Here is a 46654-nt window from a genome sequence, read left to right as displayed (position 1 = left end):
GGGATTTGCCAGAGTTACTTCTAGTAATAGCTAGAATTTAGTTTGGCAAATAAATTTTACCTGTAAGTTGATAGTTAAAATGGAACTTTTCAGAGCTATCAATCGTCTAATTAATATCAAATATGTTGTATGTGAGCAGCAGAATGGAGAATTTTATGAAAAAAGTGTCAATATTATTTATAATAATATTACTTCCAATTATGGTAGCAGGATGTCAGTCATCTGGGGAAAAAGCACCAACAGAATCACCTGATAAACAAGCATTAACAAAAAAAACGACCAAAGGGAGTTCGGGAAATAGTGAAAAAGAGCAAGAGCTAACGATGTATCTTGAAAAATCTAACTACAGTTTGTCAGTTGATGAAATTACCTTACAAATCAAAAATTCTGGAAAGAAGGATTATGAATTTAAACAATTTTATACTGTGAAAAAATATCAAGATGATGAGTGGCGTGAAATTCCATTCAAAAAAGATACAGGTTTTGATGATATTCTATATACTATAAAATCTGGGGAAACACATAGTCAGATAATATATTTGCAAGAATTGGATGGAAAAATAACAAAAGGTAAATACAAGATTATTAAGGATTTCTCATCAAATAGCAGTGAGATAACTCTTGAAGCTGAATTTGATATTGAATAGGATTAGGCTTTAATAAAAATCAAGAAAATAAAGCTCTAGCATATAATTGCCCATGGAAGAATTCATCCCGATATTGTAAATCTATGTAATGAGTAGGAAAACAGAAATCTAAAGGTGCCGCCTGACACAAGATAGTGTCAGGCGGCACCTTTGTCTATAAAAAGATTTTTACATAGTTATATTTTCATTCTTACTAAATTCCACCAAGTGCTCCTAAGAAGTTCACTTTTTATTCATGAACCTCTTAGGAGCACCATATTATGACGCAAATTTTCACCGCTGCTTTTTGTACATATCTCCTAAACGAGAAGCAACTCTTTTATAACAAAACTCTAAAATATTTCCGACAAGGTGGTGATTTTATGTCTGAACGCTGCAGGAGTCTGAACGTGTCCTTCCGAGTATCGGAACAGGAACGTACTATGATTGAAAAAAATGGAACTGCCTGGTATACGTAATCTGCGGGCGTATATGCTTAAAATGGCTGTAGATGGCTATGTAATACAGTTTGACCTATCCGAGGTACGGGAAATGGTTTCAGAAGGCTGCAATCCGTGGTTTTCCTTATAGTTGAAAATTTATTAATTGCGAAACAAATAGAAATAATTTATAAAATTACCTATTGACTCTCACATTATGGTATACTCTAAAATAAATATGAGCTCAAAAAACACATATATGTGAGGATATAAAAATGCTGAAAATAGGTGATTTTTCAAAACTATCAAGGATTAGTATACGGATGCTGCGTCATTATGATGAAATAGGTCTGTTGGTGCCAAAGAGCATTGATAGCTTTACAGGCTATCGCTTTTACAGCGAGGACCAACTTCCGGTTATTGGACGGATCAATGCCTTGAAGGATATGGGTTTTAGTCTTTCGACCATTATAGAGATACTAAAAAGTTATGATAATCCTCAAGCACTGGCAGAATTTTTGGCGGTTAAACAATCTGAAGTACAGGCAGAGGCCGAAGAAGCGGAGCACCGTCTGCGGCTCCTTGATACAGCCATAAAGCGGCTGAGAAAGGATGGAACGGTTATGAATTACAATGTTACTTTAAAAGAAATACCCGAAAGATATGTTGCAAGCGTACGAAAGGTTATCCCTAATTACCAGCAGGAAGGAATGCTGTGGGGCATTTTGATGCAGGAAACAGCTCCCCTTCAGATGCAGGATGGGGATCCATGTTACACATTAGCTATCTTCCATGATGGTGAATTTAAGGAATCCAATGTGGATGTAGAGGTACAGAAATCCGTTCGCGGCAATTATAAGAATACCGAAAATATAGTATTTAAAACGGAACCTCCCGTTCTGATTGCATCTGCTACCTACAAGGGCAGTTATGAAAAGGTAGATGAGGTTAATGAGGCAGTGGCCAATTGGGTACATGATAACGGTTATGACTTTAATGGTTTGTCCTTCAATATCTATCACGTCAGCCCCCATGAAACACAAAATCCTGATGAATACGTCACAGAGGTTTGTTATCCGGTTAGAAAGAAATAGTTGTGATTAGGCAACCGTCTGCAAAATTGCAGACGGTTTTTGCTGCTTTAAATGCAGAATCCTTAAATTTTAATTAGCATTAAAAATGTATTTATCTTATTATAAACCCAACAAGCTACAATTAAAAGTGTATAAACACACTTTTAGATTATTACACATTTAATTTATTATTGGTACATTAATGTAGGGTGATAAAGATGGAAATAGATTATAAAGCTTTAGGTGAAAGAATAGCAAAAAGAAGAAGAGTATTAAATTTAACACAGGATGAAGTTGCAGAAGCTACCGGACTTAGCAACAATTATATTTCGAATATAGAAAACAATCATTCAATTCCCAGTATTGAAACGTTGATGAAAGTATGTGAAGCTCTTGATACAACACCGGACTATTTACTTTTGGGTACGGTTAAATATGTGGATGATAGCCTAAAGGATCAAATTACTGAGAGAATCAAGCTATGTGATGAACGAAAACTTAAATTAGTTGATCATTTCATATCATGGGTAATTGATGAAACGTTATAATTTATCCTTTAGAAAGAGACGTGGCTTTTAAAAGATTAAAAGTATTTCCATGGATATGTTCTTGTATTGTTGTACGTTATGCAAAACATCAATTACATAATGAAAGGAGTAATTTATTATGAATCATAAAGACAGAATGCTTACCGGACTGCCTTACAAGGCCTGGTTGGATGGACTAAGCGAAGAAAGAATGGAGAACAAGAAAAAAATTTATGAGTATAATTTATTGCGTCCCGAGGAAGAAGAAAAGATGGACCAATTAATTCGTGGTATCTTTGGAAAAACGGGTGAGAATGTACACATTGAACAGCCTTTCCACTGTGATTATGGGAAGAATATAGAGGTTGGAAAGTTTTTTTATGCCAATTACAACTGTGTAATTCTTGATGTGGGTAAGGTAACTATTGGCGACTATGTTATGTTTGCCCCTAATGTATCCATTTACACTGCGGGTCATCCTATCCATCCGGATTCCAGAAATTCAGGGTATGAATATGGAATACCAATTACCATAGGGGATAATGTATGGATAGGCGGTAACGTTGTAATCAATCCGGGTGTCACCATAGGAAACAATGTGGTTATCGGTGCAGGCAGTATTGTTACCAAGAATATACCGGATAATGTGATCGCTGTAGGAAACCCATGCAAAGTTGTCAGAGAAATTACGGAAGATGATCGAAAATATTATTTTAAAGACAAAGAATTTGATGTACAGGACTACCTATAATAGTGAAAAACCATAAGGCTTAATGATCTTATGGTTTTTTTATACTTTATGATTTCATGCAGTTATATTTGCCAATAATATAGAGGAGATTGAAATTAAAAATTGATAATTGACAAATAAGCATGGATGACGTATGATGTAGTAATGAATACTATATCATGTAGAGATTAAAAATGGTGGTGAATAAAATGATTAGTGTAAGGATATATGGAGATTCGATTTTAAAAGGAATTCAGATTAATCCTGTAAACAAAAAGTATTATGTTAATAATAATATTGATGTAGAAAAACTAAGCGAAAAATACTCTATTGAGATTAAAAATTATTCGAGATTTGGATGTACGGTAACAAAAGGAAGGAATATCCTTAAAAAGAGCTTAGAGAATGCTGGATGTGATGCAATTGTGATGGATTATGGTGGAAATGACTGCGATTATAATTGGAAAGAAATTTCGGAGATTCCGGAAGGCAATTATTCTCCTAATACGCCAATAGAACTTTTTATGGAAACCTATTATGATATCATTGATACATTAAAGAAAAAAGGTATTTTGCCTATATTGACTACATTACCACCATTAGAACCACAAAGTTTTTTTAATTGGTTTTGCAGAGATCTCAATAAAAAAAACATTATGCTGTGGCTTGGTGAAATCAAAAACATTTACTATCATCAGGAGAATTATTCTAAAATAATTGAAAAAATTGCATCGGATACACAAGTTCCGCTAGTTGATTTAAGAGGAGACTTCCTAAAGTCTGGGGATGTCGGTGCGTTGCTTTGCGAGGATGGAACTCATCCGAATACGTCAGGTCAAAAAGTCATAGCAACGTCCTTTAATAATTTTGCAAATGGATTATTATAATTTTACAAAGATGATTTATCTGAAATAAATCTTGCCGCCAAGGGCCATCCGGTTCAAGCGGCATCTTTTTTTGACAGTTTAAGGCATACAGAAGTCGTAACACTGTTGAAGAAGAAATGCTGGATAAAAACAGGCAATAAACAGTTTTTCAGTACCAATGTGACCAAGAGTGTAAATAAGAATGTTTGCAATAAACGAAAAAATAAATGGAATTTATATTGTTAAATATTTGACAAATAACTTAAAGAATGTTAAAATATTAACGAACTTAATTATTGTACTAAAAAGTCGAAGCATAAAGGAAAAAGGAGATAATAATATGAATTTATTTGATCTGACAGGTAAAGTTGCAGTTATTACAGGAGCCTCCAGTGGTTTAGGAGCCGATGCTGCAAGAGCATATGCGGAACAAGGTGCGGACGTTGCACTTTTAGCCAGAAGAAAAGAAAAGCTTGATGAAGTTGTGAAAGAGATTGAAGCTATGGGCAAGAAAGCGATTGCCGTACAGTGTGATGTTTCTAAAGAGGAAGATGTTGAAAAAGCAATTAAAGAGGTCTTGGAACATTACAATAAAATTGATATATTACTAAACAATGCAGGAATTGCCTTCGCAGGTTCTGTAGAAAATTTGACGGTTGAGCAGTGGGATACTGCAATGGATATAAACGTAAAAGGTATCTTTTTGACATGTAAATATGTGGTACCACATATGAAGAAGCAAAAATACGGAAAGATTGTCAACGTTGCATCTGTTAATGCGATTGTAGCAGATAAGTCAGAAACACTTGTGCGTCACGCTTATAATGCATCAAAGAGTGCAGTTCTTGGGTTGACTACTGGTATGGCGGTTTCTTTGGCACAATATGGGATCACTGTTAACGCCGTAGGCCCTGGTCTTTTTGAATCAGAGATGACAGCAGATACCTTATTTAAGGAAGAAAGATTCCTGCAGATGTATAACGCAATTTGTCCAGCTTCCAGGCCGGGAAGAAAAGGCGAGCTTAACGGACCAATCTTATTCCTATCCTCTGATGCATCCAGTTATACAACAGCACAGTTTATTGTTGTGGACGGCGGATTAACAGCAGTTTAGACAGCTGGTTTATCATATTTTTAAGGACAGTAACAAAAAGATCATTAAGTGCAATTGAAGAGCACTTAGTGGTCTTTTTGTTTTATTCTTTTAGTGCATTTTATCCCGTCTGCTTTAATAACTGCACCTGTAATTCCAGAAATACGATAACCCACTAATACTGCAATATTAACTGCAATAGCACCAGGGGTTGATTGTGCTATTGCAGCCATGTCTAATAACTCCCGTTCACTAATTAACTTCAGGTCATTAACGAAGTATTTACGCATCATAGGAATAACTATATATCCGCCTCCAAAGGTAAAAGCACTGATATTAAATGTAATTCGAAAAAGTGAAAAGTATAATTTGAAACTTTTTATTTTCATAAAAATAATACCTCCAAGAGAGTAATCGTCAACATTGTTTATTATACACCTTGATTTGACATAAGTATAATAGTATAATTTTATGAAACGCATAACTAAATAGTAATGAATAGGAGTTAGATATGAATATAAGATATCTGCGTATTTTTAAAATGGTATGCGAAGAAGAAAGTATTACAAAGGCAGCAGAAAAATTATTTATAACCCAGCCAGCAGTTTCAAAAGCAATTAGTGAATTAGAAAGTGATTTAGGTGTGTGTTTATTTGATAGAATCTCAAGAAAGGTTTATCTAAATGAAACTGGTAAGTTATTCTTGGCGAAGGTAATAAAGCTATTAGATTTGTATGATAATTTAGAGAAAAATGTTAAAGAGTTAGAAGATAATGCAGCTATTAAAATCGGATCAAGTATAACTATAGCGAACTTTATTTTACCTAAAGCCATAGTAAATTTTGAAGCAATTTATAAAAATACTCCCACAAAAGTTACTATTGGAAATGCTGGGAAAATTGAAGAGATGCTATATAATAATGAAATTGATTTGGGCCTAATTGAAGGAGTAATCAATAATGAAGAATTAATAAAGATTCCATTCTCCTCCTATAAATTAGCTATAATATGTTCTCCCAAACATAAGTTAGCTTTAGAAGAACCTATTCATATTAATAATTTAATGCAAGAAAGATTATTGCTTAGAGAAAAAGGAAGTGCTATTCGTGATGTTTTTGACAGTGCATTACTGCTTCAAAATTTAAAAGCAAATCCGGAGTGGACAAGTATAAATTCTCAAGCTCTTATTCATGCAGTAAAACACAATTTAGGAATAAGTGTGCTGCCCAAAATACTGGTAGAAGAAGAAATTGACAGTGGTGAACTCCTTGAAATAAGGGTAAATGATTTTGAGCTAGTTAATATAAATCATATTGTATTTCATAAAGATAAATTTCAAACAAATAGTTTTAAAGCACTTATTGAGATAATTAAGAATAGTATAAGAGATTAAGGAATAGAGTCTGGATCTAATTATTATTAGGCATTAAATGTTTGAATTTATAATGAATAAAGCTTTATTTATTCATGTTTAGCAAGATAGGAACAGCCCTTTTTTAAATTGCTGATATAATAGATTTTACCCATGAGAAGAAAGTTAAAAATGTATTGATATTATTTTAGGATATTGATATGAACACCCCGTGGGGAATATATTTAAGAAGAAAGGTGATTAAACATGTTGAGTTATTATGGCAGACTATCTTCAGAAGTATATGATATGGATAAACCCATAGGTCATTCTTTTGGGGATGTAGAATTTTATATGAATAGATTAAAGTCATGCAAAGGGCCTATTCTGGAACCCGCAACGGGCACTGGCCGTATCTTAATTCCTCTTTTAGAAAATGGATTAACAGTGGAGGGGTTTGACAGTTCAAAAGATATGTTAAATATATGCGAGAATAATTGTAGAAAAAGGGGCCTAAACCCCAGACTTTTTGAAGGGAAGATGGAATCTTTATCAAAGGATACCGAATATGATGCCATTATAGTGCCAACGGGAACATTCCTTTTATTACATAAAAGAGAAGATTCATTAAAAGCATTAGAAAATTTTTATAAGCATTTATCCAATGGGGGCAGATTGATTCTTGATATATCTTTGCAAACGAATATTACAACAGGCACAGTTTCCACGAGAACTTGGGAATGTTCTAACGGAGATGTAATTACATTAGAAAATAAAGTAGTAGAAGTTGATTATATAAATCAATACACTATTTCCCATGGACGATATGAAAAATGGCGGGAAGGGGTGCTTCTGCAAACGGAATTAGAGTATTTTCCATTACGATGGTACGGAGTAGAAGAGTTCAGATTAATACTTGAAAGTTTAGGATTTAAAAATATTGTGATTTCTTCCGGCTATAAATTAGGGCAGTATCCATCAAATTCGGAAGACATTATTACGTTTGAGGCCGTTGCAGTTAAATAGAAATAGGGTGGCTAAGCAGTAAGGGGGGAATTTGTAGTGCTGAAAAAATATCGTACAAGGGACTTATTTAATTATATTGGTGTGCCAAGAGATACATTGCGTTTTTATGAGGAGAAAGGATTACTTAATCCGAAAAAGAACAGTGAAAATAATTATAGAAATTATGATATCTATGACATATATAACCTAATGATAATAGATTTTTATAAAAAACGCGGGATGACAATTCATCAGATTCAAAATTTATCTAATATAAGTGATATGCAGGACATGGAAAGTCTATTAACAAATAAGAAAAACGAACTTGAAAAATTGATGCATGACACACAGTGTATGTTAAAAAGAATTGAAGAGACGCAAGAATTCAGCAGAGATTTAGAAAGAAATCTAAACACTTTTACTTTTAAATCCTTGCCCCTATATAGAATTAACGGAGAGATATCAGATTTTATTGCGGTAGAAGAATATGAAAATGTAAAAGATATCATGAGTTCCAATAATGAAGATATGTTCTCACAAATTATGCGCTACATTTCCTTTGACGAAAATGGTGTTACTGGTACAAAGATGTTAATCGTTGATAGTGCTGAAATTAAAAATAATAATGATCATTATATACCTTATACTAAGTGCCTATATACTGTGGTGGAGCAAATACATCCACAAGATGAGCAGGAAGATTTAATTGAAAAAATGTATATGGTGTCTTCAGAATATGCAAATAAACATGGAATTAGGCTATTAGGAGAAGCCTTTGCTATGATACGCCTTATTTCACATAAAGGAAATAAAATTAAAACTTACATTGAAATATTTATTCCTTTTGAATGATTGATTATATATTGACATGGGTGTAACCCCCTGCTTTATACTTGAAACAAATTAAAGTTTCAGGAGGAAAGCAGGTATGAAAGTCATATTAATTAAGGAAATTTCGGATATACAAATCGAAGGTGCTTATACCTTGGATCTGTCAAAAATTGAGGTAAATCACTGCGTGGGTTGTTGGAGTTGCTGGTGGAAAAACCCGGGAAGATGTATATACAAAGATTTAAATCAGTATTATCATGAATATATAACCGCGGACAAAGTTCTTTACTTTGCAAAAGTGACAAAAGGGTTTGTCACAAGTAATTTGAAAAATCTTTTTGATCGAATGATTCCTCTCTACCTTCCATATACCACCTACAAAACAGGGGAGTCCATGCATGTAAAGAGATATAAAAAATACCCGGATATAGAATTTTATTATGATGGACATTTTAAAACGGATGATGGTTGTGAAATATTTGAGAATTATATCAATCGTGTATTTTATCAATTTTATTCAGAAAATATTATGGTTAAACCTATAGAAGAATTTTTTAGAAATAGGGGGAATCAGAAATGAATACAATCATTATAAATGGCTCTCCAAAAGGAAATGGAAAAAACAGTAATACAAGTATTATATGTAAAGAATTTGTGCGGGGCATGAAAATACCCTGTGAAATAAAATGTATAGCGAATTCTGACATAGAGGAACTAGCACATTATGTGGAGAATTATGACACAGTAATCATTATCCTGCCTCTTTACGTTCATGCTATGCCGGGAATCTTGATGAAATTTATTGAGCATTTAAGACCATCATCTATAAAAGGGAAATCTCTTGGATTTATTATACAGGCAGGCTTTATAGAAACCGCACAGGAAAAGTATGTAGAACGATATTTTGAGTCTTTGGCAAAGCAACTTAATTATAATTATTTAGGCACCGTTTCCAAGGGGGAAGCAGCTGCAATATATATGTTTCCTAAGATGTTTAAAAAAGTGCTAATAAAAATAAACGAATTAGGAAGAATTTATGATGAAACCCATGCCTTTGATCCAAAGCTAACAAAAGAATTAGGAAAGCCATATCAGTTATCAAAATTCCAGATCCGTTTGTATCAGTTTCTCTGTGATATTGGTCTTAACAATATCGGCTGGCACAAGGTGTTAAAACAGAATAAGGTATTTGATAAACGGCTGGATATGCCATTTTTATAATAATCAAAAGGACAACATTATACTGCCATCAAGGTACAATTAGGTTCAAAGGACATAATTTTTGCACCCTAAAGGTACTTACTCTCACAGCCCCTGCATTCCTTCTTTATCAGACAATTTAACCACAATGCCTAAAAACTAGGCAAATTGACTGCGGTGTTCAAAATTCGAACACCGCAGTTCTTTTATCTAATGAAAAAGTTTAAAAAACACTATATTATAAGTGCATAACAAAAAAACATGCTAGACACTTTCATTACTGTTTGTGCTTAGTTTGATACGAAAGGGAGGATTTTAATATGAAATTAAAGACACATGATGATAGGCTTACACTTACAAACGGATCATATCATGCTTTGGTAAATGCGAGAAAACCAAAAGGAATTGATGACAAAAAAGCTTATTTAATCGGTACCGGTATTGGTGCTTTGGCAGCAGGATGTTTTCTAATCCGTGATGCTCACATGGATGGCAGCAAAATAACTTTCTTAGAGCAATTAGATATTCCCGGTGGATCTTTGGACGGTGAAGTTCGTCAGAATTTGGGTTATGTAGCGCGTGGTGGTCGTGAAATGGGTCATCATTTTGAGGTTTTATGGAGCCTGTTTAGTTCATTACCTTCTACAGAAGATCCAAATATGAGTGTATTAGATCATTTCTATTATACAAATTATGATGATCCGAACTTTAGTAATTGTCGTATTACTAAAAACCAAGGTGTACGTTATGACAATGGCAAATTTAATTTAGGCCAGGATCTTGCAAAAGAATTAGCTGCTTTTACAACCATGAAAGACGAAGACCTTCAAAACAAGACAATCGAAGATATATTCTCTGATGAGCTTTTAAATACGGATTTCTGGACATACTGGAGAACCATGTTCGCTTTTGAGAATTGGCATAGTGCTTTAGAGATGAAATTATATATGACTCGTTTCATCCATCATGTTGGAGGATTAGCAAATCTTTCTGCATTACAATTTTCACGCCATGACCAATACACTTCCTTTGTAAAACCAATGGTTAAATACTTAGAGGATCATGGTGCTAAATTTGAATATGGAGTTACTGTTGATAATGTTGAGTTTGAAATTTCAGCTGACAAGAAGATTGCAAAGAAAATTGTTGCAAAAGATAAAACTGGAAAAGATATTTCCATTGACTTAACAGAAAATGACTTAGTATTTATCACCAACGGTTCTATGACAGAAGGTTCCGGATATGGTGATGATAATACCCCTGCACCATTTAATAGAGAACCGGAAGGATGCTGGAAGCTGTGGAGAAATATAGCAGCACAATCTGATGAATTTGGACGTCCGGATAAATTCTGTACAGATACAGAAAAATCTAACTGGGAATCTTGTACCGTAACTTGTCATGATGAACGTGTTCCTAAGTATATTGAAAAGATTACAAAACGTTCCCCTTATGGTGGACGGACTGTAACCGGTGGTATTGTTACAGCACTTGACTCTTCCTGGCTGATGAGCTGGACAATAAACCGTCAGGAACAATATTGCGGACAGCCTGAAAAAGACGTTGTCGTTTGGGTATATGGCTTGTTCTCTGACGTTCCTGGAGATTATATTAAAAAATCTATGAGAGATTGTACCGGTAAGGAAATTACAAAAGAATGGTTATATCATATAGGTGTTCCTGCAAATGAAATTGAAGAATTAGCAGAATCTTGTAGTGCAATTCCTGTTATGATGCCATTTATTACATCTCAATTTATGCCTCGTGAATTTGGTGACCGTCCTTATGTTGTACCTAAGAATGGAGTAAACTTTGCTTTCCTAGGACAATTTGCTGAAACCTTAGATGATCCGGGTCGTGATACTGTATTTACGATTGAATATTCAGGACGTACAGCTATGGAAGCGGTATATGTCTTAACTGGAGTTGAAAAAGGAGTTCCTGAAGTATTCTCATCCAAATATGATATCCGCTACTTATTAAATGCAGGTACCTGTTTATTAGATGGAGAAAAGCCAAAACTAGATATACCACCATTAGCTAAACGTAAAATTTTAAAACAATTAGCAGGAACAGAAATTGAAGATTTATTGAAAGAATATGGAGTTATTTAATAACACATTTAATACTATTTAAAATTAGTTAATATAATTAAAATCCCGAATTTCAAAAAAATCGGGATTTTAATTTATCCGGCGGCTATACAATTCTAATCTCCAGGTTTCTCTGGATGATAAGTATTGTATAGCCTTTGGGTAAATTACATCATATAAGGGAGGAAACTTCTGTGATTGAGCAAACAAATCTAGAACAGGCTTATATTCCTACTATAGGAGAAATGCAAAATTGGTATGAAGATGATTTACGGAGAGAAGCCTTAAAATCATCGGAACGGGAAAATGATAAAATGATTGAAGAACAAGGGGCGTTTTTTAAAGCCTTTCGAAAATTCGAAACTCGAAAATTCGAGATTCGAAAGTTCGAAGAAAAGAATGAAAAAATCACTCCTGATTCTAAAAAAGATAATATGCATTACGAAAAATATAAAGCATATGTAGAAAAAGAAACAACAAACAAGGGGAAAAAGATTCAAGAAATTGAAAATTTAATAGAATATGAAAAGTTCTTTCTTCAATGGGAAAGAAGAGTCAATCGTGAAAGTAACTACAGTCGTTATGGCAGCAGTTCAGCTACCAGATACCGGGTGGACCGCATAAAAGAACTGGAAAAAGAATTGGATATGATTCTGGAGAATTCTCCGGAAGCGTGGGAGTTTTATTATAGACGTCAATTATTAAGGGATATAGAAACCGGAAATCAGCAGCGATTGGTAACTGTCCCCTATGTAGTTAAAGCAAAACAAAAAGTAATAGATTCGTTGAATTTAGGAGTGCCGGTATATATTGTAGGACATCTGGGCAGTGGAAAAACACAATTAGCAACAGAAGCAGCTGTGGATTTTACGATTCAAAACAGAATGCAGAGAGAATTAGAAGGCAAAATGGAAGAGTGGTTTTCTGTCAATCCAAATGCCACGGAAAAAGATGCGGTTGAAAAATTCAGAGAATTTTATGAAGAAAGAAAGCTATATTATAAGAATGTTTTCACAGGTGGAAGCAAAAAGGAAATAGAATCCTTACAGCCGTTGTTTATATCCGGTTCTCATAATTTAACATATGAAGACATGTTCGTAGAGAAAACATTATCTTTAAAACACAGTTTCTCAAAAGGTTCCTATTCCAACTATCTGAACATGATTATAGGAGATTTCTATAAATGGATGGACGAACACAAAACCAGACTGGAACAGATGACGGACGAAGAGCAGCTACAGCTTAAGATTCAAATATGGAAGAGTTTTTCTGATTTATTGGTAGCAAGTAACAGTGCTTTCGGTACGGAAGTCAAAAAAATAGAGCGGGAAATTTTAATTGCAGTAAAAGAAGGCCGCCCTGTCATTGTAGATGAATTAAATACCATTGCCATGCAAAACCTGATTGCTTTAAATGATATTTTGCAGCGCCATGCAGGCAACACAGCTTATATTACTGGAGTTGGTCCTGTTTTGATTAAACCCGGATTCGGATTTATTGGCACAGGAAACCTGTCAAGCCAAATGGTGAATTATGAAGGCACTAATGAGCTAAATCCGGCATTTAAATCACGTTTTGTAACCATTGAGTACAATTATGTATCTCAAAAGACAATTGGTTCCTTAGAAGAACAGGAATTCCCTGAGAAAAATGAACTTTTTAGAATTATAGTTGCACAGCTGGCGGATGAGAATGGAAATATTCATATTCCGGATTCAAAAAGGACATTAGAAGAATTGTTCCGGTTTTCTCAATTATGCAGGGTTACTCAAAATGTTTTTATGGGAAAATGGAAAGGAGACGAAGCACAAAAAGATTTTGGAACGGAAGAATTAGAGCTTAGGGAATCTGTGCTATCCATTCGTAATATTTTACACGTTTTAGATAATTGGAATCGAGGGGAAGAAAAGGATTTAAGTAAGGCATTGTGGGATGGCTTTATTAGTTCGATCACTTATCCCGATGACCAGAATTATATTCTCTCACAGGCGGTGCGCTTTGGATTCTTCCCGGCAGGGGAAGGATGGAATATTGAGACAAAAGGCATAGGAGAAGCAACCACAACATATGACGAAATTCGTACTCGTCCATATCACTATGTACGCCCATTAACAGAAACTTTAAGCTATTTAGATGTAATTCATCTGATTTTTGGAAAAGGGACTATAAGAAAAGCTTTGCCGGAGGAACTAAAAGAAGCTTTTGAAACAGACATGGATGATTCCTTGCAAGTGGATGGGAAGAAATATCAAAAATTAGATCAAAAATTATCTCATTTAGAACATTCAAAAGACATTCTTGAATATATGGAAGGTAATAGGAAAGCGTGAAGTTGTGACAGCCCATATTCAGAAGTTTGAAGGAAAATATTGAAAGAAAGGTTGCCACAATACAATGGGTGTAAAAATGAAAATAAATTTGTCAGTAGACGGAACAGAGTTTAAGAATCAAGTTAAAAAGCTGAGAGAAAAGTTAAATGCATGTCAAGAAACTGGAATTTTGGAGGAGGGCTTTGAAGAAGAATTAGAAAAGCTTTTACAAACAGAAGAGGATTTATTGACAGGATTAGTTCCTTATTACCGGGTTTACGCAAATGATATCAGGAAGACCTCAACCAAGATAAGCCCCATAAAACAAATTGGATCCTTTGGCTTCGATAGCTTTTTAAAAACTGCGTTACGAATTAATAAAAATCTTTTTATTACAAGCAGTATAAATAGGAAAGTTCAGTTTTTCTATATAAATACGGTAGAGGAGCCTTCTGACCATAACCAAATGGCAGGAGAATGGAGTCCGCCTATTAAAGAAATAAAAGAGACAATTTCCTTCCTATATCAATTGAATAGCAAAGAAATTTTACTTTTGGGAGTCAGAGGGGGAGGTTATGTCCTTTCAAGCGATAATTTTGCCCAGCTGCCTGATGTTAACGGAGAAATTAAAGTAAAAAGAATCCAAACAGATCATGATTTCAATGAATTCGGCAGGTGTTATGCAATTGGAGATGGGCTATTTGTGGCAGAAAGCGGAGATGAAGTATTAAACTTATTAGAAATAATAAAAGAAAATGAGGTATATCGTTTAATCTTTCATAAAGATGTAGAATGTACGATTCCAGATTGGACCACTTTAGGAAAGATAAATGAGAATTATTTTGCAGTTGGAACAAGGACAGGGCAATTATATCTTATCAAATATGAGAATAGGCAATTCACTATTATAGAAAAAATGGATTTGCTGAATGATGAAATAAGGCAAATCAGATGTTTAGAAGATGAAAATGAAAGTATGAGTTTTCTCATTGTGACAGGCAATAAGGGTCAACTTAAAATACTTTCTTTAAATGGAAATTCTGCAGATATAGCAATAGGCTGGGAGGAATTGAAGGGTAATTTGTTTGAGGCTCAATCCGAAAAAGGCACAGCTGTGATTTTAAGTGAAGATGGAATCCTATACTTACTTGAAGAGAATTTTGGAGACTGGTATCTAAATGAAGCGGCAACCATCAAAAATGTCTTTTTTACAAATATCTTTAAATTAGATATATCAAAATATTTACTCATGGATATAGAGGGTAAATTAAATCTATTATACATTGACCGGATTAATACACCAAATGACTTGTGGAATCTGCCACTATACCACTAGGAGGGGATGAGTATGTTTGAAATTGATGAACAGGCGCTAATTAAGGAATCAAAAAAACACTGTGAAGAATTTTTACAAAAGGAACAACGCTCATTAGTCACATTTACCGGAGATTCCGGGTTGATGTATATTCCGGAGTCAAAACTTCAAAGATTTTTATTAGACCCTTCTAAAGGAGTTTTATATTTACCCCTGGAGAGTTTTTTAGATAGAAAATTAGATGAAAATCAAATGATGTGGCATATCTATTATGAGCTGGCTTTATATCCTGACTGGAGAAAACATGCCATAAAATACCGGAATAGAAGAAAAGACTGGCAGAAAGAAATTGATCACATGACAAGCTATATTTTAGCCAGAATAAAAGAAGAAGGGTTGGAAAATGACCCGGCATACCAGCCAAAAGTTATTTCTAATTATGTAAGAAAAGAAATTCTTGATTTGCTGCATCTATTGGATAAACAGACAGCATTTTTAAGAGTTTTACAGTTGTGTCCTATATACAGAGATGAAGAAAATTTTAAAAAGATTGTTTATTATATGAAACAAACAGGTAAGACCATGGAGTCAATTTCACAAATGCCGAAACATAGGGCTTTTGCAAACAGTTTTATTGTACTTGAATTATATAAAACAAAGCCTGAAATGGAAGCAGGTGTTAAGAATCCTTTTGATAAAAAGATATTCAATCAGTCTTTTGGGGATTATATTCATAATCAATTCGTGAGACAGATAAATGATAATCAAGGTATTATAGAAAGAGATCCATTCATTCGTTCTTTTATTTTCCCGGTTTTTGAGGAATTGTGGAAACAAGAAATTAATGAAATGGTGCTTGATGAATCAAAGGGGCAAAAAGAAGAACAGGTCAAAGGCAACAAAAACTCCTTTGAGCCGTCGGAGGAAGAGGAAATACCAGATTCACTGGAATCCACCCGGGAAGAAGTGGAGAAAATTTTAGAAGAGATGCTGGATCAGCAAGACCAAATAAGTGAGAACATAGAAAATACGCTGCAAGGTAAGGTAAATTTAGAGGCTTACGGAATTAGCCAATCAGATCAGGAATTGTTTCAATTTTATTCAAATAAAATGAAACCGGAAAGAGAACAAATGCGTCGATTTTGGAGAAAGTTAATAGGGGACGCAAAAAAAGAAATAAGCGTAAAAAAAGATGGTCAAGTAAAGGGTAAACTTGATATTGACAGCCTTATTAATTCTTATCCGGATTTTGTAGAAGCTGAAAAAAAGGGAAATTACAAAAATCTTCCCATTTTTAATAGATATTTATTGGAGACTCAGGCAGATGTACTTCCTGAAAGAATAGAGATATCTTTTGTAATAGATAATTCAGGCTCCATGAATGCGTCAAAGATTGAAGCTGCAAGAAAAGCTTTGGCGGTGACCTTATTGTCAATAGATGATTTTAATGGGTATTTGAAAAGTAATGCAGAACAATTGAATCAAAAAGTAGAAGTTTTAAGTGAGACCTGGTTTTTTGGAAATAAGTATTATAATGTAAAAGGATTTAACGATAAAAATGCCAAGGAAAAAGAAAAAAGTGATATTATCCGTTCTATTGTAAAGCTGGATGCTACTGACGGAGCAACAGATGATGCAAGCTGTCTTAGGGAAATATCTAATAGCATAAGTTCTATACAGGAAAGTGAACTGAAAAAAGGAAAACAAATAAAAATAGTTTTTGAAATTACAGACGGTGCATCAAGCTTTCCAGGTACTGCAAAAGAAGCGGTGAAAGAATTATTATCGAAACATGTAGAAGTCTATGGATTCCAAATAGGAAAAAATAATGAAACAAACGAAAAAGTCTTTAATTTTGTATGGAATGAAGGATACAAACAGCCACATGGAGTCATGATTGGTGAGCAAGTAGAGAAGCTGCCTAAAGAATTGTTAAAAGCAGTAGGCAAAAATATGAAGACTATCTTTAATAGATAGTTGCTAAATTGATGGTTATGTAAACCTGGACAAAATCCCAAATATGTAATAAAGGCCTAAATCCTTGCCTTGACTGCATATCTGGGATTTTTATATCGGGTAATTAAGCTGAAAAACCCTGCATAATATTCCAAAATCACAATCTCTTTTTAACGTAAAGGGTGAAAAACAACTGAATAATGAGAGTATTATTCCTCATATGCCTTGATATATACAAAATTCTCATTATTTCTTTTCATTTGATAATCATTATTTAATACGGAATTGATAAATCCATGTCCGCCGGATTCTATTGGGACAAGCTTTATTTTAAGTTCTTTTTCAACTTCTTCTGCGGTGATATCATCAAGGAAAACATTCTCACCGGTTCTTAGCATGCTGGATGGAATAAGAAGGCTGGTACCTAAATCAGTTCCTTTATCCTTTTGCTCCTTTAATTGCTTAATAAGGTCCTGCCCTGTAATTAGTCCTGCCACGGTAATTGTTTCACCAAAGAAATGGTTCTTTATACAAACTACATTTATCTTTATATTTGGAAAGGCCTCCATTATTTCCTCTGAAAAGGAGAGCATGGTCTTATATGCAAGCTTTCCGGTTGCGATTGTAATGTTTCTGTGGAGAGACAGTTTTAAACTGTTGTATTCTTCAGATGCAATAACTTTATTCAATGCCTCATGAAATTCATTTATAAACAGTCTCATCATACCTACACCATTTTCTAACTGTATATAGCCATCATAAAATTCTTCCTCTGGGAATTCCCGTTCAGCAATGATGTAAAACTCATCACTGGCATGAATGAAATGCAGCCCGAATTTATCATAAAGCCCCTGCTGATAACTTTCAATCAGGTCAATTACTGCACCAGCTTCTTCTTTAGTAAATAATTCGAGAGGAAAAAGACCCTTACGGTATTTGGTTATCCCGGCAGGTACTACGGATACACTCCTCATAAATGGCAGGTATTTGGATAGGTCGTTGATAGATCTTTTAAGTTCCGGGCCATCATTAACATTTTTACATAAAACAATCTGGCCATTCATTTCTATACAACCTTCATATAGTTTGTCCAAGTTTTTAAGGGCATCTCCTGCAAAACGGTTGTTAAGCATCTTGCAGCGAAGCTCAGGATTAGTAGTCTGAACGGATATATTAATTGGAGCCAGATTAAAACGTATTATCCTGTTGATATCTTTTTCAGACATATTAGTCAAGGTGATATAGTTGCCTTGAAGGAAAGAAAGTCTTGAGTCATCATCCTTGAAATAAAGAGTTTCCCGCATCCCTTTTGGCATCTGATCAATAAAACAGAAAATACATTTATTATGACAGGAACGGTAATCGCTCATAAGACCGTTCTCAAAGTCAATGCCCAGATCCTCGTCGTATTCCTTATCTATTTCAAGAACCCATTCTTCACCAGAGACTTTTCTGATAAGAACTTCGATATATTCATCTTTAATAAGATATTGATAATCAAATACATCATCAATTTCTTCCTCATTGATAGCAACAAGATAGTCACCGGGCTCTATGCCCATTTCTTCACCAATGGAATTAGGCAGCACCGTTTTTATCAGGTGACCTTTGGATTTCTTCTTCATTTTGTGACCTCTTTCTATAATCTATACCAGTACTGGAATTATTAATAATTATACACAAGATTTTCCCAAGTAACAGGCCTATCTTCATTTATAATGAACATTTATTTCTAACTGCATGATTATTATACACATACACCATATGATTGTAAATGACAACATGCGCCAATTCTGGATTCTATTGACGAAAGATGAGGACAAAAAAGTTGGCAGAAGAATTATTTTTGTGATACAATACAGTTATTAAAAATACAATACATTTAAGGTGTTAGAATTCTATATTGGTTCTAATGAAAAGGGAAACAGGTGCAAATCCTGTACGAACTCGTCACTGTGATAAGGGAGTTGCGGCAAATATGTCACTGATATTAATCGGGAAGACTGCCGTTAATGATGATCTTTCAGCCAGGAGACCTGCCTTAGATGAAGCTACTACAGCCACGAGAAACTGGTCTGGAATGAATGAGACGTTTTTTTGATGTCTATATTTATACCTCCATGCCTTAGTGGCAATGGAGGTTTTTTTATGGCAAAAGTAATTATGGTTCAGGGAACTATGTCGAATGCAGGTAAGAGCTTGCTTGTAGCAGGTTTATGCAGAATATTTAAGCAGGATGGTTACCGGGTTGCTCCTTTTAAATCTCAGAATATGGCCTTAAATTCCTATATTACAGAGGAAGGCTTGGAAATGGGAAGAGCTCAGGTAATGCAGGCGGAGGCAGCGGGAATAAAGCCTTCGGTATTAATGAATCCCATATTATTAAAACCTACTAATGATATCGGATCTCAGGTAATCGTTAATGGTGAAGTAATAGGGAATATGAATGCGAAGGATTACTTTGCCTTTAAAAAGAAATTGGTGCCGGATATTAAAAAAGCTTATGAAGAACTGGAGAAGCGGGCAGATATTATTGTTATTGAAGGCGCGGGAAGTCCGGCGGAAATCAATTTAAAGGAAAATGATATTGTAAATATGGGACTGGCAGCAATGCTTAATGCGCCGGTGCTTTTAGTAGGGGATATTGACAGAGGGGGTGTCTTTGCCCAGCTTCTTGGTACCCTGATGCTTTTGGAAGATTGTGAAAAGGCTCGGGTAAAGGGACTTATTATTAATAAATTCAGAGGGGATCAATCCATTTTGGATCCCGGAATTACAATGCTTGAGGATAAAGGTGGAATTCCGGTAATTGGAGTAATTCCGTATATGAATATATCTGTAGAAGATGAGGATAGCCTTACCAACCGATTTGATAAAAAAGAGGAAGCACAGATAGATATTGCCATTATAAGATTTCCCAGAATCTCAAACTTTAGTGACTTCTCTGTTTTTGAGCAGATTGAAGGAGTATCTGTAAGGTATGTGGATTCTATCACTCAGCTGCATCATCCAGATATGATTATTCTGCCTGGCAGTAAGAATACTATGGGAGATTTAAAATGGATGCGGCAGAATGGACTGGAAGCAGCAGTGAAAAAGCAAAAAGGCAGCTGCGTTATATTTGGGATCTGTGGCGGTTATCAGATGCTAGGAAGTACAATATCAGATCCCCATTCTATAGAGGAGGGAGGATCAATCCGTGGAATGGAGTTATTTTCAATGGAAACGGTATTGGAGAAAGAAAAGGTTCGAACTCAGGTAGAAGGAAGCTTTGGAAAGGTATCCGGAGTACTATCCGGATTATCCGGCATGAGATTACAGGGTTATGAGATTCATATGGGGAGCAGCAGGAGGGAACAAGACTGCCTGCCCTTATGTAGTCTGACAAATACATTGGATGGTCAAGGCAAGGAAGATGGAATTGCCGCAGAAAATATCTATGGTACGTATGTGCACGGCATCTTTGATGAAGGAACCATCGCCTCCGTTATAGTGAATGGACTTGCAAAAAGAAAAGGACTTACTCTGGAAAGTGGTCTGATGATGGATTATAAAAGCTTTAAAGAAACCCAATATGACAAACTTGCGGATACTTTAAGAAAACATTTGGATGTGGATGGAATATACAGTGTTTTAAATGGAGGAGATTATGAAAGAATTATCTAACTTATATATTGACAAACCGGATGAGGAAATAAGGGAAAAGGTAAAAGAAATCTGGGATGGAATTGCAAAACCCATAAAGGGACTTGGCCAGTTTGAAAGGATTTTTTCACAAATTGGGGCCATAACAGGCTCCACTCATATTGATATTTCAAAAAAAGCAGTAATAGTAATGTGCGCAGACAATGGAATTGTGGAAGAGGGAGTGACACAATATGGACAGGAGATGACGACAATTATAGCCTCCAGTATGGTCATGGGGGATACTTCTGTCTGCAAAATGGCAAAGGTAGCCGGAGCGGATATACTGCCGGTAGACATTGGAATCAATCGGGAAGATGAAATACCGGGTATGATACAGCGTAATATTGCACATGGAACCAGGAATTTTAAAAAAGAACCGGCTATGTCCCAGGAAGATGCCCTGAAGGCAATAGAAACTGGAATTGCAATGGCTGCAGAATGTAAAAAAGAAGGTTATAACCTTCTTGCAACGGGAGAAATGGGGATTGGCAACACCACAACAAGCAGTGCAATGACAGCGGCGCTGCTGCAATGCAGGGTAGAGGACGTTACAGGAAATGGAGCAGGACTTACGAAAGAAGGCTTGGATCACAAAGTGGAAGTTATTAAAGAGGTACTGGATCAATATAACTTTCAAAAGAGTGAAGCTCTTCGTATTCTGGCAACCGTTGGAGGATATGATATTGCCGGGCTGACAGGTGTTTTTATTGGCGGAGCAATTCACCATATCCCGGTGGTTATGGACGGCGTGATCAGTGGAGTCGCAGCACTAACAGCGGAACGACTCCTTCCGGGAGTTAAGGACTATATTATCCCCTCCCATATGAGTAAAGAACCTGCTGCAGTAAAAATTATGAAGGAACTTGAATTACATCCGGTAATTGATGCTGAGATGGCATTAGGAGAAGGCACCGGAGCGGTGATGATGTTTTCATTGCTGGATGTGGCACTTTCCTTATATGATAACCGTGTTACTTTTGAAGATATCAATAGGATAGGTAAATAACTATGTTTGTATTAATTACAGGAGGCAGCGGCAGCGGAAAATCTGCCCATGCAGAGAAAATAGCAGTTTCCCTGGCCGGTAAGGGAGATAACCCGGCATTATATTATGTTGCTACCATGAAGGTATACGGTGAGGAAGGTACAAAAAAGGTAGAACGGCACCGGATACTAAGAGCAGGAAAAGGTTTTGAAACTATTGAACAACCGGTTAATGTAATGGAAGCTCTGGCGTATATGAAAAAGGGCAATAGAATAGTTTTGCTTGAGTGTATGTCAAACCTTGCAGCAAATGAGATGTTTTCGTTGGAGGAAGTGCAAGCAGTGGAAGATGTTGTTGATAAAATCTGTAAAGATATATATATCCTTACACAAGAAACAAGTGACCTAGTTATTGTTACCAATAATGTGTTTGAAGATGGTATTGATTATGAAGCTGCAACAAAGAGTTATATAGAAGCGCTGGGAAGAATTAATACACAATTGGCAGCCATGGCGGATGTAGTAACAGAAGTTGTGGCAGGCATTCCAGTTCCGGTAAAGGGGGACATGACCAACCATGATTAGATCATTAATCAGACCATTTATAATAGCATTTTCAATGTATTCCAAAATACCGGTTCCCCAGCTTGAATGGAAAGACCAGGACATGAAATATGTTCTTTGCTTTTTTCCATGGGTGGGTGCTGTAATTGGGTTTGTGACAATATTGTGGGGAATGCTTTGCCATAGTCTGCCAATAGGAAGAGTACTATATGCAACGGTAGGAACCGCAATACCACTTCTGATTACAGGAGGCTTTCATGTGGATGGCTTTATGGACTCTATGGATGCCTTTCATTCCTACCAAAGCCGGGAAAGAAAGTTAGAAATATTAAAGGATCCCCATATAGGTGCATTTTCTGTGATACAGCTGGTTCTCTATTATCTGGTGTATGTGGGAGCTTATTCTGAAATTAACAGTCTCAGGGCAATAGGGGTGGTGAGTATCGGCTTTTTTCTCTCCCGTACCTTATGCGGGATTGGTGTGGTAACTTTCAAAAACGCAAAAAAGGAAGGATTGCTGTATTTGTTCTCCAGCAAAGCCCATGAGAAGATTGTGAAGATATCTCTTTATGTCCAGCTTTTACTATGCATCGTTGTACTGATAATTTTGTCTTTATGGGCAGGAATTGGAGTAATTGCCGGGGCACTGTCAGTCTTTGGTTACTACCGTTACCACTGCTATAAGGAATTTGGCGGGATTACCGGGGATACTTCCGGATATTTTGTTACTCTATGTGAAGGAATTATTGTGGTAATCGTTGCGGTCTGCTCTTTGGCAGGATTGGTTTAAGAACAAAGGGATGAAAATAAATAAAATTCATAATTGGAACGATGGAAGGAAAAGAACATGGAATTATATATAGGCGGGTACGCTCAGGGAAAATTAAGCTATGTAATGAAGCAGACAGGAATTTCTTCGGATATGGTTTTCGATGGCGCTTCAACCTTTGACGATTCTTACCACGGAGATGTAAGAATTCTCAATCACTTCCAACTGTTCGTAAGAAACCGGTTAAGGGAAGGAAAAGACCCCCAGAAGGAGATAGAAAGAATGTTACTTACATTTCCCCGGTTAATAATTATCAGTGATGAGGTAGGAAATGGTATTGTTCCCATGGAAGCAGAGGAAAGAGAATATAGGGAGCGTCTTGGAAGAATTCTTTGTACACTGGCAGAAAAGGCAGAAAAGGTGGAGAGGATCATATGTGGAATCGGTCAGAGACTAAAATAAATCTGATACTAATACGGCATGGAGAGACAGCCTCCAACTCTTTTGGCAGATACCTAGGAAGAACAGATGAGGAACTGTCGGTGACGGGGAAAGAAAAGCTAATTACTAATAAAATGGCAGGAAAATATCCTAAGAGAGAGCTTGTATTTTCAAGTCCCATGAAACGCTGTATCCAGACCGCAGAGCTTATCTATAACTGCGGAAATCCTATTTTGATAGAGGAATGGAGAGAGATGGATTTTGGCCGTTTCGAAGGCAAGAATTATGAGGAATTAAAAGAAGACGAACAATATCAGGCCTGGATAGACAGCAATGGAGTATTGCCCTTTCCGGAGGGGGAAAGCAGGGAAGAATTTCAGTTCAGGTGTAAAGAAGGTTTAAATAAACTGCTTGGTTTACTGGAAGGAAGGGAAAGAGAAGTACCCCTTACAGCAGCAGCTATAGTACATGGGGGCAGCATTATGGCGCTGTTAAGCGCTTACTGCGGAGGAGACTATTTTAATTACCAGTGTAAGAACGGAGAAGGGTATGAGTGTACCCTAATTAGAAGCAGCAGGGAACTGAGGATGGAAATAATACGGAAGTTATAGAGGAATGATCGATGATTTATCATATTGCAGGTTTTTTTATCGGATTTATTTTGGACTTGTTATTTGGAGATCCGTACTGGCTTCCTCATCCAATCCGGTTGATTGGAAATTTAATAGCAGGTCTGGACAAAATGCTATTAGGAGATATCAGGGAGAAGGAACGAGATTATAAGAAAGAATTCAGAAAAGGAATTCTACTTACGGTTCTGGTGTTGGTAATTACCATAAGCGTGACGGCTATTATATTATACTTTGCATATAAAGTGACCCCTTTACTAGGTTTGGCGGTGGAAAGTATTATGTCATATCAGATGCTGGCTACAAAGTGCTTAAAGTTAGAGAGTATGAAGGTATATGTAAAGTTGAAGGAAGGGGATCTGCCAGGTGCGAGAAAAGCAGTTTCCATGATTGTGGGACGAGATACTCAAGTACTGGATGAAATCGGTGTAGCAAAAGCTGCTATTGAGACAGTTGCGGAGAATACCTCAGATGGTATTATTGCACCGATGCTTTGTCTGGCAATTGGCGGGCCGGTTCTTGGTTTTTTCTATAAGGCAGTTAATACCATGGATTCAATGGTGGGATATAAGAATGACAGATATCTTTATTTTGGAAGGCCAGCGGCTAAACTGGATGATGTAATTAACTTCCTTCCTGCAAGAATCAGCGCAGTACTTATGATAACTGCCTGCTCCTTTGCAGGGAAAGAATATAGTGGGAAACATGCATGGCAAATCTATAAGCGTGACAGAAAAAATCATGCCAGTCCAAACTCTGCCCATACGGAAGCGGTATGCGCCGGAGCTTTAGGAATACGTCTTGCCGGAGATAACAGTTATTTTGGAAAGATTGTACAAAAGCCTTATATTGGAGACGCCTTAAGGACGGTTGAATTTGAAGACATTGTACGCGCAAATCGTCTGCTTTATATTACCGCAGGGCTTTGTCAGGGAATTTGTCTGCTTTGCATGGGACTTATACAGATTTGGATCATTAGTTAGGAGGAAGAAATGCTTCACGGTGGTGACATATATCGCAACAAAGTAAATATAGATTTTTCAGTAAATATCAATCCTCTTGGGATGCCCGACGCCGTAAGGAAGGCCCTGTTAGGGGCGGTAGAGAATTGCGAACAATATCCGGATATTAGAGGGGAAAGACTGACAGAAAGTTTGGCTGAAAGAATGGGAGTTCACAAGGAGCATATCTTACTTGGGAATGGGGCATCAGAATTGTTCTTAGCAATTGTACATACCGTGAATCCTGGGAGAATTGTGATACCGGTTCCTTCCTTTTATGGTTATGAAAGAGCCGTGATGTCTTTTGACGGGGAAGTGCTTTTCTATGAGATGAAAGAAGAGAAGGGTTATACCCTTGATGAAGGGATTATGGAATATCTTACGGAGGAAACGGACCTGCTTTTTCTTGCTAATCCCAATAATCCGGTAGGAAACTTGATAGATAGTGTGTTGTTGGCACAAATTGCAGAGGAATGTAAGAAGAAGCACATACTTATTGTCCTTGATGAGTGCTTTCTTGGATTTTCAGGAAAGGAAGAACAGCATACGTATAAGAATAAATTAACAACCTATCCAAATGTGATAGTTGTCAGTGCATTTACCAAAATATATGCAATACCGGGAGTAAGACTGGGATATTTGTTCTGTGGTGATAAAGAATTAAGGGAAAGAATAGAAAAACACCTGCCGGAATGGAACCTGTCTGTTTTTGCTCAGGCAGCCGGGATTGCGGCCTGTTTGGAAAAGGACTATGTAGAGGAAAGTATTCAGGTGGTGGAGGCAGAAAGGAAATATCTTAAGGAACAGTTGGAACAGCTGGGAATTAAGGTATATCCATCGGAAGCAGATTATCTGTTAATAAAAACAGATCTGCAATTATATGATGAACTGCTTAAGAAAGAGATATTGATTCGGGATTGCAGTAATTTCAGAGGGTTGAAAAGAGGATATTACCGGATTGCTGTTAAAAAGCATTGGGAGAATGTGGTGTTAATAGAAGCAATCAGAGAGATACTTGAAAGAACTTCAATCTTTCAAAGACTTTAAAAGGAGAAAGTTTAAAGATGCATAATATTGAATTTGTACTTCCGGAGGAGATAGAAAAGAGAAGTTTTGAGATAATATCCAAGGAGCTTAAGGAGAAGAATCTTTTGCTGCCGCCGGAGCAGGAAATGGTCATCAAGCGTGTTATCCATACCAGCGCGGATTTTGAATATGCAGATACTCTTGTGTTTTCTGAAGGAGCTGTTGAGAAGGCAAAACAGCTGATTAAAGAAGGTGCGGATATCGTAACAGATACCAATATGGCAATGGCAGGCATTAATAAGACTGTTTTAGCACGCTTCGGAGGCAGTATCCATTGCTTTATGGCAGAGAAAGAAGTTGCGGATCAGGCAAAGGAGCGCCGGACAACCAGAGCGGCTGTTAGTATGGAGTGGGCGTCCAGGATAGAAAAACCGCTGATATTTGTCGTTGGGAATGCACCCACTGCTTTGATTCAGCTATATGAAATGATAGAAAGTGGAACCTTCCGGCCGGCATTTATTATTGGTGTTCCGGTTGGCTTTGTCAACGTGGAGGCAGCCAAAGAATTAATATTAAAGACAGATATTCCTTATATTGTAAACCGCGGAAGAAAAGGTGGAAGTAATGTGGCGGCAGCAATTTGCAATGCCATTCTTTATGAACTGGGGAGATAGCTATGAGATATGGCTTTACAACTGGAAGCTGTGCGGCAGCTGCGGCAAAAGCAGCAGCCTACATGCTGTTAACTGGAAAAGAGAAAAAGACAATAACGATTGATACCCCGAAGGGAATTCCCTTTGATGCAAGAATCGAAGAAATTACCAGAGAGGAATTCAGGGTCAGTTGTGCAGTAAGAAAGGATGGCGGAGATGATCCGGATGTCACTACCGGAGCATTAATTTTTGCCGAAGTTTCTTTGACCGGAGAAAAATCAGATCGGAAAGGCAGCAGAATTCTGATTGATGGTGGCCCTGGAGTTGGAAGGGTCACTAAGAGAGGTCTGGATCAGCCGGTTGGAAATGCAGCCATTAACCATGTTCCCCGGGAAATGATTATAAAGGAGATTGAAGAAATCTGTGGGCTTACGGACTACCATGGAGGAATTCAGGTGGTGATATCAGTTCCGGATGGAGAACTCCTTGGGGAGAAAACCTTTAATCCCAAGCTTGGAATTACCGGAGGCATATCTATTCTTGGCACCACCGGTATTGTGGAGCCCATGAGCAGTCAGGCACTTTTGGACACCATCCGGGTGGAACTGAATGTAAAGAAAGAAGAGGGGCGAAAAACCATTGCTGTGGCACCAGGAAATTATGGGCAGGCTTTCATGAAGGATACTTATCAATATGATCTGGATAGAAGTGTAAAATGCAGCAATTTTATCGGTGATGTTATAGATATGGCAGCGGAGGCAGGATTTGAGGAAATGCTCCTAACCGGACATATAGGCAAATTGGTTAAGCTCTCCGGGGGAATGTTGAATACCCATTCTAAAGAGGGTGACTGCCGGATGGAGCTTATGACAGCAGCGGGAATTCAGGCCGGAATACCCTTAAAAGCTGCAAAGGATATTCTTAACAGTGTCTCTACGGAGGAAGCAGTCCGAATATTGAAAGAGTATGGAAAAATTGCGGATACCATGGAAATTATTATGGAAAAAGCATGTTACTACCTGAATAGGCGTGGAGCTGGAAGGCTTCGTATAGAATGTATCATGTACTCCAATGAATTTGGAGAACTGGCTAAAAGTAAGGGCGCAGAAGAACTATTGCAAAAAATTAAGGAGGTGGCTGGGTAACTATGGTCTATTTTGTGGGAGCAGGAACCGGAGCAGTAGATTTAATTACCGTAAGAGGAATGGGTTTACTAAAGAAAGCAGATGTGGTTATCTATGCAGGCTCTTTAGTAAATCCGGAGCTTCTGGAATATGTAAAAGAAGATTGCAGCATCTATAATAGTGCCAAAATGACTCTGGAAGAAGTGATAGAGGTTATACAGGGTGCGGAGCTGCATAATAAGAATACAGTGCGTCTTCATACAGGTGATCCCAGTATTTATGGAGCAGTCAGGGAGCAGATGGACCTTCTGGATGAGCTTGGGATAGCCTATGAAAGCTGTCCTGGGGTCAGCGCCTGCTTTGGAGCTGCGGCATCATTAAACTTGGAATATACACTACCGGGAATCTCACAAAGCCTGATTATTACCAGAATGGAAGGTAAGACAGCAGTTCCGGAAGAAGAAAGCATAGAAAGCCTGGCAGCCCATGGAACCACTATGGCAATTTATTTAAGCACAGGAATGCTTGGAGCATTAAGTGAAAAACTGCTTAAAGGAGCCTATCGGCGGGATACACCGGCAGCTATAGTCTATAAGGCTACCTGGCCGGAGGAAGAGACGTATCTGTGTACTATTGAAACCTTGGAGGAAACTGCAAAGGCTCATGGAATAACAAAGACTGCCATCATTCTGGTTGGAGATGCCATAGCACATCAAAATTACAGCCGTTCCAGATTATATGCTCCGGACTTTGAAACAGAATTTAGAGGAAAGAGGGTATGAAGTTAAGCATAATAAGCTTTACCTCAAGAGGACTGGCACTTTCTCTTTCAGTACAAAAAGATATGGGACAGGAGATGGAAGTCAATATTTATACAAAATATAAGAGATTGCCGGAGGTGGATAAAGCCCATGCCAAAGAGGAGGGCAATGGAAAGGCAGAGTATATTAAGGAGAATCTTCTAACATGGACCGGAGAGCAGTTTCATTCAGAGAATGCTTTGCTATTTATAGGAGCCAGCGGTATTGCCATACGTGCTATTGCACCTTTTGTAAAGGATAAATTGGAGGATCCAGCTATTTTGGTTATGGATGAGGCAGGCAGGTTTGTCATACCGGTGTTATCAGGACATTATGGTGGTGCCAATGAACTTGCAAGAAGGATAGCGGATAAGTTAGGTGCAGTGGCAGTAATCACCACAGCTACAGATGTAAACAGATTATTTGCGGTAGATGTATTTGCCAGGAAAAATAATCTTGTCATCTGTGACCGGAAGGGAATTAAAGAAGTTTCATCAGCAGTCCTTGCAGGAGAGAAGGTAACCATTGCTATTGCTGGCGACTATGATGGAAAATTACCAGAAGAACTGGCCCTGATTTCTTACCCCGCCATGGATAAGGCATCCGTTATTGTCTCTCCCTTTTTAGAAGATGGGGAGAAAACAGACCTGCAGCTTTGCCCTAAGGCTTATATCCTTGGAGTTGGATGCAGACGCGGGAAATCTCTTTCTGAGATAGAGGAAGTGATAGGAAAGGAACTGTTAAAAGCCGGAATCCGGAGAGAGTCATTGGCAGCGCTTGTCTCCATTGACCGAAAGAAAGAGGAAGTGGGTTTGCTGGAATATGCAAAAAAATACCATCTGGCTTATCAAACTTTTTCGGAGGAAGAACTAAAGAATATCCCCGGAGAATTTACTTCCTCCTCTTTCGTACAGGAACAGGTGGGTGTGGATAATGTTTGTGAGCGTGCAGCCATGGCAGCTTGTGGAGAGGGTGGAAGGCTGCTTACAAAAAAATACCCGGAGAATGGGATTACTGTAGCAATTGCAGAACGAAAATGGAGTGTGACTTTTGATGAAATATAATATTTATGTTGTAGGAATGGGTCCGGGAGCAGAAGAAATGATGACCTCTCAGGCAGTAAGGGCTTTGGAGAATAGTGAGGTTATTATTGGTTATCCGGTATACCTGAATCTGTTGGCGGAACGCTTTTCAGAGAAAGAATTCTTGTCCACACCCATGAGAAAAGAAGCAGAGCGCTGCAGAATGTGCTTTGAGGAAGCTTGTAAGGGCAGGAAGGTGGCTATGATCTGCAGCGGAGATGCAGGGGTATATGGAATGGCCTCCCTGATGTATGAGATGAATAAGGAATATCCGGATTGTAAGCTTACCATTATTCCGGGAATAACTGCAGCCAATAGCGGAGCGGCATGCCTTGGAGCACCATTAGGCCACGATTATTGTGTGATAAGCTTAAGTGATTTATTGACTCCCTGGGAAACCCTTGAGGGAAGATTACGGGCAGCGGCCACAGGCGATTTCTGTATTGCCATTTATAATCCTTCCAGCCATAAGAGAGCGGATTATTTAAGAAAAGCCTGTGATATTTTACTGGAGCAGCTTGAGGAAAGCAGAATGTGCGGATATGTGGAGAATATAGGACGGGAAGGAACAAGAACCGTTACCTGTACACTAAAGGAGTTAAGAGAAGCGCAGGTTAATATGTTTACAACCGTATATATTGGTAATTCCCAGACAGAGCTTCTGGAAGGGAAATTAGTTGCAAAAAGGGGATATCAGCTATGAAACAGATACTGATTTTTTCAGGAACAACGGAAGGGCGGAGCTTGGCAGAATATTTATGCAGAAGGGGCCTTCGTTGTACGGTTTGTGTGGCTACGGAATATGGAGAACAGGTTATGAATAAGCTGGAGGACCTTACGGTTCGACAGGGCAGGATGACCGGGGAAGAAATGAAGCTTTATATAGAAGAGGGGGATTTCTTGGGAGTAGTGGATGCCACTCACCCCTTTGCAACGGTTGTCTCGGATAATATTGTGGAGAGTATGAAGGATAGCCATCTTCCTTATTTCCGTCTAAAGAGAGATACAAATAACGGACTGAAAGAGGGGGAAAATATTCAGTTTTTTGAGGACAATGAAACCTGCGCTGCAGCTTTGGAGGGTTTGGAGGGAAATATCCTTTTGACTACCGGGAGCAAAGAATTGGCGGTATACAGCAGATCCGATAAGCTTCGTCCACGGCTTTATGTAAGAGTCTTGCCGGGACTGGAAAGCATTACTCTGTGCCATGAGAATGGAATTACAGGAAAGCAGATACTTGCCATGCAGGGACCTTTCTCCGTGGAACTAAATGAAGCCATTATAAGGCAATATGATATTCGATGCATGGTTACCAAGGAAAGCGGAAATAATGGGGGCTTTTTAGAAAAGATGCAGGCTGCCCAAAATACCGGAATCAAGGCAATGGTAATCGGAAATCCGGAGAAGAAAGAGGGATATACTTTTCGGGAAGTCTGCAATGAATTGGAGAAGCTCACTGGAATTAAGCTGGAACAGGAATGCAATATGGATATTTCACTGGTAGGCATGGGAATGGGAGCTCCGGCACTATTAACCATAGAGGCTAAGGAGCAGATTAAGGAGGCGGGTATAATTTTTGGTGCAGAACGGCTTTTGGAAGGCATTCCATCCAATGTTGAAAAACTGCCCTATTACATGGCAAAGGATATTATACCAAATTTAATTGTGCGGTCTCCAAAGCATGGATATCATGAAAAGTTGAAAGTTGCCATATTGTTTTCCGGGGACACCGGATTTTACAGCGGAGCCGGAAAACTTTATGAAGAACTGCAAAATGAGATTAAAGCCGGAAAATTAACCGGGGAAGTAAGAATCTACCCAGGAATCTCCTGTGTATCCTACCTGGCAGCAAAGCTGGGATGCAGCTGGCAAGATTCAGAAATTTTAAGTATTCATGGAAGGGCTGCTAATATCTTAGAAGCAGTGAAAACAAATGAAAGGACATTTCTTCTAGTCTCCGGGTTAGAGGATATGAAAGCACTTGGTTCCATGCTTATGAAGGCAGGTATGGAAGAGGTAAAAGTCTCTGTGGGATATCAACTATCTTATCCGGAAGAACAGATTATGATATTGTCACCGGCGGATTGTCTTACCCTTGAGGCGGAAGGACTTTATGTCTGCCTGCTGGAGAATTACAACTGGAAAAACAGAATCCTTACTCATGGGTTGTCAGATGAAGCCTTTCTCAGAGATAAGGTTCCTATGACCAAGGAAGAGATAAGGGAAATATCCATATGCAAGCTTCAATTATATGGCGATGGGGTTCTTTATGACATCGGAAGCGGAACAGGCTCTATAGCGGTGGAGTGTGCCAGGCTGTCAGAATGCCTGCAGGTATATGCAATTGATAAGAAGAGGGAAGCTGTTTGCTTAACTAAAGAGAACCGGTCGCAGTTTAACCTTAACAATATAACTGTAATTGAAGGAGAAGCTCCGGAGGCATTTAATGGACTTCCTGCTCCCACTCATGCTTTCCTTGGTGGAAGCAGCGGAAACATGAAGGGTATTCTTGAGAAACTTTATGAAATAAATCCCCGGCTGCGTGTGGTTATCAATGCTATAACTTTGGAAACGATCAGTGAAGTTACAGCTCTTCTAAGTGTTCTACCGATAGAAAATCAGGAGATTGTACAGGTTCAGGTGAGCAGAGCCAAAACTTTGGGAAGATATCATTTGCTGCAGGGGGAGAACCCCGTTTATATCATCTCCTTTGACTTTAAAGTTTATAGGGAAGGAGTGGAAGGTTGAAAGAATTTCATTCTTTCAAAGTGAAATTACTTTCAACATGAGATTTGTGCTACGCACGAAGTCTCCAGATTTTGAAAGGAGAATGGTTATAAAAATGAAGGTACCAAGAATTATGATCGCGGCGGTAAGCAGCGGAAGCGGTAAAACATTCCTTACCTGCTCTTTATTACAGGCTTTGGTGGATTTAGAAAAGAAGGTAGCTGCCTTTAAATGTGGACCAGACTATATTGATCCTATGTTCCATCAGAAGGTGATTGGTGTGCCCTCTAAGAATCTGGACACTTATTTTACCGGTGAGAATGTAACAAAGTACCTGCTTTTAGAGGGGGCAAAAGAAAAAAACATCTCAATTATTGAAGGGGCAATGGGGTTGTATGACGGTCTGGGAGGAATAAAGGAAGAAGCTTCCTCTTATCACCTGGCTAAGGTTACAAAGACACCTATTATTCTGGTTATAGACGGACATGGCATGGGAAGGTCAGTCATTCCGCTGATAAGTGGTTTTCTGCAATATGATAGGTCACAACTGATTTGCGGAGTGATTTTAAATAACATTACAGGGATGTTTTATGAGACCTTAAAGCCGGAACTGGAAGCTCAGATACCCGTTCCTGTTCTGGGGTATTTCCCCAAGCAAAAGGATATTCATCTGGAGAGCAGACATCTTGGGCTTCAGATGCCCCACGAGATAGCAGACCTTAAGAAACAGGTAAAAAAATCAGCTGATATTATTAAGACTACAGTCAGTATTGACAAAATAATGGCACTTGCTTTACAAGCAGTAGATTTGGAAGCGGAGGAGGTTTTAATTACCCCGGAGGAGAAGAATATACGAATCGGAGTAGCAAGAGATGAAGCCTTTTGTTTTTATTATGAAGACAATTTAAAGCTTCTTCAAAAATTCGGTGCCGAGTTGATTTACTTCTCACCCTTAAGGGATTCAAAGCTTCCCGATCATGTCCATGGCATTCTTTTAGGAGGTGGATATCCGGAGCTTTACGCAAAGGAATTATCAGAAAACAACCAGATGAAAGCAAGTGTGAAAGAAGCTATTGATAATGGTATGCCTTCCATAGCGGAATGTGGCGGCTTTATGTATCTTCATGAAACCATGGAGGATATGGAGGAAAGAGCTTATTCCATGGTGGGGGCGGTAAGAGGCAGATGCCACTATACCGGGAAGCTGGTGCGGTTCGGTTATATCAATATTATGGAAGGAAAAGGGAATTTTCTAAGTAAAAATACCGGCATCAGAGGACATGAATTCCATTATTATGACAGCACGGTGAACGGGACCTCCTGTATCGCACAAAAACCGGTATCCGGAAAGGAATGGCAGTGTATTCATGCTGCGAAAAGCCATTGGTGGGGTTTTCCGCACCTATATTACTATTCAAATCCTGGTTATGTAAAGTATTATTTGGAGAGGGCGCTGGAATATGGGAAAGTCTTATGAACAAAAATCCATTGATTATTATTCATACATTTCCAAGTTAGGAAATTGGAATACGGTTTATAAGGTGATCTTTTCTGTGGGAGCTTTAATAACGGTAATAGGGGCAGATTCCATTGGGATTTCCCTGGCAACTATACTGTTCATGATGATTCTCAGCGTTGGAGTGGGGAAAATACCCGGGAAAGCTTACTTAAGGCTTATGAGAATACCAGTTACCTTCCTTTTGATGGGAGCAGTGGCGATTATGGTGCAAATTGGAAGTGGACATAACAGTGTATTTTATATCAGCTTTTTTCAAACCAAGCTGTATATTACAAGGGATAGCCTTTCACTGGCAGGTAATGTGACCTTAAAAGCCCTTGCAGCTATTAGTGCCTTCTATATGCTGACACTTTCCACACCTATGGGAGAAATTATATCTGTGCTTAGAAGAATTCATGTGCCCGGTTTGGTACTGGAATTGATGCATCTAATCTACCGGTATATTTTCATCTTGTCAGAGACCAATCAGAAACAAAAAGATGCAGCAAGATCAAGACTTGGATATTGTGATTTGAAGACTTCTTTTCACACCTTTAGCAGCGAGATGGCCAATCTGTTAGTATTATCCATGAAAAAGGCTGATATGTATTACGATGCCATGGAAGCAAGAGGCTATGATGGAACCGGGAGGTTTTGGGAAGAAACAAAGGTACTAACAGGGAAGCAGCTGATGTACGGGGTATTCTATATCCTATTACTTATACTGGTTTTTATAATCCTACGGAGGAATGGCTAAATGAAGGAAAAAATTCTGGAGGTAAACCATTTGATGTTTGCCTATGATAGGAATCATCAGACATTAAAGGATATTAGTATTGCAATCTATCAACAGGAAAAGATTGCGGTTCTGGGTGCCAATGGAGCCGGTAAGACTACCTTTTTCCTGAACTTAAATGGTGTCAGAGAACCTACATCAGGAGAGATCCGGTATCGTGGTGAATTAATTGACAGGAAAAATATAAATAAGTTAAGGAGAAATGTAGGTATCGTCTTTCAGGATGCCGATAGCCAGATCATCGCTTCCACAGTAAAGGCAGAGGTAGCCTTTGGTCCAATGAATATGAAGCTTCCAAGAGCTGAGGTTGAGGAAAAAACCATGGCGGCCATAAGGGAAATGAACCTTGAGGACTATACCGCACGGCCGCCCCATTATCTTAGCGGCGGAGAGAAAAAAAGGGTCAGTATAGCGGATATTCTGGCCATGGATTCTGAAATTATGATATTTGACGAACCCACCGCATCCCTGGATCCGGTGAATGCTCAGGTACTGGAAGAAATACTGGATAAAATTGAGGAGAAAGGTAAGACAATTCTTCTTTCAACACATGATGTAGATTTTGCCTATCGTTTTGCAAAGCGGATTCTGGTTTTCTGTGATGGGCAGCTGATTGGTGACGGAACGGCGCAGGAAATATTTGAGGATGAAGATTTATTAAAAAAAGCAAATTTAAAAAAGCCTGTTTTCATGGAGTTATATGACTTGCTTAAGGATAGGGGAAAGATCAAAGAAACAACAGAGTATCCAAAAAAAATATCAGATTTTGCTTTGCTTTTATAAAGAAAGGTAACAACGAGTCGTTGTTCCGAATAAATCAATAAAGAAAGGTATTAGGTTGAAAAAATTTTCAACCGGCAATTTGTGTATAGCACAAAATTGTTATCAATATTAAAAGGTGTTAAAGCACCGGAAATGAGGTTAATATGTCTACAAAACAGAAAAAGATGATTTTTGCACTGGCAGTCCTATCGGTAATCATGGGCTTTGTCCCTAAAGCCTATGGAATGCACATTATGGAGGGGTATCTTTCACCGAAATACTGTATTGCCTGGGGAGTTTTAAGTATTCCATTTTTAGTGGCAGGATATTTATCTATTAAAAAGAAACTAAAAGAGAATAGAAAAAATATTACTTTGCTTGCAATGTCAGGAGCGTTTATCTTCTTGATATCTTCCCTGAAGATCCCATCTGTGACAGGAAGCTGCTCCCATATGACAGGAACCGGGCTAGGAGCAATTTTATTTGGACCGACGGCGGTTAGTATTCTGGGAATTATTGTATTGCTATTTCAGGCAATTCTCCTTGCCCATGGGGGACTGACCTCACTGGGTGCCAATACTTTTTCCATGGCAATTGCCGGCCCGCTACTTAGTTTTGGTATATTCAAACTTTGTAAAAAACTAAAAGTCAATCCCATGGTAAGTGTTTTTTTAGCGGCTTTTTTTGGAGATATCTTTACATATTGTATTACAAGCTTCCAGCTTGCTATAGCCTACCCTTCTGAAGAAGGCGGAGTAATAGCCTCCGTTGGAAAGTTCTTAGGAGTTTTTGCACCAACACAGCTTCCACTTGCGGTTCTGGAAGGAATTCTTACTGTTTTAATCATGATTGCATTAAAAACATATGCAAGTCAGGAACTTAAGCTGGTTAATCTAAATATGGAGGAAAACTAATATGAATAAGACAAAAAGAACAGTTATCCTATTAATTATTGCAGCTATATTGATAGCACTAATACCTCTTTTCGCACTAAAAGGTGCGGAGTTTGGCGGCTCTGACGATGCCGGAAGTGTTATGATTGAGGAGATTAGCGGAAGCTATGAACCATGGTTTACACCAGTTTTGGAGACCATGATTAAGGGAGAGCTTCCGGGCGAAGTAGAAAGTCTCTTCTTCTGCCTTCAGACAGGAGTTGGAGTTGGTATTCTGGCTTTTTGTATTGGACGTTTTGTGGAACGCAAGAAGTGGACAAATTCGAAGGAAACAATATAAGTTATAATAATGTTCTCATGTATTTGGAGACGACTCACCAAGGGAATTGTTATGCAATTCCCTTTGCAAATATTGTTCTGATGCCCTAGTTAGTGGGTTATCGGCAGCATGGAGGATTATATGAAACAGGGAATTCTGATTGTAAGTTTTGGAACCACACATAAGGACACCAGAGAGAAGAATATTGAAAAGCTGGCAGAAACGGTTCGGGAAAATTTCCCGGACTGGAATATCTATCAGGCTTATTCCAGTGGTATTGTAAGAAATATTTTAAGAAAAAGAGATAACATGATTGTCCTTGATATAAGAGAGGCATTAGAACGGATGAAGCAGGAGGGGATTACCCATGCGCTGGTGCTGCCCACACATATCATAGATGGCATTGAGAATAACAAAATGAAGCAAACCGTGGAAAGCTACAGAGAGTTTTTTACTGATATAAAAATAGCACATGCACTCCTTGAAAATGAGGAGGATTGTGAGTATACGGCAAAAGCTTTCTGGAAGGAAATAGAGAAGACAGCGGGAGATAAACCTGTTATACTTATGGGGCACGGATCTTCTCACAAAGCAGACAGATTTTATGCTATGGTTGAGAAGGAGATGCGGAGCTATTCAGGAAAGGAAATCTATATAGCAACGGTGGAAGGCGCAATTACCATTGAGGATGTAATAGAGGGATTGAATGCATCCCAAAGGGAAAAAGGTTCCGTGCTGCTGCTCCCCTTTATGTTGGTGGCAGGAGACCATGCCGTAAATGATATGGCCGGGGAGGAGGATTCCTTTGCTTCAAAATTAAGAAATGAGGGTTATGAGCCGAAATGTATTTTAAGGGGAATTGGGGAATATGACGGGATACGTGATCTTTACATTAAACATTTAAGAGAGGCAAGTACGCTGCTGGATATCAATACTTAATCCAAGATTGATAATTTGCAGAGGAATAGAATTAGGATATATGAAAAAAATTTTGAAAATAACAGTACTGATATTTAGTCTTTGTCTTCTGGCAGGGTGCAATAAACAGGATAAAAGTCCAGCTGATACATCGGAAGAGGGAACGACCTTTACCGACAACCTTGGATACAACGTAATCATAAATCATCCTCAAAAAACAGCGGTGTTATCCGGAAGCTATGCAGACGCATGGCAGCTGGCTGGAGGGGCAATAACAGCTGCTACAGAGGATGCTATGGATATACTTTTGTCTCCGGAAGAAGTAGTGAGTCTTGGAAAATTAAACACCCCTAATATAGAGAAAATGATTGGCGAGAACATTGACTTTGCAATTATGTCCAGTGGGATTGCCGAGCAGGTTGGAATACGTGATACCCTGGAGGCGGCAGGTATTAAGACAGCCTACTTTAAGGTAGAAACCTTTGAGGATTATGCAGCCATGATGAAAATCTTTACAGACATTACCGGGAATAAAGATTCTTATCAAACAAATGTGGAAGATGTACGCTCTGAGATAACTGCACAGATTGCCAGAGCAGATGGAAGCAGTCCCACCATATTATTCCTAAGAGCATATTCCACCGGCGTAAAAGCACAGGGAAGCGATACAATGACAGGTCAGATGCTAAAGGAATTAGGCTGTGTAAATATTGCAGACAGTGAGGATAGTTTATTAAAGGATTTGAACATGGAAGCAATTATTGCGGCAGATCCGGATTATATATTTGTAACTACCATGGGAGAATCCAAGGAGGCCGCTCTAAAGATGGTGGATGAGTTATTAATATCCAATCCTGCCTGGAGTGGACTTACGGCAGTAAAGGAAAACCGTTACCATGTATTACCTAAGGAACTATTTCACATGAAACCGAACAATCGCTGGGGAGAGAGCTATCAGATATTAGCGGATTATTTATATGGTGAAAAGTAAACAAGAAATAAAGGCGAATAAAAGAATATGGATCATGTTGTTGTTGCTTCTGATCATGATATGTGTAGGTATATTAGGGGGAGCAGCAAAGATATCTCTTAGAGACTTCCAGGAACTAATCCTGGGGGATAGTAATACGGCAGCGGGCCGGATATTACTTTATGTCCGGCTTCCCCGGGTAGCGGGTGCCGTTATTGCCGGAGCCGGACTTGCAGTGGCGGGTGCTATTATTCAGACAATTCTGAATAATCCCCTTGCAGGACCTAATATTATTGGAGTCAATTCTGGAGCCGGATTGGCTGTGGTTCTGTGCGGACTTTTATTGCCGGGAACCTATTTCCTACTGCCGATAGCAGCCTTTATGGGAGCTTTTTTTACGGTCATATTCGTGTACTATCTGGGGAAGAAGACGGGTTCCTCCAAGATAACGCTGATACTGGCAGGTGTAGCTGTCAATAGCTTTCTGGGTGGTATTACAGATGCAGTTTATACCTTCAGTGAAGAATCTCTCATTGCAGGTAATGCGTTTAAAATCGGTGGATTAAATGGCGTTAATGTGAATATTTTAAAATATGCCGGTGTGTTTATCATTATGGCAGTCACAATTGTTCTCTTGTTTCATAATGAATTGGAGATACTGTCATTAGGAGAGGAGACCGCAAAGACTCTGGGACTTCCGGTTTCTTTTTACCGTTTCCTGTTTCTGATGCTGGCAGCGGCATTGTCAGGTGCAGCGGTGAGTTTTGCGGGGCTGTTGGGGTTTGTAGGCCTAATAGTTCCCCATATTGCCAGGATGCTGGTAGGGGAGGAATGTAAATACTTTATCCTTGCCTCTGCTTTACTTGGAGCATTGTTCTTACTAATCTGTGATTATATTGCAAGAACCTGGTTTGCACCCTATGAACTTTCTGTGGGAATTATTTTATCTTTTGTAGGGGCACCATTCTTTGTATATCTGCTATTTCGCAGCAGAAGGAGGAACCGGAATGCTTAAACTTGAGAATATTACAGCCGGCTATGGTAAGATTCCGGTAATAAAAGATATTAACTTAGAATTTGAAAAGGGCAGGATAACAACTATTATTGGACCTAATGGAAGCGGGAAAAGTACCCTTCTAAAAGCAATTGTGGATTTATGTGAAGTTTGGCAGGGGGCCATCTATCTAAAAGGAAAAAGCAGAGAGTTGATAGGTCAGAAAGAGTTTGCAAAGCAGGTTTCTTATTTGCCCCAGATTCATACCGGGGGAGCCATTACGGTTGGAAGAATGGTACTGCATGGCAGATTCCCATACCTTTCTTACCCAAGACATTACCGCAGAGAGGATTATGAGTGCTGCACGAGGGCGATGGAAAGAACGGGAATCTTATCTTTGCGGGATAAGAAAGTGGAAGAACTATCAGGAGGACAGAGACAGAAAGTTTATCTGGCTATGGCGTTAGCCGGAGAGACGGAGTTATTTCTCTTTGATGAACCTACCACTTATCTTGATATTAACTATCAGCTGGAGTTGCTGCAGATTATAGAGCAGCTAAAGGGGCAAGGTAAAACAATAATAACGGTATTACATGATTTGGACTTCGCTCTGCGTATATCAGATACCATAATCGTTATGAAACAAGGACTGATTGCTAAAGCAGGTACCCCGGAAGAAGTTCTAAAGAGCGGCATTATAGACGAAATTTTTAAAATTAAGGTTAAAAGTTTTCTTGATAACGAAGGAATGAAGCACTTTTATTATGAACAGAAAGACCAGGTTGAAAATACAAGTTTTTTAACCGGCAACTTAAAAAGTACTTAGCATTAAAGTTGAGATTCGATTGTAAAACAAGTTTTCAACCGACCGCTGTTGTTATTAAAAAGCGTTCAGGCGCTGGAATTGAGGTTTAAATGAGTAATATTCTATATGGAGTCGGAGTAGGTCCGGGAGATCCTGAATTATTGACTTTAAAGGCATTAAGATGCATTAAGGAAAGTGATGTAATCGTTCTTCCTACTGAGACGAAAGAGGAATGCTATGCATATCATATAGTTGAAAAAGTATATCCACAGATTGAGAAAAAAGAAATTGTATGTATGCCTTTTCCCATGATTAAAGATAAAGAGAAACTTAAAAAGGTTCATAATGAAATATATAAACAGATAGCAAAAATTTTAGCTAAAAATAAAACGGTTGCATTTCTTGTAATAGGAGATCCTTCTATATATTCCACCTACAGCTATATTCATTCCAAAGTGATAGAGAATAAGGGCACCGCGATTATGATTAATGGAATTCCCTCCTTTTGCGCAGTTGCGGCAGCACTTGGCATTTCTTTAGGAGATAATAGAGACGAAATACATATTATACCTGGCTCCTATGATGTAGGTCATACTTTGGAGCTGGAGGGAACAAAAATCTATATGAAGTCGGGAAAAAAGCTGGAAGAATTAAAGAAGGCTATACTGGATTATAAGGATTTAGATTGTTTGGAGGTTTATGCTGTATCAAATTGCGGAATGAAAGATGAAGCAATCAGTATTGGGGTGAATAATCTGGATACGGAAAGCAGTTATTTGACTATCGTTATTGTGAAAGAAAAAGTTTGAAAGGAACAGCTATATATGGAGAATTCATATCGTTTTTTTGAAAACAGGGACTGTAAGTATTTTCCGTGCCATAAGGGACTTGAGAACTTTAACTGCCTTTTCTGCTATTGTCCTTTTTACACAAGAGTAAATTGCCCGGGAAAACCGGAGTACAAGGAATATGACGGTAAGGTAATTAAAGTTTGTACTAATTGTACATTCCCACATCGACCGGAAAACTATGATGTCATTATAAAGTTACTAAAGGAATAATAATTATTATTATATTAAAAAGGCAATGTTCTTCTTTACTGAAAACATAGCCTTTTTTCTATATGTTGTTCTCTTACAAAATTAAAAATCATTGCTTTCAGTGGGCTAAATGAATACAATGTAATTAATCCCAATAGAGAAGATGCCGAAAGATTTTTTGTGTCATTTTTCTGCTCAGTGTATATTTAATGGGCTATTTTAGAAGTTTTAGTACCTCGCTTATTTGTGCATCAATTGAGAGGACATGCTTTTATGAAAACAATATACTATTACTAAGGAGTTGACTGTATGGAATGGATTGAAAGGTTAAATAGGGCGATTGGTTATATTGAAGAACATATTAGTGAGAAAATAGATTATGACCAGATTGCAAAAGTAGCATGCTGTTCAACATATCATTTTCAGAGAATGTTTGCTTATATGGCAAATGTCTCTCTTTCTGAATATATCCGCCGCAGGCGAATGTCCTTGGCAGCTGCGGATTTACAATGCGGAGATGAAAAGGTCGTCGATGTTGCATTAAAATATGGGTATTCATCTCCCACAGCTTTTAACAGAGCGTTTCAAAGTGTGCATGGAATTGCACCCTCTCTTGTAAAAGAGAAAGGCGTATCCTTAAGAGCCTATCCACCTATCAGCTTCAAAATAATAATTAAAGGAGCAGATGAAATGAACTACAGAATTGAAAAGAAAGAAGCATTCCGTATTATAGGAATTGCACAGCCCCTTCACCATGAAATAGAAAAGAACTTTGAGATTGTACCCCAAATGTGGCAGAAGGCTGCTATGGATGGAACAATACCTAAATTAGCTTCCATGATGGAAGGGGAACCTATGGGCGTGTTAGGTGTAAGTGTCTGCAATGATCTTGAAGAATGGAAGTATTTTATTGCTGTTGCAAGTGCAAAAGGAATAGAGAATCAGGGGCTGCAGGAATATATGATTTCTCCTTTTACATGGGCAGTATTCCCGGGAGAAGGTCAATGCCCTCAGGCTATACAAGAGTTAGAGCAGCGGATTATAACAGAATGGCTTCCAACCTCCGGTTACGAGTATGATAATGGGCCGGATATAGAAGTTTATCTTAATCAAGAACCAAAAAATTCCAGGTTTGAGGTATGGATTCCTGTAAGAAAGAAGAATTAACCTTACAAAAATGTTAGTTTATTGTAAGTTTAAGCTATGGCACAATAATACTCCTGTGATACAATATAATTATATTATGTTGAAAGGAGTATGGAATATGAAAAAAATATTGAAATCTATGTTACTTGTATGTTTTCTTATTTTTCTTTCTATTTTTACAATAAAGGTTTATCCAGTTGTTCGAAGTGGATATGATATGTATCGCAATTCAAAGAAAACTGTTAATCTGGATAAAACCATAGCGGAAGTCCAAAGTCGTGATAATTACGTTAAACTTGATGAGGTTTCCGAAGAATTTATAAAAGATTTAATCAAGTCAGAGGACAAAAGATTCTACAGCCACAGCGGTTTTGATCTCATTGCAACAACAAGGGCAATGTTTAATAATATTAAGCTTGGATACTTTGCTCAAGGTGGGAGCACCATAACCCAGCAGCTTGCAAAAAATATATATTTTTCATTTGAAAAGAGATTAGAACGAAAAGTAGCGGAACTTTTTGCCGCCCGTGATATTGAACGGCATTTAACAAAAGATCAGATACTGGAACTATATATAAATATTATTTACTTTGGGGAAGGCTGCTATGGAATAAAGGAAGCTTCTTATCATTATTACGGTGTTTCTCCCAGTGATCTAACATCGGAGCAGGTTGCCGCACTTGTCTGGACTATTAAGAGTCCAAACAATTATAATCCAAATATTCTCTCCGCTATGTCTGCAAATGGAATTTAGCTATATATAATCGATGCTTTTTGCCTAATACCTGGCGATTTATAAAGAATCGAAGCATTCATGACCAGTTTAAGTCATAAGACATGGAATGTGATTCTATACTGTTTCATCATCTGCTTAAGTGTAATAAGGGCATATAGAGTCAGCTTTTAAATATCTATAAAATCAATCAAAGCATTCATAGCCGGAGTAAGTGCTTTCCCCCTGTGACATATTAGTTGTTCCCATACAGTAACCGGAAAGTTCGGGTTGGAAATTGGAAGAATTAATTTTTCATTTAGTTCTTTTGTCACCACAAATTCAGGGATAAATCCAATTCCGAAAGAATTTAAAATAAGTTCCTTTATTACCTGTACATTTCCGATTTCATATGTGGGAATGATATATTCATCAAGTTCTGCTATTATATGGTCTAAATACTTTCTATAACTGATATTTTCCTCTGTAAGATAGACGGGATACTGCTTTATATCAGATATAGTAACATTGGTTTTATCGGCAAGGGGGTGCCTGGAGGAGATATAAAAATTAGCTTTGACAGGAGCTTCTTTTAATATAACAATATCAGGACGCTGTATTTTTAAATCCAAAGTGCATACCATATCTACTTCATTATGGTTCAGTAAAGTGAACATATCCGATGTGACCCCGGTTTTTATTACTATTTTTACATTAGAATAATCTTTTTGGAAACCGGAAAGTATTTTGGGAAATAGGGAGGTACAGATGGAATCGGCCATTGCAATTCGAATGGTACCGGATACATCATCGGTACAGCCATTTAACTGTACATTTAATTCTTCAGTTAAAAGCTGTATGTTTTGAGTATATTGTAAAAATATTACGCCATTAGCAGTAAGGGCAATTTTATGCCCGATGCGGTCGAACAGCAAATGTCCTAATTCTTTTTCTAAATTAGTAATTTGTGTAGAGACAGCTGACTGTGAATAACCAAGTTCCGAAGCAGCTAAGGAAAAACTTTTTAATTCTGCAACTTTGATAAATGTTTGTATATTCTTAAAATCCATTTTTTCCTCCTGGCAATATCAAAAATATTGATGATATTATCTATATTATCAATTATATTTATTCTAACTGTTATGGTATAGTAATGGGTGAAGAAATTCAATACTAAAATACTTAGAGGTTAGATATATGAAAAAGAAGAAGGAAGCAAAGATAAACAAAAATGGGACATTTGACAGCAAATGGGGGTTCATATTCGCATGTGTTGGATCAGCAGTAGGATTGGGGAATATATGGCTTTTCCCTTATCGCCTGGGACAATATGGAGGAGCAGCATTCTTAATTCCGTACCTGCTTTTCGTTTTTCTGTTTGGCTATGTTGGTCTATCGGCTGAATTTGCAATAGGCAGGAAAGCTCAAACCGGAACATTGGGAGCCTATGAAGTTTGCTGGAAGAATTCAAAGCATGCCAAGGCAGGAAAGGCATTAGGATGGATCCCGCTAGTGGGTTCTCTTGGAATTGCAACAGGCTATGCAATTATAATAGGCTGGGTATTAAGATCCTTATTCGGCTCTGCAACAGGAGCTTTATTTAAAGTTTCCAGCGGGGACTATTTCTCAAAGGCAACAGGTGATTTTGGAAGTGTCATATGGCATATTGCAATTTTAGGAATTACGGTTCTTATTTTATTTACAGATTCCGTTGCAAGAATCGAAAAAGTCAGTAAAGTATTAATGCCCGCTTTTTATTTACTTTTTGCTTTTTTGGCAATACGGGTGCTATTTCTATCAGGCTCCGGAGAGGGTTATAAATTTCTCTTCATTCCAAAATGGGAGTCTCTATTACATATTAATACATGGATTATGGCAATGGGCCAGGCATTCTTTTCCCTGTCCATCACAGGATCTGGTATGATTGTCTATGGAGCTTATCTTGGGAAAAAAGAAGACATAGTAAATGGTTCCATGCAAACGTCCATATTTGATACCTTAGCAGCTCTATTATCTGCACTTGTAATAATGCCGGCTGTATTTTCATTTGGAATTGAACCAACAGCAGGGCCTTCACTTATGTTTTTGGTAATGCCTGATATTTTTAGGAAAATTGCATTTGGCAGAATATTTGCATGTATTTTCTTCCTTTCAGTGCTTTTAGCAGGCATTACTTCTCTAATTAATATGTTTGAAGCCGTTATTGAAAGCTTACAGTATAAATGCAAGATTTCCAGAAATGTGGCGGCCCTGATTAGCATATCAATTTCATTTATTGTAGGTGTATTCCTGGAAAATGAGTTAAATGTGGGGAAATTTATGGACTTCATTACAATTTTTGTTGTACCTTTCGGTGCAGTATTTGGAGCAATATCAATTTACTTCATTTTAGGAAAAAATAAGATTGAAGAAGAATTAAACTGCGGAAGAAAGAAAAAATTACCCAAGGCATATTCAATAATAGCCCGATACGTGTATGTACCCATAACGATTTTAATTTTCATTCTAGGCATTATATATAAAGGAATAGGATAACCCAAAAGACGATAGACTTCATAAATAAATTTATCGCAGTAGGACGCTTTGCCTGAGGGGGTTGTAGAGAACCCAGAAAGTGTTACTGGGGCTTTCATAATGACTTAATTTATGTTTTGTTAGGATAACATGGTGTATAGGATAAATTTTGCTACCGCAGATGCTTTGCATCTGTTACCCTCGTGCGGCATGGCCTTTGTAGAGCCTCAAAGCGCATGACAAGTATCGCAGAGGGCGATACTCGTCACTGAGTCTCTAGTCGGCCATAAACAGCCTTCTCGGTCGGATGACGCCAAATTTACCCTATACACCACGTTATCCTAATTTACTTTATCGAAAGTCATTACGAAAACCCAATCAACAC

47 protein-coding genes and 1 riboswitch are annotated in these 46654 nt (G+C 37.9%); of the genes, 44 read left to right on the top strand and 3 right to left on the bottom strand.

Going from position 1 to position 46654, the window contains the following annotated elements:
• The first annotated feature begins 155 nt into the window (after positions 1-155).
• From RT261_RS18775 to RT261_RS18745, 7 genes are all read left to right on the top strand, one after another.
• Positions 156-647 carry an immunoglobulin-like domain-containing protein gene (locus RT261_RS18775; protein WP_313134653.1) on the top strand — a complete coding sequence of 164 codons (492 nt, stop codon included), beginning with the start codon at positions 156-158 and terminating at the stop codon, positions 645-647.
• 426 nt (positions 648-1073) lie between these two features.
• The gene (locus RT261_RS18770; protein WP_313134652.1) at positions 1074-1217 is read left to right on the top strand and encodes a hypothetical protein; all 144 of its coding nucleotides are present in this window, start codon (positions 1074-1076) and stop codon (positions 1215-1217) included.
• 124 nt (positions 1218-1341) lie between these two features.
• Positions 1342-2160 carry a MerR family transcriptional regulator gene (locus RT261_RS18765; RefSeq protein WP_313134651.1) on the top strand — a complete coding sequence of 273 codons (819 nt, stop codon included), beginning with the start codon at positions 1342-1344 and terminating at the stop codon, positions 2158-2160.
• Between the two features lie 197 nt (positions 2161-2357).
• A complete protein-coding gene (locus RT261_RS18760; protein ID WP_313134650.1) occupies positions 2358-2687 on the top strand; it encodes a helix-turn-helix domain-containing protein in 330 nt (109 codons plus the stop codon).
• A gap of 118 nt (positions 2688-2805) precedes the next feature.
• Positions 2806-3417: a sugar O-acetyltransferase gene (locus tag RT261_RS18755; RefSeq protein ID WP_313134649.1), complete on the top strand. Its 612-nt coding sequence runs from the start codon at positions 2806-2808 to the stop codon at positions 3415-3417.
• 188 nt (positions 3418-3605) lie between these two features.
• Positions 3606-4283 (top strand): SGNH/GDSL hydrolase family protein, encoded by a 678-nt coding sequence (locus tag RT261_RS18750; protein WP_313134648.1) that lies wholly within the window; start codon positions 3606-3608, stop codon positions 4281-4283.
• Positions 4284-4602: 319 nt separating this feature from the next.
• A complete protein-coding gene (locus tag RT261_RS18745; protein WP_313134647.1) occupies positions 4603-5376 on the top strand; it encodes an SDR family NAD(P)-dependent oxidoreductase in 774 nt (257 codons plus the stop codon).
• A gap of 65 nt (positions 5377-5441) precedes the next feature.
• Here the strand turns inward: RT261_RS18745 and RT261_RS18740 are convergent, their stop codons facing one another.
• Entirely contained in the window at positions 5442-5744 is a 303-nt protein-coding gene (locus RT261_RS18740) for a chromate transporter (RefSeq protein WP_313134646.1), read from the bottom strand.
• A 122-nt stretch (positions 5745-5866) separates the two neighbouring features.
• Between RT261_RS18740 and RT261_RS18735 the strand changes: the two genes are divergently transcribed.
• From RT261_RS18735 to RT261_RS18695, 9 genes are all read left to right on the top strand, one after another.
• Positions 5867-6748, top strand: coding sequence for a LysR family transcriptional regulator (locus RT261_RS18735; RefSeq protein WP_313134645.1), 882 nt, complete (start codon positions 5867-5869; stop codon positions 6746-6748).
• A gap of 225 nt (positions 6749-6973) precedes the next feature.
• Positions 6974-7732, top strand: a complete 759-nt coding sequence (locus RT261_RS18730; protein ID WP_313134644.1) for a class I SAM-dependent methyltransferase — start codon at positions 6974-6976, stop codon at positions 7730-7732.
• Between the two features lie 36 nt (positions 7733-7768).
• Entirely contained in the window at positions 7769-8563 is a 795-nt protein-coding gene (locus tag RT261_RS18725) for a MerR family transcriptional regulator (protein ID WP_313134643.1), read from the top strand.
• A 76-nt stretch (positions 8564-8639) separates the two neighbouring features.
• The gene (locus RT261_RS18720; RefSeq protein WP_313134642.1) at positions 8640-9122 is read left to right on the top strand and encodes a flavodoxin family protein; all 483 of its coding nucleotides are present in this window, start codon (positions 8640-8642) and stop codon (positions 9120-9122) included.
• A complete protein-coding gene (locus RT261_RS18715) occupies positions 9119-9763 on the top strand; it encodes a flavodoxin family protein (RefSeq protein WP_313134641.1) in 645 nt (214 codons plus the stop codon). The genes RT261_RS18720 and RT261_RS18715 overlap by 4 nt, the downstream gene beginning before the upstream one ends.
• Positions 9764-10062: 299 nt before the next feature.
• Positions 10063-11856 carry an oleate hydratase gene (locus tag RT261_RS18710; RefSeq protein WP_313134640.1) on the top strand — a complete coding sequence of 598 codons (1794 nt, stop codon included), beginning with the start codon at positions 10063-10065 and terminating at the stop codon, positions 11854-11856.
• 173 nt (positions 11857-12029) lie between these two features.
• Entirely contained in the window at positions 12030-14165 is a 2136-nt protein-coding gene (locus RT261_RS18705) for a hypothetical protein (protein WP_313134639.1), read from the top strand.
• Between the two features lie 76 nt (positions 14166-14241).
• The gene (locus RT261_RS18700; RefSeq protein WP_313134638.1) at positions 14242-15480 is read left to right on the top strand and encodes a hypothetical protein; all 1239 of its coding nucleotides are present in this window, start codon (positions 14242-14244) and stop codon (positions 15478-15480) included.
• A 12-nt stretch (positions 15481-15492) separates the two neighbouring features.
• Positions 15493-17436, top strand: coding sequence for a vWA domain-containing protein (locus tag RT261_RS18695; protein ID WP_313134637.1), 1944 nt, complete (start codon positions 15493-15495; stop codon positions 17434-17436).
• 188 nt (positions 17437-17624) lie between these two features.
• Here the strand turns inward: RT261_RS18695 and RT261_RS18690 are convergent, their stop codons facing one another.
• Entirely contained in the window at positions 17625-19040 is a 1416-nt protein-coding gene (locus RT261_RS18690; protein WP_313134636.1) for a DUF512 domain-containing protein, read from the bottom strand.
• Between the two features lie 243 nt (positions 19041-19283).
• Positions 19284-19473, top strand: a riboswitch (cobalamin riboswitch).
• Between the two features lie 90 nt (positions 19474-19563).
• Between RT261_RS18690 and RT261_RS18685 the strand changes: the two genes are divergently transcribed.
• The 27 genes from RT261_RS18685 to RT261_RS18555 all read left to right on the top strand — a co-directional run bounded on the left by RT261_RS18685 (position 19564) and on the right by RT261_RS18555 (position 43797).
• On the top strand, positions 19564-21081 hold the full coding sequence (locus RT261_RS18685; RefSeq protein WP_313134635.1) for a cobyric acid synthase: 1518 nt from the start codon (positions 19564-19566) through the stop codon (positions 21079-21081).
• Positions 21065-22108: a nicotinate-nucleotide--dimethylbenzimidazole phosphoribosyltransferase gene (gene cobT / locus RT261_RS18680; protein WP_313134634.1), complete on the top strand. Its 1044-nt coding sequence runs from the start codon at positions 21065-21067 to the stop codon at positions 22106-22108. Before RT261_RS18685 ends, cobT begins: the two co-directional genes overlap by 17 nt.
• 2 nt (positions 22109-22110) lie before the next feature.
• Positions 22111-22671, top strand: a complete 561-nt coding sequence (locus RT261_RS18675; RefSeq protein ID WP_313134633.1) for a bifunctional adenosylcobinamide kinase/adenosylcobinamide-phosphate guanylyltransferase — start codon at positions 22111-22113, stop codon at positions 22669-22671.
• Positions 22664-23440: an adenosylcobinamide-GDP ribazoletransferase gene (locus tag RT261_RS18670; RefSeq protein WP_313134632.1), complete on the top strand. Its 777-nt coding sequence runs from the start codon at positions 22664-22666 to the stop codon at positions 23438-23440. Before RT261_RS18675 ends, RT261_RS18670 begins: the two co-directional genes overlap by 8 nt.
• Before the next feature lie 57 nt (positions 23441-23497).
• The gene (locus RT261_RS18665; RefSeq protein WP_313134631.1) at positions 23498-23881 is read left to right on the top strand and encodes a bifunctional adenosylcobinamide kinase/adenosylcobinamide-phosphate guanylyltransferase; all 384 of its coding nucleotides are present in this window, start codon (positions 23498-23500) and stop codon (positions 23879-23881) included.
• Positions 23854-24471, top strand: a complete 618-nt coding sequence (locus tag RT261_RS18660) for a histidine phosphatase family protein (protein ID WP_313134630.1) — start codon at positions 23854-23856, stop codon at positions 24469-24471. The genes RT261_RS18665 and RT261_RS18660 overlap by 28 nt, the downstream gene beginning before the upstream one ends.
• A gap of 11 nt (positions 24472-24482) precedes the next feature.
• Positions 24483-25472, top strand: coding sequence for an adenosylcobinamide-phosphate synthase CbiB (gene cbiB / locus RT261_RS18655; RefSeq protein ID WP_313134629.1), 990 nt, complete (start codon positions 24483-24485; stop codon positions 25470-25472).
• Positions 25473-25481: 9 nt separating this feature from the next.
• A complete protein-coding gene (locus RT261_RS18650; protein ID WP_313134628.1) occupies positions 25482-26537 on the top strand; it encodes a pyridoxal phosphate-dependent aminotransferase in 1056 nt (351 codons plus the stop codon).
• A gap of 17 nt (positions 26538-26554) precedes the next feature.
• Complete coding sequence (locus tag RT261_RS18645; RefSeq protein ID WP_313134627.1) at positions 26555-27190, top strand: precorrin-8X methylmutase; 636 nt, start codon at positions 26555-26557, stop codon at positions 27188-27190.
• A 2-nt stretch (positions 27191-27192) separates the two neighbouring features.
• On the top strand, positions 27193-28314 hold the full coding sequence (cbiD, locus tag RT261_RS18640) for a cobalt-precorrin-5B (C(1))-methyltransferase CbiD (protein ID WP_313134626.1): 1122 nt from the start codon (positions 27193-27195) through the stop codon (positions 28312-28314).
• A 2-nt stretch (positions 28315-28316) separates the two neighbouring features.
• On the top strand, positions 28317-29075 hold the full coding sequence (gene cobM / locus RT261_RS18635) for a precorrin-4 C(11)-methyltransferase (protein WP_313134625.1): 759 nt from the start codon (positions 28317-28319) through the stop codon (positions 29073-29075).
• Positions 29072-30157: a cobalt-precorrin 5A hydrolase gene (locus RT261_RS18630; RefSeq protein WP_313134624.1), complete on the top strand. Its 1086-nt coding sequence runs from the start codon at positions 29072-29074 to the stop codon at positions 30155-30157. Before cobM ends, RT261_RS18630 begins: the two co-directional genes overlap by 4 nt.
• Complete coding sequence (gene cobJ, locus RT261_RS18625) at positions 30147-30878, top strand: precorrin-3B C(17)-methyltransferase (RefSeq protein ID WP_313134654.1); 732 nt, start codon at positions 30147-30149, stop codon at positions 30876-30878. The genes RT261_RS18630 and cobJ overlap by 11 nt, the downstream gene beginning before the upstream one ends.
• Positions 30875-32923 (top strand): precorrin-6A reductase, encoded by a 2049-nt coding sequence (gene cobK, locus RT261_RS18620; RefSeq protein WP_313134623.1) that lies wholly within the window; start codon positions 30875-30877, stop codon positions 32921-32923. Before cobJ ends, cobK begins: the two co-directional genes overlap by 4 nt.
• A 94-nt stretch (positions 32924-33017) precedes the next feature.
• Complete coding sequence (locus tag RT261_RS18615) at positions 33018-34379, top strand: cobyrinate a,c-diamide synthase (protein ID WP_313134622.1); 1362 nt, start codon at positions 33018-33020, stop codon at positions 34377-34379.
• Entirely contained in the window at positions 34363-35157 is a 795-nt protein-coding gene (gene cbiQ / locus RT261_RS18610; RefSeq protein ID WP_313134621.1) for a cobalt ECF transporter T component CbiQ, read from the top strand. Before RT261_RS18615 ends, cbiQ begins: the two co-directional genes overlap by 17 nt.
• Positions 35158-35979, top strand: coding sequence for an energy-coupling factor ABC transporter ATP-binding protein (locus RT261_RS18605; protein ID WP_313134620.1), 822 nt, complete (start codon positions 35158-35160; stop codon positions 35977-35979).
• Positions 35980-36122: 143 nt separating this feature from the next.
• Positions 36123-36872: an energy-coupling factor ABC transporter permease gene (locus RT261_RS18600; RefSeq protein WP_313134619.1), complete on the top strand. Its 750-nt coding sequence runs from the start codon at positions 36123-36125 to the stop codon at positions 36870-36872.
• Position 36873: 1 nt separating this feature from the next.
• Positions 36874-37191 (top strand): energy-coupling factor ABC transporter substrate-binding protein, encoded by a 318-nt coding sequence (locus tag RT261_RS18595; protein ID WP_313134618.1) that lies wholly within the window; start codon positions 36874-36876, stop codon positions 37189-37191.
• Positions 37192-37311: 120 nt separating this feature from the next.
• The gene (locus RT261_RS18590; RefSeq protein ID WP_313134617.1) at positions 37312-38109 is read left to right on the top strand and encodes a sirohydrochlorin cobaltochelatase; all 798 of its coding nucleotides are present in this window, start codon (positions 37312-37314) and stop codon (positions 38107-38109) included.
• Positions 38110-38149: 40 nt separating this feature from the next.
• Entirely contained in the window at positions 38150-39079 is a 930-nt protein-coding gene (locus tag RT261_RS18585; RefSeq protein WP_313134616.1) for an ABC transporter substrate-binding protein, read from the top strand.
• On the top strand, positions 39069-40073 hold the full coding sequence (locus tag RT261_RS18580; protein ID WP_313134615.1) for a FecCD family ABC transporter permease: 1005 nt from the start codon (positions 39069-39071) through the stop codon (positions 40071-40073). Before RT261_RS18585 ends, RT261_RS18580 begins: the two co-directional genes overlap by 11 nt.
• Complete coding sequence (locus RT261_RS18575; RefSeq protein WP_313134614.1) at positions 40066-40878, top strand: ABC transporter ATP-binding protein; 813 nt, start codon at positions 40066-40068, stop codon at positions 40876-40878. The genes RT261_RS18580 and RT261_RS18575 overlap by 8 nt, the downstream gene beginning before the upstream one ends.
• A gap of 89 nt (positions 40879-40967) precedes the next feature.
• On the top strand, positions 40968-41666 hold the full coding sequence (cobI, locus tag RT261_RS18570; RefSeq protein ID WP_313134613.1) for a precorrin-2 C(20)-methyltransferase: 699 nt from the start codon (positions 40968-40970) through the stop codon (positions 41664-41666).
• A gap of 15 nt (positions 41667-41681) precedes the next feature.
• Positions 41682-41918, top strand: a complete 237-nt coding sequence (locus RT261_RS18565) for a cysteine-rich small domain-containing protein (RefSeq protein ID WP_313134612.1) — start codon at positions 41682-41684, stop codon at positions 41916-41918.
• Positions 41919-42206: 288 nt separating this feature from the next.
• Positions 42207-43064 carry an AraC family transcriptional regulator gene (locus RT261_RS18560; protein WP_313134611.1) on the top strand — a complete coding sequence of 286 codons (858 nt, stop codon included), beginning with the start codon at positions 42207-42209 and terminating at the stop codon, positions 43062-43064.
• 97 nt (positions 43065-43161) lie between these two features.
• Positions 43162-43797 carry a biosynthetic peptidoglycan transglycosylase gene (locus RT261_RS18555; RefSeq protein ID WP_313134610.1) on the top strand — a complete coding sequence of 212 codons (636 nt, stop codon included), beginning with the start codon at positions 43162-43164 and terminating at the stop codon, positions 43795-43797.
• 149 nt (positions 43798-43946) lie between these two features.
• Here the strand turns inward: RT261_RS18555 and RT261_RS18550 are convergent, their stop codons facing one another.
• A complete protein-coding gene (locus RT261_RS18550; RefSeq protein WP_313134609.1) occupies positions 43947-44825 on the bottom strand; it encodes a LysR family transcriptional regulator in 879 nt (292 codons plus the stop codon).
• A gap of 127 nt (positions 44826-44952) precedes the next feature.
• On the opposite strand from RT261_RS18550, the gene RT261_RS18545 reads away from it, so the two are divergent.
• Positions 44953-46290, top strand: a complete 1338-nt coding sequence (locus RT261_RS18545) for a sodium-dependent transporter (protein WP_313134608.1) — start codon at positions 44953-44955, stop codon at positions 46288-46290.
• Positions 46291-46654 lie beyond the last annotated feature (364 nt).

The sequence above is a fragment of the Anaerocolumna sp. genome, assembly GCF_032079385.1.
In the GTDB taxonomy this organism is placed as follows: domain Bacteria; phylum Bacillota; class Clostridia; order Lachnospirales; family Lachnospiraceae; genus Anaerocolumna.
The sequence above is the reverse complement of the archived record's forward strand: the minus strand, read 5'-3'. Positions and strand labels throughout refer to the sequence as shown.

What these genes read in the sequence shown, in the direction of transcription:
- cbiQ (WP_313134621.1), top strand. Translation starts at nt 34,363, where the DNA reads ATGGGAAAGTCTTATGAACAAAAATCCATTGATTATTATTCATACATT.
- RT261_RS18745 (WP_313134647.1), top strand. Translation starts at nt 4,603, where the DNA reads ATGAATTTATTTGATCTGACAGGTAAAGTTGCAGTTATTACAGGAGCC.
- RT261_RS18760 (WP_313134650.1), top strand. Translation starts at nt 2,358, where the DNA reads ATGGAAATAGATTATAAAGCTTTAGGTGAAAGAATAGCAAAAAGAAGA.
- RT261_RS18755 (WP_313134649.1), top strand. Translation starts at nt 2,806, where the DNA reads ATGAATCATAAAGACAGAATGCTTACCGGACTGCCTTACAAGGCCTGG.
- RT261_RS18645 (WP_313134627.1), top strand. Translation starts at nt 26,555, where the DNA reads ATGCATAATATTGAATTTGTACTTCCGGAGGAGATAGAAAAGAGAAGT.
- RT261_RS18565 (WP_313134612.1), top strand. Translation starts at nt 41,682, where the DNA reads ATGGAGAATTCATATCGTTTTTTTGAAAACAGGGACTGTAAGTATTTT.
- cobJ (WP_313134654.1), top strand. Translation starts at nt 30,147, where the DNA reads ATGAAATATAATATTTATGTTGTAGGAATGGGTCCGGGAGCAGAAGAA.
- RT261_RS18710 (WP_313134640.1), top strand. Translation starts at nt 10,063, where the DNA reads ATGAAATTAAAGACACATGATGATAGGCTTACACTTACAAACGGATCA.
- RT261_RS18670 (WP_313134632.1), top strand. Translation starts at nt 22,664, where the DNA reads ATGATTAGATCATTAATCAGACCATTTATAATAGCATTTTCAATGTAT.
- RT261_RS18690 (WP_313134636.1), bottom strand. Translation starts at nt 19,040, where the DNA reads ATGAAGAAGAAATCCAAAGGTCACCTGATAAAAACGGTGCTGCCTAAT.
- RT261_RS18720 (WP_313134642.1), top strand. Translation starts at nt 8,640, where the DNA reads ATGAAAGTCATATTAATTAAGGAAATTTCGGATATACAAATCGAAGGT.
- cobI (WP_313134613.1), top strand. Translation starts at nt 40,968, where the DNA reads ATGAGTAATATTCTATATGGAGTCGGAGTAGGTCCGGGAGATCCTGAA.
- RT261_RS18545 (WP_313134608.1), top strand. Translation starts at nt 44,953, where the DNA reads ATGAAAAAGAAGAAGGAAGCAAAGATAAACAAAAATGGGACATTTGAC.
- cbiB (WP_313134629.1), top strand. Translation starts at nt 24,483, where the DNA reads ATGATTTATCATATTGCAGGTTTTTTTATCGGATTTATTTTGGACTTG.
- RT261_RS18650 (WP_313134628.1), top strand. Translation starts at nt 25,482, where the DNA reads ATGCTTCACGGTGGTGACATATATCGCAACAAAGTAAATATAGATTTT.
- RT261_RS18665 (WP_313134631.1), top strand. Translation starts at nt 23,498, where the DNA reads ATGGAATTATATATAGGCGGGTACGCTCAGGGAAAATTAAGCTATGTA.
- RT261_RS18550 (WP_313134609.1), bottom strand. Translation starts at nt 44,825, where the DNA reads ATGGATTTTAAGAATATACAAACATTTATCAAAGTTGCAGAATTAAAA.
- RT261_RS18605 (WP_313134620.1), top strand. Translation starts at nt 35,158, where the DNA reads ATGAAGGAAAAAATTCTGGAGGTAAACCATTTGATGTTTGCCTATGAT.
- RT261_RS18775 (WP_313134653.1), top strand. Translation starts at nt 156, where the DNA reads ATGAAAAAAGTGTCAATATTATTTATAATAATATTACTTCCAATTATG.
- cbiD (WP_313134626.1), top strand. Translation starts at nt 27,193, where the DNA reads ATGAGATATGGCTTTACAACTGGAAGCTGTGCGGCAGCTGCGGCAAAA.
- RT261_RS18685 (WP_313134635.1), top strand. Translation starts at nt 19,564, where the DNA reads ATGGCAAAAGTAATTATGGTTCAGGGAACTATGTCGAATGCAGGTAAG.
- RT261_RS18615 (WP_313134622.1), top strand. Translation starts at nt 33,018, where the DNA reads ATGAAGGTACCAAGAATTATGATCGCGGCGGTAAGCAGCGGAAGCGGT.
- RT261_RS18735 (WP_313134645.1), top strand. Translation starts at nt 5,867, where the DNA reads ATGAATATAAGATATCTGCGTATTTTTAAAATGGTATGCGAAGAAGAA.
- RT261_RS18715 (WP_313134641.1), top strand. Translation starts at nt 9,119, where the DNA reads ATGAATACAATCATTATAAATGGCTCTCCAAAAGGAAATGGAAAAAAC.
- RT261_RS18700 (WP_313134638.1), top strand. Translation starts at nt 14,242, where the DNA reads ATGAAAATAAATTTGTCAGTAGACGGAACAGAGTTTAAGAATCAAGTT.
- RT261_RS18695 (WP_313134637.1), top strand. Translation starts at nt 15,493, where the DNA reads ATGTTTGAAATTGATGAACAGGCGCTAATTAAGGAATCAAAAAAACAC.
- cobT (WP_313134634.1), top strand. Translation starts at nt 21,065, where the DNA reads ATGAAAGAATTATCTAACTTATATATTGACAAACCGGATGAGGAAATA.
- RT261_RS18660 (WP_313134630.1), top strand. Translation starts at nt 23,854, where the DNA reads ATGTGGAATCGGTCAGAGACTAAAATAAATCTGATACTAATACGGCAT.
- RT261_RS18595 (WP_313134618.1), top strand. Translation starts at nt 36,874, where the DNA reads ATGAATAAGACAAAAAGAACAGTTATCCTATTAATTATTGCAGCTATA.
- RT261_RS18575 (WP_313134614.1), top strand. Translation starts at nt 40,066, where the DNA reads ATGCTTAAACTTGAGAATATTACAGCCGGCTATGGTAAGATTCCGGTA.
- RT261_RS18555 (WP_313134610.1), top strand. Translation starts at nt 43,162, where the DNA reads ATGAAAAAAATATTGAAATCTATGTTACTTGTATGTTTTCTTATTTTT.
- RT261_RS18765 (WP_313134651.1), top strand. Translation starts at nt 1,342, where the DNA reads ATGCTGAAAATAGGTGATTTTTCAAAACTATCAAGGATTAGTATACGG.
- RT261_RS18740 (WP_313134646.1), bottom strand. Translation starts at nt 5,744, where the DNA reads ATGAAAATAAAAAGTTTCAAATTATACTTTTCACTTTTTCGAATTACA.
- RT261_RS18600 (WP_313134619.1), top strand. Translation starts at nt 36,123, where the DNA reads ATGTCTACAAAACAGAAAAAGATGATTTTTGCACTGGCAGTCCTATCG.
- RT261_RS18750 (WP_313134648.1), top strand. Translation starts at nt 3,606, where the DNA reads ATGATTAGTGTAAGGATATATGGAGATTCGATTTTAAAAGGAATTCAG.
- RT261_RS18730 (WP_313134644.1), top strand. Translation starts at nt 6,974, where the DNA reads ATGTTGAGTTATTATGGCAGACTATCTTCAGAAGTATATGATATGGAT.
- RT261_RS18590 (WP_313134617.1), top strand. Translation starts at nt 37,312, where the DNA reads ATGAAACAGGGAATTCTGATTGTAAGTTTTGGAACCACACATAAGGAC.
- RT261_RS18560 (WP_313134611.1), top strand. Translation starts at nt 42,207, where the DNA reads ATGGAATGGATTGAAAGGTTAAATAGGGCGATTGGTTATATTGAAGAA.
- cobM (WP_313134625.1), top strand. Translation starts at nt 28,317, where the DNA reads ATGGTCTATTTTGTGGGAGCAGGAACCGGAGCAGTAGATTTAATTACC.
- RT261_RS18675 (WP_313134633.1), top strand. Translation starts at nt 22,111, where the DNA reads ATGTTTGTATTAATTACAGGAGGCAGCGGCAGCGGAAAATCTGCCCAT.
- RT261_RS18630 (WP_313134624.1), top strand. Translation starts at nt 29,072, where the DNA reads ATGAAGTTAAGCATAATAAGCTTTACCTCAAGAGGACTGGCACTTTCT.
- RT261_RS18585 (WP_313134616.1), top strand. Translation starts at nt 38,150, where the DNA reads ATGAAAAAAATTTTGAAAATAACAGTACTGATATTTAGTCTTTGTCTT.
- cobK (WP_313134623.1), top strand. Translation starts at nt 30,875, where the DNA reads ATGAAACAGATACTGATTTTTTCAGGAACAACGGAAGGGCGGAGCTTG.